The following is a 55,552-nucleotide window of genomic DNA, read 5'->3' as shown; positions in this document are numbered from 1 at the left end:
GGCTGGACCATAACCGGATTCGCGCTGGTGATCGTGTTGATCCCGGTGCACGGCCTGGGGTTGCTGTTGGGCTACATCGGCGCGACGGCGGCCTACTGGTTGAGCTTATTCGTAAAACTGGAAAAGAACTGAGCATATGGCTGCCGAACAAAGCGCAACGGACTACATCGTCCACCACTTGACCCATGCGGGGCTCGTTCCCAAGACTGGCGCGATCTTCAACTTCAGCAATATGCACCTGGATACCTTCTGGGTGGCGCTGGCGCTGGGTTTCCTCTTCGCTGGGCTGTTCGGCTATGTGGCGCGCAAGGCCACTTCCGGCGTGCCGGGGCGGCTGCAGAACTTCGTCGAGCTCATCGTCGAGATGGTCGATACCCAGATCAAGGATGCCTTCCACGGCAAGAGCCGCGTGATCGGCCCGCTGGCGCTGACCATCTTCGTCTGGGTGTTCCTGATGAATGCGATGGACTTCTTGCCGGTCGATCTGCTGCCGGCGATCGCGCAAGCGATCGGCTACTACGGCTTCGGCCACGACCCGCACCATGTCTACCTGCGCGTCGTTCCGACTGCTGACGTGAACCAGACTTTTGCGCTGTCGCTGTCGGTGCTGATCATCATCATCGGCTTCTCGATCAAGGCCAAGGGCCTCTTGGGCTGGTTCAAGGAACTGCTGACCGCGCCGTTCCATGCCGAGGGTCTGGGCATGCAGATCGTGCTGGGCCCGGTCAACCTCGCGTTCCAGATCATCGAACTGTTGGCCAAGCCGATCTCGCTCTCGCTGCGTCTGTTCGGCAACATGTATGCCGGCGAGCTCATCTTCATCCTGATCGCGCTGCTGCCGTGGTGGATCAACTGGGTGCTGGGCACGCCGTGGGCGATCTTCCACATTCTGGTGGTCACGCTGCAGGCCTTCGTGTTCATGATGCTGACCATTGTCTACCTGTCGATGGCCGTCGAAGACCATTAAGCATTTCAGAATCGCGCCGGGTGGCGTTGCCGCCCGGTTCGTTGTGTTTCAACCCTTGTATCAACGACCTTTCTCACTAGGAGATATCAAAATGGCTGCACCCGAACTCATCGCTGGCATTCAAAGCTCGACCGTGATCGCTGTGTCGATCATCATCGGTCTTGCTGCCATCGGTACTGCTCTGGGCTTCGCTATCCTTGGCGGCAAGTTCCTCGAATCGTCGGCTCGCCAACCGGAAATGATCCCGGTTCTGCAAACCAAGCTGTTCATCATCGCCGGTCTGCTCGATGCCATCTCGATGATCGGTGTTGGTGTTGCCCTGCTGTTCACCTTTGCAAACCCGTTCCTCGCTGCCCTCGGTTAATCGTCGGTTTAAGAGCAAACCCTTAAACCTGGAGGACTAGTTCGTGGAATTCAATGCATCCCTCATCGGGCAGGCGATTACGTTCGCCATCCTGGTGTGGTTCACCATGAAGTTTGTCTGGCCTCCGCTGACCCGGATGATGGATGAGCGCGCCGCGCGCATCGCCGACGGCTTGGCAGCGGCAGACCGCGCCAAGCAGGACTTGGCCAATGCTGAAAAAGCATCGGCCGATCGTCTGCGCGAAGCCAAGCAACAGGCCGCCGAACTCATCGCCCAAGCCGAAAAGCGTGCAGCCCAGATCGTCGACGAAGCCAAGGATCAAGCCAAGGTGGAAGGCGACCGTCTGGTCAAGGGTGCGCAGTCCGAGATCGAGCAACAGGTTCAGAGCGCCCGCGAAGTGCTGCGTCAGCAAGTGGCTGACCTCGCCGTCGCCGGTGCCGAGAAGATCCTGAAGCAAGAGATCGACGCTGCCCGCCACGCCGATCTATTGGCATCCATCAAAGCGGAACTGTAAGACAGTCATGGCAGAACTCATCACCGTCGCAAGACCCTATGCCGAGGCCGTCTTCCGTCTGGCGAAGCAGGAAAGCAAGCTCGGGCCGTGGTCCGAAGCCCTTGCCAACCTCGCCGTGATCGCGAAGAACCAGACCGCAGAAGACGTGGTGGCCAATCCCAAGTATTCGGCTCAACAGGTGCAGCAACTGCTGGTCAGCCTGCTCGGCGGCAACGTCGGGCCGGAAGTGCAGAACTTCATCGCCGTGGTGCTGGAAAACCGTCGTTTCACCGCGCTGCCGCAAATCGCTGAAGTATTCGAGTCGCTGAAGGCGGCCGAAGAAGGCGAAGTAACGGCCGAGATCGCGTCGGCGTTCCCGTTGAGTGCTGCCCAGCTGGGCGAACTCACGGCAACCCTGTCCGCAGAACTCAAGCGCCGGGTAGATGCCGCAGTCACGGTTGCGCCCGAGTTGATCGGTGGCGTGACGGTGAAAGTCGGTGACCTGGTGATCGACGCGTCCGTACGCGGCAAGCTGACAGCGCTGGCGACAAGCCTGAAGAGCTAGGAGATTTTTTATGCAACTCAATCCGTCTGAAATCAGTGAACTGATTAAGGCTCGGATCCAGAACCTGTCGGAAGGCGCCCAAACCCGTACCACTGGTACGGTCGTTTCGGTAACCGACGGGATCGTTCGTGTCCACGGCTTGTCCGATGTGATGCAGGGCGAAATGCTGGAATTCCCGGGCAACACCTTTGGCCTTGCGCTCAACCTTGAGCGTGACTCGGTCGGCGCCGTGGTGATGGGTGAATACACCCACATCTCGGAAGGCGATGAAGTCAAGTGCACCGGCCGCATCCTGGAAGTACCGGTTGGCCGTGAGCTGATCGGTCGCGTGGTCAACGCGCTGGGTCAGCCTATCGATGGCAAGGGCCCGCTGGGTACCACGCTGTCGAGCCCGATCGAAAAGATCGCCCCGGGTGTGATCGCGCGTCAATCGGTGGACCAGCCGCTGCAAATCGGCCTGAAAGCCATCGACACCATGGTGCCGATCGGCCGTGGCCAGCGTGAGCTGATCATTGGTGACCGCCAGACCGGCAAGACCGCCGTTGCGCTCGACGCGATCATCAACCAGAAGGACACGGGCGTCGTTTGTATCTACGTCGCCATTGGCCAGAAGGCTTCGTCGATCGCCAACGTGGTGCGCAAGCTGGAAGAGCACGGTGCCATGGGTCACACCATCATCGTCGCTGCTGCTGCTTCCGAATCGGCCGCGCTGCAATACATCGCCGCCTACGCCGGCTGCACGATGGGCGAATACTTCCGCGACCGCGGTGAAGACGCGCTGATCGTGTATGACGATCTGTCCAAGCAAGCCGTGGCCTATCGCCAGATCTCGCTGCTGCTGCGCCGCCCGCCGGGCCGTGAAGCCTACCCGGGCGACGTGTTCTACCTGCACAGCCGCCTGCTGGAACGTGCTTCCCGCATCAACGCCGACGAAGTTGAAAAGCTCACCGGTGGCGAAGTGAAGGGCAAGACCGGTTCGCTGACCGCGCTGCCGATCATCGAAACGCAAGCCGGCGACGTGTCCGCCTTCGTTCCGACCAACGTGATCTCGATCACCGACGGCCAGATCTTTCTGGAAACCGATCTGTTCAACGCCGGTATCCGTCCTGCGATGAACGCCGGTATCTCGGTGTCGCGCGTCGGTGGTGCGGCTCAGACCAAGGTCATCAAGAAGCTCGGCGGCGGTGTGCGTCTGGCGCTGGCCCAGTACCGTGAACTGGCTGCGTTCGCGCAGTTCGCTTCCGATCTGGACGAAGCCACCCGCAAGCAGCTCGAGCGCGGCAAGCTCGTGACCGAACTGATGAAGCAGGCGCAGTACAGCCCGCTCAAGGTGTCGGAACTCGCCGTCACCCTGCTGCTGATCAACAAGGGCTCGTACGACGACGTCAAGGTTGAGAAGGCACTGGCATTCGAAGCGGCTTTCCTCGCTCACCTCAAGTCCAACCATGCCGAAGTATTGGCGCGCGTGGACCAGAGCGGCCAGCTGTCGGGCGACGACGAAGCTGTCATCGTGAAGGCGGTGGAGAGCTTCAAGTCGGCCAACGCTTACTGATTCGAACCCAAATAGAAAAGGAATCGAATCATGGCTGGCGGCAAGGAAATTCGCACCAAGATCAAAAGCGTAAAGAACACGCAGAAGATCACCCGCGCCATGGAAATGGTGGCTACGTCCAAGATGCGTAAGGCCCAGGAACGCATGCGTTCGGCTCGCCCCTACGGTGAAAAAATCCGTAATGTGGCGGCCCACCTCGCGGTGGCCCTGGTGGACTATGCCCACCCCTTCCTGCAAAAGCGCGACACCGTGAAACGGGTCGGCCTTATCACGGTCACGTCGGACAAGGGTTTGTGTGGTGGCTTGAACACCAACGCCCTGCGTCTGGCGCTATCCATGATGAAGCAATGGCACCAGGCTGGCCGCGAAGTCGCGGTCACCGCCATCGGCAACAAGGGTTTTGGTTTTATGAGCCGTAACGGGGCCAAGGTCGTTTCGTCGATCACGGGCCTGGGCGATGCACCGCACCTCGAGCAGCTGGTTGGCCCGATCAAGGTCATGGTCGACGCGTATATCGCGGGTGAAGTGGATGAAGTGCACCTGGTGTACACCAAGTTCATCAACACCATGAAGCAAGAGCCCGTGGTCGAACAGTTGCTGCCGCTGTCGGGCGAGGCCTTTGGCCAGCCCGAGCATGGCTACAACTGGGAATACCTGTACGAGCCGGACCCCAAGACCGTGATCGACGAGCTGATGACCCGCTATCTCGAAGCGCTGGTCTATCAGGCCGTGGCGGAAAACATGGCGTCCGAAAATGCGGCTCGGATGGTGGCGATGAAGGCGGCGACCGATAACGCCGACAAGGTGATCGGCAATCTGCAACTGCTGTACAACAAGACGCGTCAAGCGGCGATTACGAAAGAACTTTCGGAAATCTGCGCCGGCGCTGCAGCGGTTTAACAGATCGCCAACCCGAATTTACTGATTAGGAACCCTAAGATGAGCCAAGGGAAAATCGTACAAATCATTGGCCCGGTGGTCGACGTGGAATTCCCGCGCGACAACCTGCCCAAGGTGTATGACGCGCTCAAGCTGGTTGACCAGGATCTGGTGCTGGAAGTGCAGCAACAACTGGGCGACGGCGTGGTGCGTGCCATTGCCATGGGTACGACCGATGGTCTGAAGCGCGGCCTGGCCGTGGGCAACACCGGCAAACCGATCTCGGTGCCGGTGGGTACCGCGACGCTGGGTCGTATCATGGACGTGCTCGGCAACCCGATTGATGAAGCCGGCCCGGTGCAAACCGAAGAGCGCCGTGCCATTCACCAACCGGCACCGAAGTTCGACGAGCTGAACCAGTCGGTCGACCTGCTGGAAACCGGCATCAAGGTCATTGACTTGGTTTGCCCGTTTGCCAAGGGCGGCAAGGTTGGCCTGTTCGGCGGCGCCGGCGTGGGCAAGACCGTCAACATGATGGAATTGATCAACAACATCGCCAAGGCGCACAGCGGTCTGTCCGTGTTCGCCGGCGTGGGTGAGCGTACCCGTGAGGGCAACGACTTCTACCACGAAATGAAGGACTCCAACGTCCTCGACAAGGTGGCGATGGTGTACGGCCAGATGAACGAGCCGCCGGGCAACCGCCTGCGCGTCGCACTGACCGGCCTGTCGATCGCCGAGCAGTTCCGTGACGAAGGTCGTGACGTGCTGTTCTTCGTCGACAACATCTACCGCTACACGCTGGCCGGTACCGAAGTGTCCGCGCTGCTGGGCCGTATGCCATCCGCCGTGGGTTACCAGCCGACGCTGGCCGAGGAAATGGGTGCGCTGCAAGAGCGTATCACCTCGACCAAGACCGGTTCGATCACATCGATCCAGGCCGTTTACGTGCCTGCCGATGACTTGACCGATCCGTCACCGGCGACCACCTTCGCCCACTTGGACGCGACCGTCGTTCTGAGCCGTGACATCGCTGCGCTGGGTATCTACCCGGCCATCGACCCGCTCGATTCGACTTCGCGCCAGCTGGATCCGCAAGTGGTTGGCGAAGAGCACTATGCCGTCACGCGTGGCGTGCAGCAAACGCTGCAGAAGTATAAGGAACTGCAGGACATCATCGCGATTCTGGGTATGGACGAACTGTCTCCCGAAGACAAGCTTGCCGTGGCTCGTGCGCGTAAGATCCAGCGTTTCCTGTCGCAGCCGTTCCACGTTGCAGAAGTGTTCACCGGCTCGCCGGGCAAGTACGTGCCGCTGAAGGAAACCCTCAAGGGCTTCAAGGGCATTCTCAACGGCGATTACGATCACCTCCCGGAGCAGGCCTTCTATATGGTTGGCGGCATCGAGGAAGCGCTCGAAAAAGCCAAGACCTTGCAATAAGGGGATAGGCGATGGCCATGACCATGCATGTGGACGTGGTAAGCGCTGAGGAACTGATCTATTCCGGCACGGCCGAGTTCGTCTCGGCCCCTGCCGAGAAGGGCGAGATCGGTATCCTGCCGCGCCATGCGCCGCTGCTGTCCCGGATTCGTCCGGGCGCGCTGCGCATCAAGCCGGCCAACAGCAACGATCCGGACGTGGTGCTTTACGTCTCGGGTGGTTTGCTTGAGGTGCAACCGCACGTAGTGACCGTACTGGCCGACACCGCCATCCGCGGTGCCGACATCGACGAAGCCAAGGCGCGCGACGCCAAGGCCCGCGCCGAGGAAGCACTGAAGGGTAAGAGTGGTGCGATGGACTTCGCTTTGGCGCAAGCCGAGCTGCTCGAAGCCGTGGCGAAACTCGCCGTGCTCGAAAAGCTGAAGAAGCGTGGTCACTGATCTTCCCCGCGAAGAGTGAAAAGGCAGCCGCAAGGCTGCCTTTTTGCCTGGGCGCGCCGCCCGCAGCGCAGAGCGCGTCAAGCCCGGAGCGATGCACAGGCAAGTGCATGCGACGCAAGCTCCTATGCGTAGTCCGCGTCGTTACCGCTGGAGCGGCTGACGGCTGCCGCTAAGGTTGATGTCGTAGCCGGCAAGCAATGGGGATCGGATAGAATTGCCGCAATCATTCTTGCTGCGAGTTTTTCCATGTCCGCTGTCAATGTCGTCATTCTCGCTGCCGGTCAAGGCAAACGCATGTACTCCAAATGCCCGAAGGTGCTGCATCGCCTCGCCGGCAAGCCGCTGCTGGGGCACGTGCTCGACACCGCGCGCCAGCTCGACCCGTCGCGCCTCGTCGTCGTCTACGGCCATGGTGGTGACCAGGTGCAGGCTGCCTTCGCCGGCCAGGAAGATCTGGGCTGGGCGCACCAGGCGCAGCAGCTGGGCACCGGCCATGCGCTGCAACAGGCGGTATCGCAGCTCGAGGGCGACGTGACGTTGATGCTGTACGGCGACGTGCCGCTGACGCGCCGCTCCACCTTGCGCGCACTGCTCGACGCCAGCCACGGTGGCGCGCTCGGCATCCTCACCGATGTGCTGGAGGACGCCAGCGGCTACGGCCGTATCGTGCGCGATGCGGCCGGCAACGTGCTGCGCATCGTCGAGCAGAAGGATTGCACCCAGGACGAGGCCGCGATCCGCGAGATGAATACCGGCATCCTGGCGCTGCCCACCGCCCGCCTCGCTGGCTGGCTGGCTGAACTGAAGAACGACAACGCCCAGGGCGAGTACTACGCCACCGATCTGATCGCGCTCGCCGCGCGCGATGGCGTGCGCATCGCCACCGTGCACCCCGATCACCATTGGGAAGCCGAAGGCATCAACAACAAGCTGCAGCTGGCCACGCTCGAGCGCATCCATCAGGGCGAAGTCGCCCGCGCGCTGCTCACCGCCGGTGTCGGCCTCGCTGACCCCGCACGCATCGATGTGCGCGGCACGCTCAAGCACGGCCAGGATTGCCTGATCGACGTGAACTGCGTGTTCGAAGGCGAGGTGGTGCTGGGCAATGATGTAGAGATCGGTGCCAACTGCGTGCTGAAGAACGTCAAGATCGCCGACGGCGTGGTGATCCACCCGTACTGCCACCTGGAAGACGCCGAAATCGGTGCGAACAGCCTGATTGGCCCCTACGCCCGGTTGCGCCCCGGCGCAGAGCTCGCCGCCGACGTGCATATTGGCAACTTCGTCGAAGTGAAGAAATCGACCATAGGCAGCGGTTCCAAGGTCAATCACCTCAGCTACATCGGTGACACCAGCATGGGTGCGGGCGTCAACGTCGGTGCCGGCACTATCACCGCTAACTACGACGGCGTGAACAAGTTCCGTACCACCATCGAGGACGGCGCGCGTATCGGCTCCAACAACGTGCTGGTCGCGCCGGTGACCATCGGTGCGGAAGCGACCACCGGTGCCGGTTCGGTGATCGGCAAGGACGCACCCGCCGGCAAGCTCACCGTCGCTCGGGCGCGGCAGGTGACGCTCGATGGCTGGCAGCGCCCGGTGAAGATCAAGAAGTAAGGCGATGGGCGACGCCATGACCTGGCCGCTGTATCTGGCCGCTCTGCTCGCCGGCCTGCTTGGCCTCGCTCACAGCGTGCTCGGTGAGCGCTACATCCTGATCCGGCTGTTCCGCCGCCAGGATCTGCCCAAGCTGTTCGGCAGCCAGGACTTCACCGTGCGTACGCTGCGGTTTGCCTGGCACCTCACCACGCTGGCGTGGTGGGGCTTCGCCGCCCTGATGCTGACGCTGGCGCAGCCCGACTGGACGCGCCCGCAACTGCTGCTGGTCGTTGCCGCCACCTTCGCCGCCAGCTCCTTGCTGACCGTTGCATTCTCGCGTGGCCGGCACTTGGCGTGGCCGGTGATGGCGGCAATCGCGTTGCTGGTGTTCCATTCCATCTGAAACGCCGACCCCACCCGGTCAGCTGGATGCACGCCACCCTCACTGGCCAGCTCGCTGTTGCCCCTGCGCGAAACAGCAGTTCGTGGTGGTGCAGATGAATACGTTTGTTCGCCAGAAGACAAAGCGGTGGGACCAGCTTTTCGTGTTCCAATTTTCCGATAATGGCGACACGTTTATGTGACATGTCGCTGGCGACGACATAAGATGAGGACGTGTCGTCAAAATCAGAAAATATCACCATGACTTGGTCGCCGGAACAACCCTTCAATGACCTGCCGCCGCTGCCACCCGCCGTGGAACTGGAAAGCCGTGCGGTGCTGAAGGCATGCATCCCGGCGCGGGCGGCCTTGGCGGCGCTGAATCAGGCCGCCGCACTGATGCCCAACCCGGCGATGCTGGTGAACACGCTGCCCATGCTGGAAGCACGCGACAGTTCGGAAATCGAGAACATCGTCACCACGGCCGACCGATTGTTCCAGCATGCTGGCAGCGCCGAGCAGCAGGCCGACTCCGCCACCAAGGAAGCCCTGCGCTACCGGGACGCGCTGTACTGGGGCGCCGCGTCACTGACCCAACGCCCGTTGTCCACGGCCACGGCGGTGGAGGTGTGCCGAAAAATCAAAGCGGTGGATTTGGACGTGCGGCGCACACCGGGCACGCAACTGGTCAACGAGGGTACGGGCGCAGTGGTCTATACCCCACCACAGGGTGAAGTGAGGTTGCGTGAGTTGCTGGGCAACTGGGAAATCTTTCTGCACAACGCTACCGATATCGACCCGCTGGTGCGCATGGCGGCGGCGCATTACCAGTTCGAGGCCATCCACCCTTTCGTCGATGGCAACGGTCGTACCGGTCGGGTTCTGAACCTGCTGTTCCTGGTGCAAGAGGGCCTGCTCGACCTACCCATCCTCTACCTGAGCCGTGCCATCCTGCGCCGCAAGGCCGACTACTACCAGCTGCTGCGCGAGGTAACCCAGACCGGCGCGTGGGAGCCATGGGTGTTGTTCATGCTGCAGGGCGTCGAGGAAACCGCACAGTGGACGACCGCCAAGATTCTGGCCATCCGCAAGCTGGCCGACCACACCGCCCAGCATGTGCGCGAACGCCTGCCCAAGCTCTACAGCCGCGAACTGGTGGACGTGATTTTCGAGCAACCGTACTGCCGCATTGGCAATCTGGTAGACAAGAGTGTGGCCCAGCGGCAGGCCGCTTCGCGCTATCTGCATGCACTGGCTGAACTGGGTGTGCTGGCAGAGAAAACTGCGGGGAAGGAAAAGCTGTTCGTCCACCCGCGCCTGTTGAACCTGCTGGCTGACGAGGCCCACCAATACGAACGCTACGAATAGCGGCAGCGCGGAATACGGGCTTGCGGAACAGTCAGGGGGAAGAAAACAATGAGCAATCTTGCCTTCCTGCATGAGGCTGCCATGCGGGCCTTGGGTAAGTCTATCAACCTCGTGGTGCAGGAGCTGACCCAGACTGGCGTCATGGAGCCGGGCCGTTTGTTCGAATTGCCGTTCACCGACGTGTATGCCCAGGGGCAGGGGCCGCTCGGGGTTTTCCCGCCGGCCGGGGTGGAACGGTTGCTCGAGGTGCTGGAAACAATACGGCGTAGTGCTGCGTGAGCCACGATAGGCTGTATCTGATACATGGAGAACTTCATGCCCGCCACCCTCAACGGCAAGCTGGTTGTCGCCATCAGCTCGCGTGCGCTGTTCGATTTCGAGGAAGAGAACCGCGTATTCGAGGATGAGGACGACGCGGCCTATATGCGGCTGCAGCTGGAGCGGCTTGATGCGCCGGCACGCCCCGGCGTTGCCTTCGCGCTGATCAAGAAGCTCTTGGCGTTCAATCAGGGCGACAGCCAGCCGGTCGAGGTGGTGATCCTGTCGCGCAACGACCCGGTCAGTGGGCTGCGCGTGTTCAAATCGGCCGAGCACAACGGGCTCAAGCTGGAACGCGGCGTGTTCACGCGCGGGCGGGCGGCACATCACTACCTGACGCCACTGCAGGCCAACCTGTTCCTCAGCGCCAACGATGCCGACGTGCGCGAGGCGATCGTCCGTGGTTTTCCGGCGGCGCGGGTCTACCCGCAATCGCAGCTCGCCGCCGAGACGCATGCCGACGAGGTGCGCATCGCCTTCGACGGCGACGCCGTGCTGTTCTCCGACGAGGCCGAGATCGTGTACCAGAAGGATGGCCTGCCGGCCTTTCACGCCCACGAGCACGACAAGGCCGCGCTGCCGCTGCCGGCTGGGCCATTCCGCCCGCTGCTGGAAGCCCTGCATGGCCTGCAGCAGCAGGCCGCCGCAGGCGGAATGAAGCTGCGCACGGCCCTCGTCACCGCCCGCAGCGCGCCGGCGCACGAACGGGCGATCCGCACGCTGATGAGCTGGGGTATCGCTATCGACGAGGCGATGTTCCTGGGCGGCCTGGATAAGGGCCCCTTCCTGCGCGAGTTCGCCCCCGACTTCTTCTTCGACGACCAGACCGGGCACTGCGAATCGGGTGCGCGCGTCGGCCCGACCGGGCAGGTGATCTACGGCGTGACGCATGACGGCAAGATCGCCGTACCGCCGCGGCAGACCGGATAAGCACCGCGCGAGGAAGCCCTGATGCCGATCGAAGCCATCCCTGCCTTGCTGCACGGGTTGCTGCTGGGCGTGGTCGCCACGCTGGCGACCGACGTCTGGACCTTATCGCTTCGGCTACTGGGCATCCCGGTGCTCGACTGGGCCATGGTCGGCCGTTGGATCGGTCATTGCATGCGCGGCCAATTTCGCCACGACAGCATCGCGCAGGCGGCCGCGGTGCGTCACGAGCGCGTGCTGGGATGGAGCACCCATTACGTCACCGGTCTGGTGTTTGCCGCCGTGTTTCTGTCGCTGGTGGGCCCGGCCTGGATAACGCGGCCCACCTTGGCTCCGCCGCTGGTTTTCGGCATCGCAACGGTGCTGTTTCCGTTCCTGCTGCTGCAACCGGGCCTGGGCCTGGGTGTTGCGGCGGCGCGTACACCCAGGCCGTGGCTGGCACGCTCGCGCAGCATCGCCACCCATGCGGTGTTCGGCCTGGGGTTGTACGCCGGCGGCGTCGCGCGGCTGGCGCTGAGCTAGGCCTGGCTGTCACGCTCCCAGCGTGGCGCCGCCATCCACGCGCAAATCGTGCATGGTGATATGGCGGGCGCGGGCCGAGGCGAGGAACAGCGCGGCGTCGGCGATGTCGTCGGGCGTGGCGATGCGGGCGAGCGGGATGCCGAGCTTCCACCCCTCCGGGTTGCCGGCGATGGTGCGTGCGGCGCCGTCCGGGCCCGACCAGAGCGCGCGCTGCATCGGCGTGTCGGTCGAACCGGGCGAGACCACATTGCAACGCACGCCGTGCTCGGCGAGTTCCAGCGCCAGGCAGTGGCTGAAGTGCGTGACGGCGGCCTTGGACGCCGCGTACGCACCCATCCCGGTGCGCGGAACGCTCGCTGCGTTGGAGCTGACGGTGACGATGGCGCCGCGACGGCGCTCGGCCATGCGCCGGCCGACCGCGCGGCAGACGCGAAACACGCCGCCGGCGTTCACCGCCAGCGTGGCGTCCCAGTCCTCGTCGCTGTACGCCAGGATGTTCCCGGTGCGCAGGATGGCTGCGGCGTTCACCAGCACGTCGATGGCGCCTAGCTCCCGTTCGATCCGGTCGATCGCCTCGTCGATGGCGCTGCTCTGCGCAATGTCGGCGGCCAGCGCGAGCGTGCGCGCACCCTGTGCGCCCAGTTCCGCGGCCACGGTCTGAACGGCTACCGCCTGCCGGTCGAGCAAGGCCACGGCGGCGCCTTCCGATGCGAAGCGGTGGGCGATGGTGGCGCCTATGCCCTGCGCGGCGCCGGTGACGAGGACCACCTGGTTGCCAAATTCCATGCTCAGACTCCGTTCAGGCGCGGTGCCAGCGCGGCGGCAATGGCGGCCAGCGGCGCCGGCTGCGTCATCGCCGAATGGCTGGCGTCGATGTCGATCACGCTGATCCCGCCGGCGATGTACGGCTGCCAGCTCGCGGGTGCGGGCGCATCGGCCGGGTGCTGGCTGGCGCGGAACAGCAACAGGTCGCCGCGGTAGCGTGGGGTGGCCTCGGTGCGGAACTGGCGCATCGTCGTCAGCGCCACTTCGGTCAGATTGCCTATGCGTGCGTCGTCAAAGCCGGCGAGCGGGCTACCCGGCTTTTTCAACCGGGCCAGGATCTCGGCGGTGGATAGCGCCGTTGCGCCGTCAAAATCGCCGGTCAGGTCGAGTAGCGCCTCAAGCGCATCGCGCTCGGAAGGCGCTGGCTTGTCCGACCAGGCGCTGGCCGGGTAGGCGTCGAGCAGCGCCAGGAGCTCGACCGTCTCGCCGGCGTCTTGCAGCCTGGCGGCCATTGCCTGCGCGGTAGCTCCGCCGGAAGACCAGCCCAGCAGCCGGTAGGGGCCGCGAGGCTGAACGGCGCGGATTTGCGCCACGTAGTCGGCGACGGTCGCGGCAAAGCTGGTCGGCAGCGGACCGCTGAGGCCGCGCGCCTGCAGCGCATGAATGGCGACGTCGGGCAGCAGCCTGGCCAGGCCGAAGTAGCACCATGCCAGGCCCTCGGCCGGGTGGATGCAGAACAGCGGCGTGCCGCTGCCGGCCTGTATCGTCAGCTGCGGGGCGAATTCCTGCCCGGCCTGCTGCCGCGGCACGGCGTGTGCCACCGGCCGCAACAGCGCCTGGGCGAGCTCCGCGACAGTGGGGGTGGCGAACAGCGCCGACACGGGGATGTCGCGCTGCAGCGCCAGTGCAAGGCGGTTGGCCACCTGGATCGCCTGCAGCGATTTGCCGCCCAGCGCGAAGAAATCGGATTCGGGCGCGATCGCATCGGCGCCCAGCACGTCGCGCCAGGCGGCGGCGATGGTCGCTTCCAGCGGCGTCAGCGCCGCGTCGCTGTCCGAGGCCTGCATAGTCAGCGCGCGCAGCGCATTGCGGTCGATCTTGTTGTTGGCATTGCGTGGCAGCCGGTCCAGCCGGACGTAGGCGCTGGGGATGGCCGGCGCGGGCAGCGTGCGGGCCAGTTGCGCGCGCAGCGTGGCGGGCTCGGGCAGGGCGCTGTCGCAAACGAGAAACGCCGCCAGCCGCTTGCCGCCATTCTCCAGCATCTGGCCGAGCACCGCGACTTCGATCACGCCGGCGCACGCCAGGAGTGCGGTTTCGACCTCGGTCGGATCGATGCGGTGGCCGGACAGCTTGAACTCGTCGTCCAGCCGGCCCAGGAAGCGCAGCTGGCCGTCGGCGCCGAGCACTACGCGATCGCCGGTGCGATAGCCACGCGGGCTGCCTGGCAGCTGGGTCAGCGCAACGAAGCGCCGTGCCGTCGTCTCGGGCCGGTCGATATAGCCGCTGGAGAGTGTGTCGCCGCAGATCACCAGCTCGCCCTCGACGCCGATCGCGACCGGGTGCAAGGCCGCGTCGACCACGGCCATGGTCAGGCCGGGCAAGGGCGTACCGATGGGAATGGCATCATCGGCGCAATCGAGTGCGCCAGGGCCCGCCAGCGCTGCCGTGGTGCAGATCACCGTGGTCTCGGTCGGCCCGTAGGTGTTGAGCAGCAGCACGCGCTCACCCACCCGCGAGCGCCAGCGCGCGACGCGCTCGGCCAGTGCCGCTTCGCCGCCGATGATGACGAGGCGCACGCACGCGGGCAGCGCGAACTGGTGCTCGCCCAGGCCAAAGGCGAGCTCGTGCCAGAACGCGGTCGGCAGATCGAGCACGCTGATGGCCAGGCGCTCGCAATCAGCGACAAAGCCGGGCAGTGATTCCAGCATCGCGTCGGTGCGAAGCACCAGTGTTGCGCCGTGGACCAGGCTGCCCCAGATTTCCTCAATGCTGGCGTCAAAATGCAGCGGCGCGAACTGCAGCACGCGATCGGTGGCGGACAGCCCATAGCAAAGGCTGGCGCCGGCAAGGAAATGCGCGAGCGCGTTGCGCGCAATCTGCACGCCGTTGGGCCGGCCGGTCGAGCCCGAGGTGTAGATCACATAGGCGAGCGCATCGTGCGCCACCGCTCGGGGCTGCAACAGCGGTGCGGCAGGCGGCGTCGCCTCGTCCAGCCATAGCGCCGGAAGTGTATCCGGCAAGAGTGCGGCGTGATCGCGCAGCGTGAGCACCAGCGCCGGGCTTGCGTCGTCCAGCACCATGGCGATGCGCGCGGCCGGGCTCGCCGGATCGAGCGGGATGTAGCCGCCGCCGGCCCAGAGCACGGCGAGCAGCGCGACGAGGGTGTCGGGCGTGCGTGGCAGCAACAGCACCACGCGATCGCCCTCGGCGATGCCGCGTGCCGCGAGCACGCCAGCGAGCGCCATCACCCGTTGCAGCAGCGCGGCATAGCTCAGCGGCGCCACGCCGTCCTGCTCGATGGCGGTGTGCTTGGGCCGCTCGCGCGCCACGCGCTGCAACGCGGCCAGCACGGGTTCAGGCGGCCGCGGCAGCGCCGCGCCCGCTACGATGGCGAGCGGCATGCTGGTGAACGGCAGCAGCGCCGCCAGTGGCGATTCCGGCTCGGCCTGCAGCCGGGAGAGCGTGATGAGCAGCGCGGCCCGGTGAGCCGCCAGAGCGGCGTCGTCGTAGGCATCCGGATTGGCTTCCAGATCGAACTGCACCTGATCGGGGCGCGCAATCACGTTGATCGCCAGATCCTCGACCGGCCCCGCCGAAACCGGGTGGCTGACTGCGTCGAGCTGGCCGAAGGCGGGTGGCTTGTCGAACGGCATCAGGTTGATCACCGGGCCGAACAGCCGCCGGCCGCCGGCGACACGCTGCAGGTCGTGGCGCAGCCATTCGTAGCGGTAGCGCTGGTGGGGCCTGATCGCGCGCAGTTCGGTGGCGACCTGCCGGGCCAGTTGCTGTGCGCTGTGCGCCGGGTCGACGGTAACGCGCAGTGGCACGATATTCATCGCCATGCACGGCACGCCGATCGCGACCGAGCCGAGCCGGCTCATCACCGGCAGGCCCAGTGTCAGGCGGCGCTGGCCGGTGGTGCTGGCGAGCCACGCCGCGACGCAGGCGATCAGCCACGCGGTCCAGTCGCTGCTGGCAGCGCGCGCGCTGTCCTGCCAGGCGGCGTATAGCCTCGCGGGCAGCACGCCACGGGCGCGGCGCACGCCGTGGCCTACTGCCTGCGGCGGCGCCAGCAGCACGGGCGCTGGCGCGTCCTCGAGGTGGGCCAGCCAGAACGCGCGCGCGGCCGCGCATTTCTCCGAGTCGGTGTAGGCCTGATCCTCGGCGACGACGGGCGCCAGCGCTGTGCTGCGGCCCGTGGGTGCCGGCAGCCCCTGGCTGAATGCGCTGTAGAGTTCGGCGATGCGCCGTTGCAGCAGGCTGTAGCCGTAGCCGTCGAGCGCGATATGGTGGGCCTGGAAGAAAAACAGCTGGCGGCCGGCGCCCAGCTTGAACAGCGCGGCGCCGAACAGCGGGCCGGTTTCCAGATCGGTGGCGACGGCGAGCTGCGCCTGCATCCAGGCTTGCGCCACGGCGAGCGGGTCGTCATGCTCGGCCAGGTTGCGCTGGCTGAAGGCCCAGTCGCGCTGCAGCGCCGGCGCTTGCATGACCACGCCATCCGCTTCGCGGTAGCGCATCCACAGTGCATCGGTTTCGGCGACGGCGGTGCGGACCGCCTGCTCGAAGGCCACCTGGTTCATCGCGCCGTTGAGCTCGATCACCTCGGCGGTCCAGTAGGCCGGGTTGGCCGGATCGAGCCGCTGGCCCAGCCAGATGCCGTATTGCGCCGCCGTCAGTTCCAGCATGTCAGCGCGCTCCGGCCAGCAGCGCCCACCACGCGGTCAGCGTGGGTTGCTCGCCGAGCGCGACAAAGGCGACCTTGGCGCCGGCCGCCTTCCAGCGCTCGGCCAGCATCATCAGCCGTACCGAATCGAGGCCGTAGTCGAGCAGGTTATCGTCGGGCAGCAGGTCCGAGGCGGGCACCTCGAGCAGGGCGGCGACCTCAGAACGCAGTGCTGCCAGGCTGGCGGGCAGTGCGGCGGACGGCGCTAGCGCGGCGAGTACCTGGTTCGTGGCGAGGACCACGCCGCAGCGCCCGGCGATCCAGTTCAGCGCCATCGCGTGTTCGTCTTCGGAGAAATCGGCGACAGCGTCGCCAATGACGAAGGGCTGTATATCGAGCATGAAGGCCTCGAGCGCCGTCGTCATCACGCCGATATGCGCGTAGATGCCGCAGATGATGAGCTGATCGCGGCCCTGGGCCTGCAGCCGTTCCAGCAGATCGCTCTTCTTGAACGCGCTGTAGCGCCACTTGGCGAGCACGGTATCGCTATCGCGCGGCGCCAGCTGTGCGATCACCGGCGCCGCCTCCGGGCTGGCGGTGATGCCCGGGCCCCACCAGTCCTGCAACAGTGCGCGGTCGGCCAGCGCCTGCTCACCCGGCTGCGCCGTGTAGTAGACCGGCACGCCGGCCGCGTCGCAGGCGGCGCGCAGCGCCTGGATGTGGCCGACGAGCGCGGGGATGGGCGCGGCGTCGGCGTCGTAGAAATCGACGAAATACTGCTGCATGTCGTGGATCAGCAGCGCGGCGCGGCCAGGTTCCGGGCGCCAGGCGACGCGTGGTTCGGGCAGGGTTGCGGGCAGGGGATAGCTGGCGATGCGGGGAATGCTCATGGGGCGGATTTCAGCGTGAGGTGAGGCGATCGGGGGTGAGCCGTTCGGCGATGGTGTCGCGCAGCGCGCGCTTGTCCACCTTGCCGACGGCGGTCTTGGGAAAGTGGTCGACGAACTCGATGCGGTCCGGGATCTTGAATTGGGCGAGGCCACGCTCGCGCAGGAAGCGGTTCAGCTCCACCGCGCGCGGTGGAGCCTCGCGCGCGATGACGAAGGCGCAGCTCTTCTCGCCCAGATAGGCGTCCGGCATGGCGACCAGCGCGACATCAGCCACCTGCGGGTGGGCGAGCAGGTGGTTCTCCACTTCTTCGGCCGCCACTTTTTCGCCACCGCGGTTGATCTGGTCCTTGGCCCGGCCTTCGACCACGAGATGGCCGCCAGGCAGCTGGCGGGCGATGTCGCCGGTGCGGTAGTAGCCATCGGTGGTGAAAGCGCGCGCGTTGTGCTCGGGAGCCCGGTAGTAGCCGCGTATCGTGTAAGGGCCGCGCGTGAGCAGGTGGCCGGTTGCGCCGGGCGGCAGCGGTGCGTCGTTGTCATCGACGATCAGCACCTCGTCGTGCGGCGAGATCGGCCGGCCCTGGCTGCCAATGACCAGCTCGAAGCCATCGTCGAGCCGGGTGTAGTTGACGAGGCCCTCGGCCATGCCGAACACCTGTTGCAGCGTGCAGCCGAGCTCGGGGCCGATGCGGCGCGCCACTGCTTCGGACAGCTTGGCGCCACCGACCTGCAGCACGGTGAGGCTGGACAGATCCGCGCGCTGCTGGCGTTGCGCGTCCAGCCACACCAGCGCCAGCGGCGGCACCAGCGCGGTGATCGTCACCCGCTCGCGTGCGATCAGCGCGAAGGTGTCCTCCGGATTGGGCCGTCGCGTCAGCACCACGGTACCGCCGGCGTGGAACACGCCCAGCGCGCCGGGCGAACTCAGCGGGAAGTTGTGTGCCGCCGGCAGCGTGCACAGGTAGACGCTGGCGGCGCTGAGGCCGCAGATGTCGGCGCTGGCGCGTACGCTGTAGAGGTAGTCGTCGTGAGTGCGTGGGATCAGCTTGGACAAGCCCGTGCTGCCGCCCGAGAGCTGCAGCAAGGCGACATCGCTGGCCGCCGGCTCGGGCAGCGCGACGGGCGCGTCGTACAGCGAGTCGAGCGCGATGAATTCCTGCGCGTCGCCGACGATGATCACGTGTTCCAGCTCCGGCACGGCGCCGCGTAGCTCGCGCGCCAGCTGGCGGTGATCGAAGCCGGCATCGATGTCGGTGGTGATGTAGGCGCGCGCCTGGGCGTAACCGCAAAAGTGGCTGAGCTCGGTGCGGCGATGCGCCGGCAGCGCGAACACCGGCCAGGCGCCAAGACGGAACAGTGCGAAGTTCACCGCATAGAACTCGGCGACATTGGGCAGTTGCACCACCACGCGATCCCCGGCGCGGATGCCCAGCCGGGCCAAGCCCGTGGCGAGCGCTGCAGCGCGCGTATCGAGCTCGGCGTAGCTCCAGCGCCGCTCGCCGCAGACAATGGCGCAGTGCTCGCCGCGGCTGGCGGCGCGTTCGCGCAGCAGGCCGCCCAGCGTCTGGCCCTGCCAGTAGCCGAGCTCGCGATAGCGGCGGGCAAAGTCGTCCGGCCAGGGGGTGAAGGCGCTCATGCCCAGCCCTCCAGCGCGCCGTCGAGCTCCATCGCGGCGAGCATGGTGCGCAGCTTGCCGCTGGTCTCGATCAGTTCCAGCTCGGGGTCGGAACCGGCGACGATGCCGGCCCCGGCATACAGCGTGGCGCTGTCAGCGCCGACCTCGGCGCAACGTATCGTCACCGCCCATTCGCCATCGCCGTGGGCATCCATCCAGCCGGTCAGGCCGGTGAAATAGCCGCGATCGAACCCTTCGACCTCGGCGATGAAATCGCGCGCGACCTCGGTCGGATGGCCGCAAACGGCGGGGGTCGGATGCAGCGCCAGCGCGATCGCGAGCGAGCTGGCAGCCGGGTCGATCAATACACCGCGGATTTCGGTGCCCAGATGCCACATCGTCGGCGTGCGCACCAGCGACGGAGCCGGCGGCACCACCAGCTGGCGACACAGCGGTGCCAGCGTATCGGCCACGGCGTCGACCACCACCTGGTGCTCGTACAGATCCTTGCTCGAGCGCAGCAGGTTGTCGGCGCGGCGCGCATCCTCCACCGGGTCGGCCACGTGCGGGATCGAGCCGGCGAGCGGATGCGAGATTACGCTGTCCCCCGATTTGGCCAGCAGCAGCTCGGGGCTGGCGCCGATCAGCGTGCGCGCGGTATCGCCCATGGCGAGGTCGATCGCGAAGGTGTAGCCGTGCGGGTTGCGCTGGGCCAGTCGCTGCAGCAGGCCGGCGAGATCGACGCGGGCAGCGACAGTGAGCGAGCGCGACAGCACCACCTTGGCCAGCTCGCGCCGGGCGATGCGCGCCAATGCCACCTCGACCGCGGCGCGGTAGCCATCGGGCGTCGGCGCCAGCGCGAGGCCGCAAGGGTCAGAGGCACCTCTCGGTTGCGCGGCCGGGGCCGGTCCGCCGTGTCCACCCTGGGCGATGGCGACGCATTCGGGAACGAACAGCCGTGGTGGCGTGCCGTGATCGAACGGCACGGTGCCCATCAGCACGCCGCCTCGGGCGGCAAGCAGCGCTGCGCCACGCTGCGCCAGCGTGGCGGCATCGCCCGCGGGCAAGTGCGTGCGCTTGCCGCTGGCCAGCAGCGTCTGGCGCGGGGAAGCAAACACGCTGGCGCCGGGGGCATAGCGGCGCAGCAGGTCGGCGGGTGTATCGATGGCGAAGGGAGTGGTCGGTGGTGCGTTCACGATGAGGTCCTCGCAGCGCCGGCAGGGGGCCGGGGCAGTGCGCGGCGGGCCGCGCGGTGTTTTGCGATGCAGCATGGCATCGGCGTTTTTTACGCTACACCAAAACGAGAATGATTATCAAACTCTAAAACGATTGACGGTAATCCGGATTTACATTGATGATCGCCGCCAACGGATAGCGGAGAACGCCACAATTTGGGCAATGTTTTCTCATTCCGATTGCATGCTGCAAACGCACATACGAACCAATACTGACACCAAGCCGCCGCCATGAATGTTCCTTCCGCTTCCCGCAGCATTGCCCTGATCGCCTGCGTGCAGTTCGTCTACATCGTCGATTTCATGATGGTTTTGCCGCTGGGCCCGGATCTGGCCCGTGCACTCGGTTTTGGCAGCGACCGACTGGGCTGGCTGACTGCGGCGTATACCATTGCGTCAGTTTTGTCGGCGGCGCTGGCCATGCGCTGGCTGGATCGCTTCGAGCGCAAGCGCGCGCTGCTGGTCGCCCTTGCCCTATGCGCTCTGGCGACGCTGGCGGCGGTGTGGGCACATGACCTGACCACGCTGCTGCTGGCGCGGGCGGCGGCCGGCTTCTTTGGCGGACCGGCGGTTGCCCTCGGTATGGCCATCGTCATCGACAGCACCGCACCGCAGGCGCGCGGCGCGGCCATCGCCAAGGTGATGATCGGCTTTTCGCTCGCCGCCATCGCCGGCGTACCTGCCGCGCTGGAGCTGGCTCGCCTGGGAGGCTGGACTCTGCCCTTCATCGTGACTGCGCTCCTGGCGGCGCTGGCGTGGCTGGCCGTGGCGCTCGTTCTGCCCGAGATGCGCACGCACCTGGCGCAGACCAGACGCCTGTCGGCGAGGATGCTGCTGGCGCGCCCCGCGGTGCGTATCGCCTGCGCCGCGCAGGCGCTGAGCCAGTTTTCGGCTTTTCTCCTGATCCCGCACTTCTCCGCGTACTGGCTCCTCAATCTGGGCTTTGCGCGCGAGCGACTGGGGCTGCTCTATCTGGCGGGCGGCGCGTGCGCCTTCGCGCTGATCCAGCTGCTCGGCCGATGGACCGACCGGCGCGGGCCGTGGCTGCCGGCCTTGCTGGCGTCAAGCCTGCTTGCCTTGGGCGCCTTGCCTTTTCTCGGCCTCGCCGCCGGTCCCCTGGTCCTGCCCTTCGTGTGTTTCATGGCGGGCAATGCCGGGCGCAACGTGACGCTGGCCGCGGTAACGAGCCAGGTGCCCGAACCGCACGAGCGCGCGGGCTTCATGGCGCTGCAGTCCATGGTGCAGGACATGGCCATTGCTGCTGCTGCACTGGTGGCGAGCGGCCTGCTGTGCGTGGGCGCGGATGGCGCGCTGACTGGAACGCCGCAGCTGGCGGTACTGGCGCTCGCCGGCATCGCGGCGTTGCCGGTCGTGCTGCAGCTGCTGTTGCGCCGCGTTCCGGTCTGGGCCGCAGCCTGACGTGGCCCGATTGCGTGGTGTGATCGGTCGTTACGCGCGGCCGCTCGCGCCAGGACCGGATCGTGTCACATGCGTGCCAGGCTGATGGCCCTTTACGTCCCCCCCGCCCGGTGTTCGCTGTCGTGTTTCCCGCTGGCGCTACTTAGGCATGGCGCCTGCGTCGAGCGTGATCGGGCGGCGGACGATATTCAGCGTGAGGGGTTGGCCTGCCCGCGTCAGCGTCAACGAGAGCGTCGTATCGACCTTGCCCCTGATCAACTCGCTTGCGGCCCCGACGGTGAGGCCAGCGCTATCGCGCCCACCGATCCCGGTAATGATGTCGCCGGCCTTCACGCCTGACGCGGCGGCCGGGCCATCGGGCAGCACTTCGCGTATTTCCAGTGCCTGCTGGTCGGCGCCCCGTTGCAACACGACGCCGATCCCGGCAAAGCGAGTCGGCTGCTCGTCCAGCGCGATCCAGCGCTTGGGCAGGGCCGCATAGCAATCCTCGCAGACCAGCGCGCCGTCGGCTTCCCGCTTCAGATGGAACAGCGCGTCGTCCTGCGGGCCGTCACATTGCGTGGCGTCCAGCTCCGCCCATAGGCTGACGCCGGCCTCGCTCTGGCAGGCCTGCATGGTGTTGGGCATCAGTGGCAGGTCCGCGCTGCGTATCACGCCAAACGACACATAAGCGATGTCGCCTCGCACCACAATGGCGGGCTGGCCGATATCGCGCAGCTCGCCGCGGCGCCAGCCTTGCCAGGCGGCGTATAGATCGGGATAGCGATCGGCCACATAGGTGCCGTTGTGCAGGCCGGCGACCCGTTGCGGCTGCGTACGCAACGAGGGAGGCAAAACGACATAAGGATAGAAGTCCGGCGCGGCCTGCTCACGCTGCAGCTGGCCATCGGCAAAGTGCAGGCTGAAGAGCTGGCCCTGCCGTTCGGCGAAGGCCTGCTGGTAATAACTACTGATCGGACCGATGGCATCGTAGCGCGGCGGTACCAAGATACGACCGTTGCGATCGACAAAGCCCACCTTGTTGTCCAGACCCACGCCAACCAGCTCGATCTGGTAATAGGGCAGCGGATCGATCCAGTCGTAGCGGATCGGGATGCGCAGTTTGCCGCTCGTGGCGTCGAGCATCCCCCATGCGGTGCCGCGGCGGGCCAGCACGAAGTCCGGGCTTTCGTGATCATCGTGGATCAGTTCATCGTATCGCTCGCCGGTCAATGGTTTGCCGCTTTTCTGCAGCATGTATTGCTTGCCGATAGGGCGAATTTCGAGCTGGTCCTTGGCTTGGCAGGCCATGCCAAACAGCAGCAAGGCGGCGAAAAGCAGGCGCACGGAGTGACTCCCGGAAAAGGGAGATGCTAACCCGTAGCTGGATGACGGTGTCGCGTTTGAATCGCCTTTACTATCAATTGCAGCTGCATTGCCGGTCTGGCTGGTCGCGGACGACGTGCTGTTTCGGCGCAATAAGATCCTTACCGATACCGATGAACTGATCCTGCACGCAGTGCCGGGCAGTGAGAATCGGTTGCTCTGAGGCCGGTCTGCAGCGAGTATCGTCGCAAGCTGCAAGGCACTGTCCGGATGCGAGGCGGCGCGCTAGCAGTGGCCTCCCGCACAGCGGTTGCCGCGATGTGACGTATTTCCTCTTGGCGCCAACCTGGCATCGTTGATAATCGCGGCACGACAACAACAACCGGAGCACATCATGCGCAAGATCGTTGCATTGACCCTGATTTCCACGCTGGTGCTGACCGCGTGCGCCACCAATGATCTGGGCGAGAAGCGCGACCTCAACAATACCGAGATGGGCGCCATCATCGGCACCCTGAGCGGTGCTGCCATCGGGGCGGCCGTCAATCACAAGAACCGTGGCAAGGGCGCACTGATTGGCGCGGTGGGTGGCGGGCTGGCCGGCGCCGGCATCGGCTACTACATGGATCAGCAGGCCAAGGATCTGCAAAAGCAGCTGGCGGCCGAGATCCAGCGCGGCGAGATCACCTTGCAGAAGAACAACGACAACTCGCTGCTGGTGAGCATGACATCCAACACCGGTTTCGACACCAATTCGTCGCAGATCAAGGCCGGTTTCACGCCCACGCTCGACAAGATCGCCAAGGTGGTCAACCAGTATGGCAAGACCGCGATCACGGTGATCGGCCATACCGACAATGTGGGCAAGGATGCCTACAACCAGTCGCTGTCCGAACAGCGGGCCCGTTCGGTGCTGGACTACTTCGTCGGTCGCCAGGTGAACCCGGTGCGGCTCGACAGCTATGGCAAGGGCGAGAGCCAGCCACGCGCGAGCAATGATAGCGAGGAAGGCCGTCGCCTCAATCGCCGCGTCGAGCTGTGGATCATGCCGGTCGAAGCGGCCAAGTAATCCCGGAGCCTACACCGCAGCCCGCGCTTGGCGCGGGCTTTTTGTTGCGCGCGGCGGCGTGGCAGGGGCGGTACAATCGGACTGCGCCTGGGCAAGGTGAACGCCTGATCGTCTCACCTGTCACGTGTGTGCAATATTTTTGTCATTAAATAGCGTTCGCTGGAGTGATCGTCATGAGCCGTACCGTTTTATGCGTCAAACTGGGTCGCGAGGCCGAAGGGCTGGATTTTCCGCCGTTGCCCGGTGAAATGGGCCGCCGTGTTTACGAGAGTGTCTCCAAGGAAGCGTGGGGCGCCTGGGTGAAGCACCAGACCATGCTGATCAACGAGAACCGTCTCAACCTGGCCGATCCGCGCGCGCGCCAGTACCTGCAACAGCAGCTGGAAAACTATTTCTTTGGCGGCGGCGCCGATCAGGTCGCCGGCTACGTGCCGCCGCAGGCCTAACGCCAGTCCGGACCGCATTGCGCTCCGATATGCAAGCAAGAAGGACCCTATGAGCCATAAACCCGCCGACAACCAGCTGATGCTGAACCGCGAGCTGGGCCTGCTGGAATTCAATCGCCGCGTGCTGGCGCAGGCTGAGGACGCGCGCAATCCGCTGCTGGAGCGATTGAAGTTCCTGTGCATCGTGTCCAGCAACCTCGATGAGTTCTTCGAGGTGCGCATGGCGTGGCTCAAAGAAAATGTCCGCCAGTATCCGACGCGGCTGTTGCCGGAAGGGCTGACGCCGCATCAGGCGTACGAGCTGATTTCGACCGATGCGCATGAGATGGTCGAGCACCAATACCGGGTGCTGCGCGAGGTGATGTTCCCGGCGCTGGTCAAGGAAGGCGTCCATTTCTTCCGCCGCAGCCTATGGACCGACGCGCAACGCGAGTGGGTTCGCGATTTCTTCTTCCGCGAGCTGATGCCGGTGCTGACGCCGATCGGGCTCGATCCGTCGCACCCCTTCCCGCGTATCCTCAACAAGTCGCTCAACTTCATTATCGAGCTCGAAGGGCGCGACGCGTTCGGGCGCAATGCCGAGATGGCCATCGTCCAGGCGCCGCGCATCCTGCCGCGCTTCGTGAAGATGCCGCAGGAGGTCAGCGGCGTGGAACACGGCTTCGTGTTCCTGTCGTCCATCCTGCATGCCCATGTCGACGAGCTGTTCGCCGGCATGCACGTGCTCGGTTGCTACCAGTTCCGCGTCACCCGCGATTCGGACGTCACCGTCGATGACGAAGACGTGAAGGATCTGCGTGCCGCGCTGGAAGGCGAACTGAGCCAGCGTCCTTTCGGCGACGCAGTGCGGCTGGAAGTAGCGGACAACCTGCCGACCCACTTGCAGGAATATCTGAAGGAGCAGTTCCAGCTGGAGGACGGCGACGTCTACCGCGTGAACGGCCCGGTGAACCTGGTGCGGCTGATGCAGGTGCCCGACCAGGTCGAGCGGCCTGATCTCAAGTTCGAACCGTTCATGCCCGGCTTACCCGTGGAGCTGCGCAAGCAGTCCGACCTGTTCGCCGCGATCCGCCATGGCGACGTGCTGCTACATCACCCGTACCAGAGCTTCACCCCGGTGATCGACCTGGTGCAGCAGGCGGCGCGCGACCAGCACGTGGTCGCGATCAAGATGACCGTGTACCGCACCGGCAGCGAATCGGCGCTGATGGATGCGCTGGCCGAAGCGGCGCAGCGCGGCAAGGAAGTGACGGCGGTGGTCGAGCTGATGGCGCGCTTCGACGAGGAAGCCAACATCAACTGGGCCGCCAAGCTCGAGCGCGCCGGCGTGCACGTGGTCTACGGCGTTTACGGCTACAAGACGCACGCCAAGATGCTGCTGATCGTGCGACGCGAGGATGGCAAGTTGAAGCGCTACGTGCATGTGGGCACCGGCAACTACCATCCCCGCACTTCCAAGCTTTACACCGATTTCGGCCTGATGACTGACAACGAGGACATCACCAGCGACGTGAACGACGTGTTCATGCAGCTGACGGGTCTGGGCCTCGCCGGTGATCACAACGCCTTGTGGCAGGCGCCGTTCACGCTGCAGCCCAACTTCATCAAGGCGATCGAGCGCGAGATCGCGCACGCCAAGATCGGTCGCAAGGCGGTGATCATCGCCAAGATGAACGCGCTGCTGGAGCCGACCATCATCGACAAGCTCTACGAGGCAAGCCAGGCCGGCGTGACCATCCACCTGATCGTGCGCGGCGTCTGCGCGCTGCGCCCGGGGATTCCGGGGTTGTCGGACAATATCAAGGTGCGCTCCATCATCGGGCGCTTCCTCGAGCACCATCGCGTCTACTACTTCTACAACGACGGCGCCGAGGACGTGTATCTCTCCAGTGCGGACTGGATGGGCCGCAACCTGTTCCGCCGCATCGAGATCGCCTTCCCGGCGATCAACCCCAAGGTGAAGCGCCGGGTGATCCGCGAATCGCTGCGTCCTTACCTGGTCGATAACGTCCAGGCCTGGGAAATGCTGTCGGACGGACGCTATCGTCGCAAGCCGACGCGCGGCGCCAAGGAGCGCTCGGCGCAGGCGATGCTGCTGGCCGAACTGGCGGCCAAGCCGCTCGGCTGATGGATCTCATACTCTGGCGTCATGCCGAAGCCGAGGACGGCAACGACGACCTGGCCCGAGCGCTGACCGGCCATGGCCGCAAGCAGGCGCGCAAGATGGGGGCCTGGCTGGGCCAGCAATTGACTGGACTATCGGTACGCGTGGTGGCCAGTGGCGCCCGGCGCTCCCAGGAAACCGCACACGCGCTCACACCGCATCCCGAGGTGGACGTCCGGATCAATCCCGGGGCACGCGCCACGGCCTATCTGGAAGTGGGCGATTGGCCGCGTGGCGACGGGCGCGTCGTGGTGCTGGTCGGCCATCAGCCGGCACTGGGTCGGGTGGCCAGCCTGTTGCTCACCGGCGGCGAGCTCGACTGGAGCTTGAAGAAGGCATCGATCTGGTGGCTACAGCGCCGGGTGAAGGACGGTGCCGTCCAGTATCTGCTGAAGGCCGTGCACGCGCCCGACCTGTAGGCCTGTAGCACCGTTGTCATGTGCCTGCGGCATGCTGGGCGTGCCTGCCTGCGCGGTCCAGTACCTGGGGCCGGCAGCAGGCCCCGTCAGATTTGAGTGGATGCAAGTCATGGCGCCGAGCTTGCTGCAGCAGGATGCGGGGCGGGCGCTGCTCGCCCTGGATTACGCCAAGGAGTATACCCATGTCGCATGTCGTCAAGCCCACGCCGGCCCCCCGTTTGCCGGTCGCCCTCGCCAAGCCGGGTTTTCTCGCCCGGCAAAGCGATCAGCAGCCCTTTGCCTGGATCCGTTTCGATCACCAGCCCGACGTTTTGCAACCGGCGCAAGCCCAGATCCCGGCCGTGGTCGCACTGATCCACTGAGCCCGCCCGGGCAGCCTGGGCTCCGTCAGGAGCGGAGCGCGGCGTTGCGGCACCGCAATGAAAACTGGCCCGGTTCGACCGGGCCAGCGTCATGGTGCCGACTGTTCCTGCAGTGCCAGGGTCAGGCTTAGCCGGTAATGCTGGGCAGCCTCTTCGGGGCGTTCCAGCGTTTCCAGCAGGTTGGCGAGTTCCGCGTGCGCCACGGCAGTCGCCTGTACGGCGAGGCTGGCTTCGAGGTAGGTCTGCGCCTTGCCCCACAGCGCGCGTTCGCGGCACAGCCGGCCCAGCGTGAGCAACAGTTCGTGGTCGTCGCGGCGGGTCTTGAGCCAGGCTTCCGCCTGCTGCAACTGCGCCGTTGCCAGTTCGCCTTCGAGCGAGAGTGTGCCGTAGCGCAGTACCAGCTCGCCCGACCAGTCGGCAGCGAGCGCTTCCTCGATCGCTTCGCGCGCGAGTTCGGGTTGCTGATGCTCGCAGAAGGCATCGACCACCACCAGCACCAGCTGCGGCGCCGTGCGTTCGGTCGCCGGCAGCTTGGCCCACCAGTCCTTCAATTCCTTGAGCGAGCGCGGCTTGCTCTCGAATAGCGCCAATTGGGCCCGCACCCGCAGCCTGCCCGCCTGCGTGGCATCGATCGCGTCGCTCTTGGCCAGTTGATCGACCAGGCGCAGCACGGCCTCCTGGTTGCCTTCGCGCTGGCGTAGCCGCAGCTCCAGCTTGAGCGCGGCGGTGAGCTTGGGGGAGATGGCGCGCGCTTCCGCGATGGCGCGGTTGGCGTCGTCGTAGCGATGCTCGTCGAGATAGAGCTCGGCTTCGGTCATCGCCAGCGCCAGGTGTTGCGCCGGGCCTAGCTTGGCGCGCAGGCGCTCGAAATATTGGTCGCGGCGCGCGTAATCGCGCATCGCGTGCGCCGCGCGCGCAGCCAAGAGGCCGTTGACCGCCAGCGCCTCCTGGCCGCGGCTGGCGGCGAAGGCATCGGCCGCCAGGCGTTCGGCGCGCTGGTAGCGGCCCTCGAAGAAGGCGATGCGCGCTTCGCGTTCCAGTTCCACCGAGGCACGGTTGCGGCGTGCCTCGCGGTAGTGCCGCACGCGCGCCGGCAGCCCGCCCAGTTCGCTGCCGACCTTGAGCGCGCCGTAGAACAGTGCGGTCACGATGAGCAGCAGCACGACGAAGACGTTGAGCGACAGCTCGATTCGCCACGGCGGAATGAACAGTAGCGCGTAGCCGGTGTTGACCCGCGCGAACAGCATCAGCCCGACCGCGAGTGCGGCCAGGGCGATCAACCAGCCGAGCGCCCTCACGGTTGCACCTCGCGGGTGCTGACGCGGGCGTTGCGTATGGCGGCCAGGCTCTCTGCGAGGCTGGGCAGCTGCATGGCCAGCGTCTGCTGCGACAATTCGGCGAGCGTGCGCTGGGTATTGCGCGTCTCGGGGGCGTTGTTGTCGAAGTAGTTGGCCAGATAGAGATCGGCAGCCTTGAGATCGGCGCGGAAGGCGCCTTCGTTGCGCAACAGCAGCGCGGTGCGCGCGTCCAAAAGGCGCAGCTTCACGTTCTCGCGCAGGAAGAAGGCCTGCTCGGGCGTGAGCAACATCGCTTCGGGCTTATCCATTTCGCGGATGCGCACCAGCTGGCGCAGCTCGCCCCACAGCTCGCTGCCCAGGCGTTCGAACCAGTTGCGGGTATCCGCCTGTGGCGATGGCGCTGCGGGGTGGTGGTAGCCATCGACCGCCAACGGCAGCTTGTCGATGGTGCCGACGAGGCTATCGAGCTTGGCCGAGATACCGACCACGTCGAGATACGGCAGGGTCTTGAGCCTGTCGACGTCGCGCGCAACGGCCTGCCGCACCGGGATCAGCTCGGGCCGATCGAGTTCGGCGAGCTTGTTCTGCACCGTTTCGAGGCCGACGAGCGCGCTGGCGACATTGCCGGCGAGCTGCAATTGCTGGCTGGCGAAGGACAGTGTCTGTTCCAGATCGGTCAGCACGCGCTGCGTCTCGCTGCGGGTGAGCGCATCGTACAACGTGGCCAGCGTCGCCTGCTGCGCCTGTGCCACCGCTTGCTTGCCGGAAACCTGTGCCAGCTCGCGTTCCAGCGTGCGCAGCCGCTCGGTCAGCGCGGCTTCGCGCGCGGCGACATCGGCGGCGTGCTGCGCATGCTGTGCCAGCTGGCGGGCCACGTCCGCCTGCATCGCTTGGGTGGCCTGTTGCTGGTAGAGCCAGACGCCCGCGGCGGCGGCGATGGCGATCACCGCGAGCACGGAGGCGATCGAGGGCGCAAAGCTGCGCTTGGGTTTGGGCGCTTCGAGCGCGGCAGAGAGCGTATCGTGTGGCTGCGTCATAAGTACCTGAGACCTGTTAGAGCCTGTTTACGATCTTTTCGCGACAGCGCTCGGGCCAGTGCCGGTGCGTGGCAAGGCGCAAGACGCTGCAAAGGAATACCGTGAGCGGCTTGCAACGACACGGTTTTACTGTATCCGGGCGTAGTGGCGGCACACGGTGTCGACGATGCCGGTGTCTCCGGCGGCGGTCAGCACGACCTTGCCGACGCCTTGCTGGTGCAGCGCCGCGGCGATTCTGGGGTGCGGCGCAAAATACTGTAGCGATTGTAGCCGTTCGCGGGTGGTGGCTCCAACCATGGAAAACAAGTGTTGCGCGGCTTCGGAACTCGAGATGACGACGCCATCGCAACCGGCGTCTAGTTCGGCGACGAGCCGGGCCTCGTCGAAGGCGGGCGGAAGTCGGCGGTAGGCGGCGATCGTGGTCAGCGTGGCGCCACGCGCCACCAGCCCCTGCGGCAGCACCTCGCGCCCGCCGTCGCCGCGTAGCAGTAGCACCTGCCTCGCGTGTAGCGGCAGCGTGGCATCGAGTTCGGCCAGCAGGCCTTCGCTGTCGTAGCGCTCGGCTGGCGCGATCACCCGGGTGATCCCTAGCTCCCTCGCCCGTGCCGCACTGCCGGGGCCGACCACTGCGGCGGGCAATCGGGCCGGCCAGGGCGAGGCAAGCCGCGTGAACACTGCGTCGAGCGCGGAGGGGCTGACGAACACGGCCAGATCGAAGCTGGCAAGGCGCGCCAGGGCGGCCTCCAGCGGCGCGGCATCGAGCGGCGGCGCGATCTCCAGCAAGGGCAGCTGTACCGCTACCGCCCCAGTGGTTTGCAGCAGGTCGGCCAGCGTTGTTGCCTGCTGGCAGGGGCGGGTGACCCAGATGCGACGGCCGGCGAGCGCGCTCATGTTTCCTTCAGCGCTTCCAGGATGTCGGCCGCGCCCTCGGTCAGCAAGAGCTCGGCGACCTTGAGGCCGAGGCCGTCGGCCGCGGCGCGGGTACCGTTGGCCTCGCCGTAGACGATGCGGCTGCCATCGGGCAGGCCAACGCAGCCGCGCAAACGCAAAAAGCCGTCGTCGTCCTCGGCGTAGGCGGCGAGCGGAATCTGGCACGAGCCGCCGAGCCGGCGCGACAACGCGCGCTCGGCGGTGACGCAGGCCGCCGTGGCTGCATCGTTGAACGGCGCGAGCAGCTTGGTCAGATCCGCGCGGTCGGCGCGGATTTCCAGGCCCAGCGCGCCCTGGCCGGGTGCCGGCAGGCTGTCGTCGCACTGCATTTCGCTGCGAATGCGCGCGGTAAGGCCCAGCCGCTTGAGGCCGGCGGCGGCGAGCAGGATGGCGTCGTAGTCACCGGCGTCGAGCTTGGCGAGCCGGGTGCCGACGTTGCCGCGTAGCGGCTTGACGATGAGTTGCGGGAAACTGGCGCGCAGCTGCGCTTCGCGCCGCAGGCTGGAGGTGCCGACCACGCTGCCTGCCGGCAGCTCGGCAAGGCTGGCGTAGCGGTTGGAAACGAAGGCATCGCGCGGGTCTTCGCGCTTGCCGATCGCCGCCAGCGCGAAGCCCTCGGGCAGCACCATGGGCACGTCCTTCATCGAATGCACCGCAAGGTCCGCGCGGCCCTCGGCCAGCGCCTGCTCCAGCTCCTTCACGAAGAGGCCCTTGCCGCCGATCTTGTTCAGCGTCACGTCCAGAATGCGATCACCCTGTGTCGTCATGCCCAAGAGTTCCACCGTCAGTCCCGGATACTGCGCCAGCAGCCAGTCGCGCACGTGGTGCGCCTGCCACAACGCCAGCGGGCTTTCTCGGGTGGCGATGACGATGCGATCAGGGCGGGGCATGGCTGGCACTCTGCGGCGAAAACGCGGATTTTATCATGGGCCACCCTCGGATTCGGCCAGGCAAAACGCCCGGTCGGAACCGGGCGTTTGCGGGTGGGAAGACTGTCGGATCAGGCCAGATCGAAACGATCGAGGTTCATCACCTTGTTCCAGGCGGCGACGAAGTCACGGACGAATTTCTCCTTGCCATCGATCTGGGCGTAGACCTCGGCCAGCGCGCGCAATACCGAGTTCGAGCCAAACACCAGATCAACGCGGCTGGCGCTGTACTTGACCGCGCCCGTCCTGCGATCCCTGCCGTCAAAGCCGTCGCCGTTGGGCGTCCACTCGGTGGCCATGTCGAGCAGGTTGACGAAGAAGTCGTTGGACAACACGCCGACCCGCTCGGTGAACACGCCGGTGTTGCTGCCGTCGTAGTTGGCACCGAGCACGCGCAGGCCACCGACGAGTGCAGTCAATTCCGGCGCAGTCAGCGTCAGGAGCTGGGCCTTGTCCACCAGCAGGTGCTCGGCAGGCACTGCCGACGGGGCTTTCAGGTAGTTGCGGAAACCATCGGCGAACGGTTCCAGCTTGGCAAACGAAGCGACGTCGGTCTGCCCCGCGCTGGCGTCGACCCGGCCCGGCGTGAACGGCACTTCGATCGCGACGCCGGCGGCCTTGGCCGCCTGCTCGACGCCGACACAGCCGGCCAGCACGATGATATCGGCCAGCGAGGCCTTGCCGGAGGCCTGCTGGATCGCTTCGAGCTTGGGCAGCACCGTGATCGCCTGCTGGTTCACCGCCCAGTCCTTTTGCGGGGCCAGGCGGATGCGTGCGCCATTGGCGCCACCGCGCTTGTCGCCACCGCGGAAGGTCGAGGCCGACGCCCAGGCGAGCGACACCAGTTCGGCAACCGACAGGCCGGCTGCGGCGATCCTCGCCTTCAGGTCGGCAATGTCGGCTGCACTGGGCAGCAGCGTTGCTGCCGGCAGCGGGTCTTGCCACAGCAGGTCTTCCTTGGGCACTTCCGGGCCAAGGTAGCGGCTCTTGGGCCCGAGGTCGCGGTGGGTCAGCTTGAACCAGGCGCGGGCATAGGCTTCGGCGAAGGCCTGCGGGTCGTCAAGGAAGCGGCGCGAGATGGGCGCGTAGACCGGATCGAAGCGCAGCGACAGATCGGTGGTGAGCATGGTCGGCCGCTTCGGTGCGCCGCCGTGCGCATCGGGAATGATGGCATCGGCCCCCTTGGCCACCCACTGGATGGCGCCGGCCGGGCTCTTGCTCTGCTCCCACTCGAACTTGAACAGGATCTGGAAGAAATCATTGCTCCAGCGCGCCGGGGTGGTGGTCCAGGTCACTTCCAGGCCGGAAGTGATGGTATCGCCGCCCTTGCCGGTGCCATAGCTGCTCTTCCAGCCAAAGCCCTGTTCTTCCAGCGCACTGGCTTCCGGGGCGGCGCCGACATGGCTTGCCGGGCCGGCGCCGTGTGTCTTGCCCAGCGTGTGGCCGCCGGCGATCAGCGCCACGGTCTCTTCATCGTCCATCGCCATGCGGGCGAAGGTTTCGCGGATATCGATCGCTGCGGCGAGCGGATCGGGATTGCCGTCCGGGCCTTCCGGGTTCACATAGATCAGGCCCATCTGCACCGCGGCGAGCGGGTTTTCCAGTACGCGTGAGTGGATGTTGCCGTCGGCGTCGTCCTCGGAGACCAGGACCGCGTCGTCCTTGCCCTTGGCGACACCGGGCGAGCCGTGGGCGTAGCGCACATCGCCGCCCAGCCAGGTCTTCTCTGCGCCCCAGTACACGTCCTGATCCGGTTCCCACACGTCTTCGCGCCCGCCGGCGAAACCGAAAGTGCGAAAACCGGTGGACTCCAGCGCGACATTGCCGGCCAGGATCATCAGATCGGCCCAAGATATCTTCTGGCCGTATTTCTGCTTGATCGGCCACAGCAGGCGGCGCGCCTTGTCGAGGCTGACGTTGTCCGGCCAGGAGTTGAGCGGTGCGAAGCGCTGCTGGCCGCGACCGCCACCGCCACGCCCGTCGCCGACGCGGTAGGTGCCGGCGCTGTGCCAGGCCATGCGGATCATCAGCCCGGCGTAGCTGCCAAAATCGGCCGGCCACCAGTCCTGCGAGGTGGTCATCATCACCAGCAGGTCTTTCTTCAGCGCGGCGTAGTCCAGCTGCTTGAACGCTTCGCGGTAGCTGAACTTGCTGCCGAGCGGATTGGACTTCTCGGAATGCTGGTTCAGCAGTTCGAGTTTCAACTGCTGCGGCCACCAGTCCCGATTGGTTGCGCCACCACCGGCTGCGTGGAATGGGCACTTTGCTTCATCGGACATGGGCTTGCTCCTTGACGGGTTGAGGGTTGGCCGGGGTGCGGGCCAGGTGGGGAAAAGCGGGCTTGCAGTTGGACGACATCAGGTCTGGCTGTAACACGCCCAGAGCGCAGTCCAATCGATGTGGGTGATGATGAACATGGCATTCCTCGCCGCGCGGGGTGGACGACCCAGTATCGGATTGGCACGAACAAATGAAAAATTGATTAAAGCTTGAACGAAAATAGCGTAAAGCTATGAAAGTGAAATAGTGCATGCTGAACGCTGACGAAAGCGCCGCATGCATTCCGGGTAGGATAGTCGGTGGCCTTGCGCAAGATCGGCGAGATCACGCGCAGTTCAGGCGGCTTCGCGCAGCGTGAAGTGATCAAAGCGCTGGGCCAGCGCCGACAACAGTTGCGCATCAGGTAGGCCGACGGGTTGACGCACCAGTTCCTGATCGTGGCAGCCGGTGGGCCGGAAACATTGCAAGGCGTAGTCGCGCACGCCGAGCGTAGCCAGCGTATCGGCCAGCCGCAGCAGCGCGGCGTTGTCCTGCAGGATGGGGTGCCAAGTGGTGCGGCATTCGAAGGCGACGCCGCTGGCCAGCAGCAGATCGAGCGAGCGACGTGCCGCTTCGCCGCTGTTCAGCACGCCGGTGATGCCGGCGTAGTCGGCAAAATCATGCTTGATGTCGAAGCCTACCCAGTCGAGCAGCGGCAGGCATTGTGCGAATCGCACTGGATAGGCGCCGCCGGTGTGCAGCGCCGTCTTGAAGCCGAGCGCGCGCACTTGCGCCAGCATCTCGGGCAGCCGCGCCTCGACCAGCGGGTCGCCACCGCAGAACACCACGGCGTCGATCAGGCCGCGCCGCGTCGGCAGCCAGCCCAGGATTTCATCCCATTGCGGTGCGCCGGGCGGCGCTACGCGTTGCTGCAGCTCCGGGTTGTGGCAGTAGCGGCAGCGCCAGGGGCAGCCGGCAATGAACACCACGCAGGCGAGCTCGCCTGGCCAGTCGCAGCCGGAAAACGGCACCAAGCCCGCCAGCCTGGGCGGCCGGCGGGCTTCGTCGTGCAAATGCAGCGCCTGGTCCACCTCAGCGCTCGCGGAAGAACGTCCGCTCGGCAAACTCACCCTGCTTGCCGGTGTTGAAGGCCGAAACCGGCCGGTGATACCCCATCACCCGGGTCCAGACTTCACAGCGCGTGCGTAGTTCGTCGGGCAAGGCTTCTATCGATGGGGCGTCGCTTGCCAGGTGGCGTTGTTCGGAAAGATCGGTCATCGCAAGGTCCTCTTCGTGGGGGGAAGTTAGAGCCGCAAACAAAACCCAGTGCAATGGTGCTGGCAAGGCGCGCGAAACGCAGGCAGTACGAGAAGTACGACCAGTGAGCGCAACGCGGCCAGCTGGGTTTTATTAGCGGCGCTTATTCGGTGCAGCAGGCCGCGCGCTTTTGCAGGAGCTCCGCATCGCACTTGGGGCAGTACTCGTGGTGGCCGGACAGATAGCCGTGTTTGGGGCAGATCGAGAACGTTGGCGTCACGGTCACGTAGGGCAGCCGGTAGTTGGAGAGCGCGCGCTGTACCAGCCGCTTGCAGGCCTCGGCCGACGAGATTGCCTCGCCCATGTAAAGGTGCAGCACGGTGCCGCCGGTGTACTGGCGCTGCAGCGCCTGCTGCCGCTCCAGCGCGTCGAACGGGTCGTCGGTAAAGCCGACCGGCAGCTGGGTGGAATTGGTGTAGTAAGGCTGCTCAACACTGCCGGCCTGCAGGATGGCGGGATAATGCTTGCGATCCTCGCGGGCAAAGCGATAAGTGGTGCCCTCGGCGGGCGTCGCCTCCAGGTTGTAGAGGTGTCCAGTCTCCTCCTGGAAGGCGGTAATCCGCTCACGGATATGCGAGAGCAGCCGCAGCGCGAAATCGTGGCCCCAGGGCGTGCTGATGTCCTCGGCGTCGTGCGTGAAGTTGCGGATCATCTCGTTCACGCCGTTCACGCCCAGCGTGCTGAAGTGGTTGCGCAGCGTGCCGAGGTAGCGGCGGCTGTATGGGTAGAGCCCCGCATCCATCAGCCGCTGGATCACCTTGCGCTTCAGTTCCAGCGATTGCTTGCCCAGTTCCAGCAACAGATCGACACGGCGCAGCATCCCGGCCTCGTCGCCGGCGTACTCGAAACCGATGCGCGCGCAATTGAGCGTGACGACGCCCAGCGAGCCGGTCTGCTCGGCGCTGCCAAAGAGGCCATTGCCACGCTTCAGTAGCTCGCGCAAATCGAGCTGCAGTCGGCAGCACATCGAGCGCACCATCTGCGGTTCCAGGTCCGAGTTCACGAAGTTCTGGAAATACGGCAGGCCGTACTTGGCGGTCATCTCGAACAGCAGCGCGCTGTTGGGGTGATCCCAGGCGAAATCCTTGGTGATGTTGTAGGTGGGGATGGGGAAGGTGAACACGCGCCCGAGCGCATCGCCTTCCATCATCACCTCGATGTAGGCGCGGTTGATCAGGTCCATTTCCGCTTGCAGCTCGCCGTAGCTGAACGGGCATTCCTCGCCGCCGACGTAGGGAATCTGCTCGCGCAGGTCTTCTGGGCAGATCCAGTCGAAAGTGAGGTTCGTGAACGGCGTCTGCGTGCCCCAGCGGCTCGGCACGTTCAGGTTGTAGATCAGCTCCTGGATGTACTGCTTCACCTGCGCATACGCGAGGCCATCGGCGCGCACGAACGGCGCCATATAGGTATCGAACGAGCTGAATGCCTGCGCACCGGCCCATTCGTTCTGCAGCGTGCCGAGGAAATTGACGATCTGGCCGATCGCGGCCGAGAAATGCCGTGGCGGCTTGGCCTCCACCTTGCCCGGCACGCCGTTGAAGCCCTCGTGCAGCAGCCGGCGCAGGCTCCAGCCGGCGCAATAGCCGGCCAGCATGTCCAGATCGTGGATATGGATCGCGCCGGAACGGTGTGCCTCGCCCATTTCGCGCGGGTAGACGTGATTGAGCCAGTAGTTGGCGATCACCTTGCCGCTGGTGTTGAGGATCAGCCCACCGAGGCTGTAACCCTGGTTGGCATTGGCCTGCACCCGCCAGTCGCTGCGTTCCAGGTATTCGTTGATGCTGGCGGCCACATCGACCACGGTACGCGTGTCCTCGCGTAGCCGGCGGTGCGATTCGCGGTAGCCGATATAGGCGCGCGCGGTTTTCAGGTAGCCGACCTGCAGCAGCTCCGTCTCCACCGCATCCTGCACCGCCTCGATCTGCGCGGTGTCGGTGTCATCGAGCCGCGTGCACACGGTGAGCGCCAGCTGTGCCGCGCGCTCATCATCGAACTCGCCGCTGGCAGCGCCAGCACGCGCCAGCGCGTCGGCGATCTTGGTGGCATCGAACGGCACAATGCGGCCATCGCGTTTGCTAAGGTATTGCGGGGAGAGCGCCGAACCCAACATCTTTGTGCTCCATAAGGTAATGGACACAATATATTGTGGTTTGTCGTGGAAGTTCGGGTGAACTGGAACGGGGTTGACGGAGATCAAAAACTGACGGGAGAGGGGGATTTGGCTGGATGTCCAGCCTGTCGTTATTGCGAGATGTAGCTGGAAGAAGCGCTGTTTAGCGCCTGCGGCGCGGTGTTCACTTGCCGGTTCCGCCCGGCGGACGGGTTCATTTCTTTTGCTTCGCCAAAAGAAACGAACCAAAGAAAAGGCGACCCCTGCCTTACGGCCCTCCGGGCTACCCTCAGTCGGTCGCGAGCCTAGGTCTCGCTCCACTCCTTCGGCGCTTGGCAAAGGGGAGGAAAACCACGCACCGGCATGGCTGCCTAAGCGTAAGCGTTCTGAACGCTAGGCGACCTTATGCGTTCGACGCACCACGAAGTCTGGGGAAGCTGCTCACTCGTGAGCACCCTTTCTGGTGCTCGTAAACACCTCACAGCTCGGATGGGATCTGCACTTTCAGAAGCTGCTGATCGGCCAAAGCGGAAGTTCGTGTCGTGGATTGTGAACTTCCGGTTCCGACCCCAAGCGGACGTTCGAAGCTATTCGACCGGATAGCAGCTTCTCAGCCAAAGCTGTCGATCAAATCCAGTGGCAAAGTCCGCCCCCCTGTGGGGACCTTCAGTTCGCTGAACTCTCGGCCGCAACGTGGTCGTTGCCCGGTCAAGTTCAGCCCGATGGCGTCATGGAAACACTAGGCTTGTTGTTGCCATTGTCAGAACCTAAGCTGGCCTGTTGAGCTGTCAAACGGCGGTGGAGGGGTTTCCGTGCCGAAAGAGACGGAAGCACGACATGGCTTCAGCACGGGAGTGCACAAGTCCTCCCTGCAATGGAAATACGGTGCGCTGGCGGCCACGCTCATCGTGTGGTTGACCATTGGTATCAGCGCCTTGCAGATCTGGTGGAACTTGAAAGCCACTGAGAGCCGCACCTACTCCCACCTCGTCGATACGTCGCATCATATTGATCAAGCGATGTATCGCTTCTTCGCGGAGAACCGGACGCTCGCGCGGACCATACTCGACCAATTTCCGCCGGATTCCGCAAGCGCTAGCTCACCGTGCCAGCCAATTTGCAGCGAAACGCTGCTCGCGCTGCAGCGCAGGTATGTCGAACTATTTCCCGGCATCGACATTTTGATAGTGGATCCGCAAGGGCAGATCGTCGCTGCAACTGAGAAGGACATGCAAAATCGCATCGGCGGACTCGCTGAGATAGCCACCCATTTCCGCACCGACCGAAACGCCCGAGCCATGCTGCATTACGCGAAGAACAGCCGCAATGAGCACGCGGTGCTGATGGCGTGGGCTCTACGCAGCGCGACAGGCGAGTTGTTCGCCATTGGCGTCTTCATTGAACCGGTAACCCAGTTGGCCGAGATTATCGCCGCACCACAACTGGGGCCTGGCCGTGCCGTGACGATAAGCGATGCCAGGGGCGTCTTACTGGCGCGCGATCCGAAGCCCGAGCTGGTTCATCCAGGTCAGCTACTGAGGCAGTATATCGAAGAGCAGCGCCCTGCCCGAGGCATGGGCAGCTTTCGAGCCGTCTCGAAGATTGATGGCCTGGATCGGCTCTTCATCAAGCGGGACATTCCCTTCTCGCAGTCTTCCGACGGCTTGGTTCTGTGGGTCGGCATGAGTACCGACGACTATCTGGCCGAGTGGCGCCGGTCCGCGTTGCTTACGCTCTTCAGCTGTTGCATATTGCTGGCAGGCTGGATTTGGGGCCTGTTTGTCCTCAAACATGACGCGCAGTCCACGACGCGGCTCCTCGGCTCGGTGAGGTTGATGCACAAGGTGATCGAATCGGCCCCTGTGCCCACCGTCGTGGTCAGTCAGCAAGAGGGCCGCGTGGTAATGAGCAACGCCACGATGCTCAACGCCTTCGGCGCGCTGGCGGCCGTCGGCCAACCCGTCAGACCCTTATTCGGCGAGGAGACGCTGCCCAAACTCCTGTCTGCTGGCGAGAACGTGACGCCGGTGGTGGTGGAGTTGTTGTCTCGCAATGGCCCCATCCACGCCGAGTTGTACCACACCGATCTTGGCGACTTCGGCGAAGTCGACGACCCCTGCTCGCTGGTGGTGTTAGTTGACGTTTCCGAACGCCACAAGCGCGAGCTGCACTTGAAGCTTGCCGCCACCACCGACGTCCTGACCGGCCTGATCAACCGGCGACATTTCAATTACGAAGCCGAACAAGCTATTGCTGCGGCCCGCCAGCAGGGGACTCCTTTAGCGGTCCTGGTCCTGGACCTGGACCACTTCAAGCGCGTCAACGACGAGCATGGTCACGATATCGGCGACGTAGTCCTGGCCACGATGGCTCAGGTCATCAAGGTAGTGCTGCGCGAGGGCGATCTGGCCGCCCGTATGGGCGGAGAGGAGTTTGCGACTCTCCTTCCCAAGGCCGATCGACAGCAGGCGATGGCCGTCGCCGAGCGCATCCGGCAGGCTGTTGCGGCTACCCCTATCATGCTTCCTGACAACCAGGTCCTGGGGGTGACGGTGAGCATCGGGGTGGGCATTTGGCAAGCTCACGATACGGACATCCACGCCAGCCTCAAGCGAGCAGATCTAGCGCTCTATGTCGCCAAGGAAAATGGGCGAAATCGGGTAGTCGCCGACGAGACCGGAGACTCGCCCCCCGGCTGATCGCTGGTGTCTACTGGGGCATTAATGTTTGCAACGGGGCGGAAGTATATTCGTCGACTGGAATAACGGTCGTGCGATCTTTAGATCGCAACAGCGACAACTAACCGCGGCAATGGCCGACAAGCCGACAAATTAACTTCTGATCGAATGATCAGGGGTGCATATGAGTAAACAGCGTGGGTGATCAAGTCTGCCAGAGTTTGCAGAAGCACCAAGCAAACAAAGACAGGCTGCACTATCCAGCCAAATCCCCTTTTTCTCCTTGCTCCAAGTGGAGTTCACGTAGCGTGCAGTGGCTTCACGCCTTGGCACATGAGCCGGCGCGTGGTTTTCCTCCCCTTTGCCAAGCGCCGAAGGAGTGGAGCGAGACCTAGGCTCGCGACCGACTGAGGGTAGCCCGGAGGGCCGTAAGGCACGGGGTCGCCTTTTCTTTGGTTCATTTCTTTTGGCGAAGCAAAAGAAATGAACCCGTGGGCGCGGCGGAACGTGCATGAAAACACTGCGCCTTAGGCGCAAAACAGCGCCTTTCCTCAGCTGCGCCAAGCTCGCAACAAAGGCGACGCATCCAGCCAAATCCCCCCTCGCCCCCCTTGCGCCAAGGGGGGAAGGCTTGCGGCGCCACCGAATGGCGTACCAGCGCAAACGCCGATTGCGCCCCGCTCACTAATGTCCCTTCTTTGGCCACAACAACGCCGGCGCGGCGATGCCGATCGCCAAGGCCAGCAAGATCATCGCCGCCTTCACGATGTTGTATCCGGCATCGACCAGATGCTGCTGCGCCTGGCTGGCTTCGGTCACGCTGGCCAGCTGCAACAGCGCCTGCACCGCCTTGTACATATAGGTGCCGGGCACCATGGGGATGGCGGCGCAGACGGCGTAGACCGGCGCGGCCTGGCGGGCGCGGCGGCTCCACCACTCGGCGCAGAAGCCGATCAAGAGTGCGGCGACCAGGGTGCCGAGCACGATGTCACTGCCGGCATGCACCAGGCCGAAGCGCAGGCCATGGCCGGCCAGCGCCAGCGCGCACGACAACCACAAGGTGCGCGGCGGTACGTTGAACAGCACAGCGAAGCCGAGTGCAGCGGGGATGGACCACAGTTCGACCAGCCAGCCGCTCATGTCAGCACCCGTAGCGCCAGGCTCATCCCTATGCCTATGCCGAGCACGAATACCGCGCTCATGGTCAGCCGCACGGTGCCGTTGAGATAGTTGCCATTCAGGAGATCGGCCGCGCCATTGATCAGCGGCACGCCGGGAATCAGGAACAGTACCGAGGCGGCGAGCGCGGCATCCGGCGTGGCGGACAGCCAGCGTGCCAGCACGCCGGTCAGGATGGCGGCAAGTGCCGATGTGGCGATGGCGAATACCAGCGGCTTGTAGCCGGCCTTGGCCAGCCGCAGCCGCAGCCAGGTGCCAAGGCCCGCACCCACGGTGGTCGCCACTACGGCAGCGAGATCGCCGCCGAACAGTGCGGCAAAGCCGCCACAGGCGAAACCGACCACCAGCGCGATCAACCAGCGCGGTGCGTAGTGCGGTCGGGTGTGCATATCGTCCAGCAGGTGGGTAAAAGCCTGGACACTGATGCGCCCTGCCTCCAGCGAAGCGAGCGCGCGCTCCACGCCCGTGAGCGTGCGGAAATTCACGCCCATGTGCGGCGCCTTGTGGAAGGCCGTGTGCTGCTCACCGCGCGCGGATATGGTCAACCCGAGATTCAGCGACGACACCAGCGTATGGGCGTGATCGGCGCCGAGCGCCTGGGCGGCACGCGTCATGGTGTCGGCGGTGCGCGCGGTATCGCCGCCGGATTGATGGACCAGATTGCCGGCCTGCAGTGCAAGGTGGGCAATATCGTTCAGGGAAAGCGCCATGGCTGCAGCTTAGGCGACGACGCCCCGTTCTGCGTTGCGCGCGATCAAGCGCGCCAGCGGCGCACGATACGCCAGCCCAGCAACACGATGAGCACGGCAGCGTACATCGCAGGCTCGGTCACGTCGCGCTTTACCAGCCACCAGTAATGCAGCACGCCGAGGATGGCGATGGGGTAGACCAGCGCATGCAGCCGACCCCAGTTGCGCTTGAGCCGGCGCATCATCGCGTCGGTCGAGGTGGCTGCCAGCGGGATCAGCAGCGTGAAGGCGGTGAAACCGACAGTGATGAAGGGCCGCTTGACCACGTCGTGCCACATCGCGGCGGCGTCAAACCCATGATCGAGCGCGAACCAGGTGGTGAAATGCAGGCAGACATAGCAGAACGCGTAGAGCCCCAGCATGCGGCGCAAGCGGATCAACGGATTCCAGCCGCTGATCTGGCGCAGCGGCGTGATCGCCAGCGTGGCGAGCAGGTACACCAAGGCCCAGGTGCCCGTCTGGTGCGTGATGTATTCGACCGGGTTGACGGCCTGCAGCACGAATATTCCCGTCCACACCAGCGGCGCGAGGCAGGCGACGAAGAGCGCGGGCTTGAGCCAGCGGGGCAGCGTATTGGGCATGTCGGTCCGGGGCGGGGCGCAGGTGATCAGCTTCCCATTCCTCGCGGCCGAACAGCAAATCTGACAGCCCGGCTATAATCGCCGGTTCCACAGGAAGCCATGTCATGAACAGCCTGATCCATTCCGCGCAACGCATCGTCGTCAAGGTCGGTTCCAGCCTCGTCACCAATGAAGGGCGGGGGCTGGACCATAGCGCGCTGGCGCGCTGGGCGGCGGAGATCGCCGAGCTGACGCGCCTGGGCAAGGCGGTGGTGCTGGTGTCCAGCGGCGCGATCGCCGAAGGCGTGGCGCGGCTGGGCTGGAAGGAAAAACCAGCCACCGTGCACGAGAAACAGGCCGCCGCTGCCGTCGGCCAGATGGGGCTGTGCCAGGCCTACGAGAGCGCGTTCCGCCAGCACGGGCTCAAGACCGCCCAGGTGCTGCTGACGCACGAGGACATGGCTGACCGTACCCGCTACCTGAACGCGCGCTCGACGCTGCTGACGCTGCTCGAGCTGGGGGTGATCCCCATCATCAACGAAAACGACACCGTGGTCACCGCCGAGATCAAGTTCGGCGACAACGATACGCTGGGCGCGTTGGTGACCAATTTGATCGAGGGCGACGCCCTCATCATCCTGACCGACCAGCAGGGCCTCTACACCGCAGACCCGCGCAAGGACCCGGCCGCCACGCTGATCCGCAATGCGGTGGCCGGCACGCCCGAGCTGGAAGCGATGGCGGGCGGCGCCGGCTCCAGCGTCGGCACTGGCGGCATGTATACCAAGATCATCGCCGCCAAGCGCGCTGCGCGCAGTGGCGCCGCCACCGTGATCGCCTGCGGCCGCGAAGAGCACGTGCTGACCCGGCTGGCGAATGGCGAACCGATCGGCACCGAGCTCGTCGCGCAGACCACGCCGCTCGCGGCCAAGAAGCAATGGATCGCCGATCACCTGCAGCTCAAGGGGCGCGTGATTGTCGACGACGGCGCCCGCCGCGCGATTGCCGAGCGCGGCTCCAGCCTGCTGCCGATCGGCGTGACCGCGGTCGAGGGCGAGTTCTCGCGCGGTGACGTGGTCAGCTGCGTCGATCCGGAAGGCCGCGAGATCGCACGCGGCCTCGCCAACTACGGCGCGGCCGAAGCGCGCCGCATCGTGCGCCTGCCCACCGGGCAGATCGAATCGGTGCTGGGCTATATCGACGAGCCCGAACTGATCCATCGCGACAATCTGGTGCTGGTTTAAGCGCGGCGAACAAACCCTAAGGCGGCGCCGCGCTCCTTGGCCGTACGCCTCGTATTGCTTACGACCGGAGACCCCCGGCTTGCCCGGCCGATGCGCGCGAATACGGCACCAGCGGCTTCGCGGGCGCTGTCCTTGCAAGCGCCGGAGGCAACCAAGGCGCGCACAGCGGATCAGTTGTTGCGGCAACCCGGGCAGTCGTTGGGCTGTTTCTTGCTGTCCCACAGCTCGTTCACGATGGTTGCGCTCTTTTCCGGAGTGCCGCCGCTGCAGAACACCGTCGACAGCTCGCCCTGGTAGGCGTTGCGCTGATTCTTGACCATGCGCTTCCACCCCTGCGAGCCATCCTGCCACTGTTTGCCAACCTCGTTACCGTAGGCATAGACACGGTACTGCTTGGTCTTGCAGTCGATACCCTCGAAGCTGACGTTGCGCACGTTGCCGCGCCTGGGAACGATCGCCATCGCGTAGCGGACGATGTCGTCCTGGCCGACGCTGATACTGTCGAGCGAAATATAGAAATCGTTGGCGCGCGATTCGTAATTCACCGAGTACGGCACCCAGCGCTTGAGCGTATCCAGTTCCGGCTTGGTGAAGGGTTGCTCGGGTGGCGTGGGCGGAGTGTCGCCGAACAACCACTCCTTGAAGCCCCAGCCTTCGTCCTCGGCCGAGTTCTCTATGTAGGTGCCTGATTCACCCGAGGCCTCGCCGGCATGGGCGCTGACGGCTACGAGCAGGGTGGCGAGGGCGATCCAGCTTTTCATGATGCGTAGACTCCAAAACGGCGATGCTAGCAGTGCCGCTTGTTCAATGTCGATGACCGTCGTGACCATGCTGGTGGTCGTGGTCGTGGTCGTGGTCGTGGTCGGCACGTTTGCCGCTCGCGACCGGGGTGATCGGAATGTGGCGGCCCGGCGGATGGTAGAACCAGGATGGCTGCAGCGTCACGTGGTCGATGCCGAAGCGCGCCTTGAGCATGCTGCCCAGCCTCGCCAGCAGCGCCGGCCATTCCTTCGGTGATTCGATCACCAGGTGCGCCGACAAGGCCACCCGGCCCTGGGCGATCAGCCACACGTGCAGATCGTGCACCTGAGCTACCCCGTCCTCCTTGGCCAGCGCGTAGCCCACCTCGTCGAGCTTGATATGGCTGGGCACGCCTTCCATCAGCACGTGGGTGCTCTGGCGCAACAGTTGCCAAGTCGAGCGCAGGATCAACAGGCTGACCGCCACCGAGAGTATGGGATCGATAGGCTGCCAGCCGGTGAAATAGATGACGGCGCCGGCGGCGATCGCCGCCACCGAACCCAAGAGGTCACCCAGCACATGGATCAGCGCGGCCCGGCTGTTCATGTTGTCGTGGTCGTGCGAGAGGATCCACGCCGAAAGGATGTTCACCAAGAGGCCGATCACGGCGATCACCATCACGCCCACGCCGTTCACTGGATGCGGATTGAGCAGCCGGCTCACCGCTTCTACTGCGATCCACACCACCAGCGCGATCATCGCCACGCTGTTGATCAGCGCGCCGATGACTTCGGCGCGGGCGTAGCCGTAGCTCTGGCGCCGATCGGCCGGGCGCTGGCTGACGATGTTGGCGATCACCGCCAGCATCAGTGCCGCGGCGTCGGTGAACATATGGCCGGCATCGGAGATCAGCGCCAGCGAGCCGGCCCACACGCCGCCGCCAAGCTCGATCAGGCCGAAGCCGCCGGTGATCACCAGCGCCAGCAGCAGCCGTTTCTGCGTGGCGTGCGCACCGTGGTGGTGGTGGTGATGGGCGTGATCGAAATGGTGGTCGTGATCCTGGTTGTGACCGCCAGCCGCATCGTGCGGATGGTCGTGGTGGTGGGGGTCGGTCAGGGCCATGAGAAGGTTCCGCTGCGGGCTGTGATCGAAGCGTGCCGCGTCCGCCCCGCCTTGGCAACGTCAGTGTTGCCGAGCGTCGGCGAACCAGACGCGTGGCCGGCTGCAGCGCGGCTCGCCGCGCGGCGCGTGGCCGCGTAAAATCAGGCTTTTATCGCAATCATGTCACCATGACGCCGAATCTTGCCATCGATCTTTCCGGCCTCAACTGCCCGCTGCCCATCCTGCGCACCAAGAAGGCGCTGGCCAATCTGCGGGGCGGCGATACGCTCGCCGTCACGTGCACCGATCCGGCCACACCCACCGATTTTGCCGCTTTCTGCCGCCAGACCGGGCACGAGCTGGTCGAATCGAGCGCGGCGGACCATGCCTTCCATTTCCTGATCCGCAAGCGCGCCGATTGAACCGATCATCTTGCGTGCGGGCGGCCTGCCGCCCAGCCAACCCGATACGAGCCTGACCCATGACCCAGACCCTGACCATCACCCGCCCGGACGACTGGCATCTGCACCTGCGCGACGGCGCGCTGATGGCGTCCGTGCTGCCGCACACCGCGCGCGAGTTCGCCCGCGCCATCGTCATGCCGAATCTGAAGCCGCCCGTCTCAACGGTGGACATGGCGCTGGCCTACCGCGAGCGCATTGTGGCCGCGCTGCCAGCGGGTAGTGATTTCCAGCCCTTGATGACGCTGTACCTCACCAGCAACCTGACGCCCGATGAAGTGGTCAAGGCCCGCGCGAGCGGCGTGGTACAGGCGGTGAAGCTGTACCCGGCTGGCGCGACCACCAATTCCGAGGCTGGCGTGGCCGGGCTCGATGGCGTGATGCCGACGCTGGAGAAAATGGCCGAGATCGGCCTGCCCTTCCTGGTGCATGGCGAAGTCACCGATCCGGCGGTCGACGTGTTCGATCGCGAGGCGGCGTTCATCGACCAGGTGATGGCGCCGCTGCTTCAGCGCCTGCCCGAGCTGCGCGTGGTGTTCGAGCACATCACCACGAAGCAGGCCGCGCAGTTCGTGTTGGATGCCGGCGACAATGTCGGCGCCACCGTCACGCCGCAGCACCTGTTGATGAACCGCAATGCGCTGTTCCAGGGCGGTATCCGCCCTCATCACTACTGCCTGCCGGTGCTCAAGCGCGAGGAGCATCGCCGAGCGCTGGTCGCCGCCGTTACCTCGGGCAGCACGAAGTTCTTCCTCGGCACCGACAGCGCGCCGCACGCGCAGCACACCAAGGAAGCGTCCTGTGGTTGCGCCGGCATCTACTCGGCGCACGCGGCGCTGGCGTTCTATGCCGAGGCGTTTGAGGCCGCCGGTCGCCTCGATGCACTCGAAGCGTTCGCCAGCTTCAACGGCCCGGATTTCTACCGCCTGCCACGCAATAGCGGCACCGTCACACTGGTGAAGGACGCCTGGACCGTGCCGGCGTCCTATCCCTTTGGCGAGCACGATGTGGTGCCGCTGCGCGCCGGCGAAGCGCTCTCATGGCGGCTGGCCCACTGATGCCCATCGTCCATCGTGCGGCCTTTCGTCCTGGCTGGTGGGCCGCGCTCGCCGTGATCGCCGCCGCGGCCTGGTTCGGTCGGCCCTTGTTGTCGGGCGCCAGTTTCGAGCACGGCTTCTTCGGCCTGTTCTGGTACACCATGCTGGCGCTGGCCACCGTGCTGTGGGCGCTGCCCAGCGAGCAGGGCTGGGATGGCACGCAGTTCTATCGCCGCTGGCGGCTGCTTGGCGTGGCTACGGTGTTCGAGCGTACGTATCCGGCCAGTGCCTATACCGGCATCGCGCTGGAACAGGATGTCAACGCCTTTGGCCGCGACAGCATCTGGCTGGTGCTGGAAGGTGCCGAACGCCTGGTGTTCGCGCACTGGCGTGCCAGCGCGGCCAATGTGGCGCGGGCCCAGGCACTGGCTGTGGCATTGTCCTCTGCGAGCGGCCTGCCGCGTGCGGGCGAGGAATCCCCTACCCAAGGCGAGCCCCACGCGGGATAATGGCGGCGCAAAGCAGGCCGGATCGTCGCTGCCGTGGCAACACGGGGGAGGAAAGTCCGGGCTCCGCAGGGCAGGATGCCGGCTAACGGCCGGGCGGCGAAAGCCGACGGACAGTGCAACAGAGAGCTGAACCGCCGATGGCATGGACTACGCCGAGCGCAAGCGAGGCAAAGTCCATCCGTTCAGAAAGGGTGCAGACTGGCTTGCCAGGATGTGCATGGACTGGATGGCCGGGTTGAAGGCGCGATTGAAGCGTGCCGGACCGGGCACAGGCAAGGGTGAAAAGGTGTTCCCGTCGGGGAAGTGGGCAACCACCGGTAAGAGCGCACCGCGGACGTGGCAACACGGACGGCAGGGTAAACCCCATCCGGAGCAAGACCAAGCAGCAGGCGTCGACGGGGCCCCCTGAGTCTGCGGGTAGGTTGCTGGAGCGTGTCGGCAACGGCACGCCTAGAGGAATGACGGTCGTTCGCGGTTCGCCGCGATCACAGAACCCGGCTTACAGGCCCGCTTTGCATAAATACAAGCAAAACGCCGCTCAACGAGCGGCGTTTTGTTTTATGGCTATATCGGGCCGAGATCGCTAGTGTTCTTCCAGCACATAAATGTGCTCCCACTCGCAATGGTAAGCACAACCAGGCAGCGCTGCGACAGTACGCCTATGCAACCACCCATGCTCTGTCTTTTGCAGCGACATTGCGTATCCAACGGCGGGGTATTCCCGCCGCAATAACGCTAATGCGCGCTTTCCCGTGAGTGTTTTCGACGACGCTGTCTGGACTTGGCGGGTCTGGATCAAACGTTGCTCTGTCCCGATACAGCGAAAAACCTTGAATGTGACAATAGCCATATCAGTGGCGCCTCCGAAGGATGAGGGCTGGGCGGCACTCAAACGCACGCGCTAAGCCAGCGTAGCCTGTCTGAAACGGGCTTCTCTCTTACCTCACACCTTCAGCACGAACTGCAAAAACCCCATCTCGCGGCGGAAGCCCTGGTTCTGGTAGAGGCGTTGGGCGCGCACATTCTCCGGGGAGGTTTCGACGCGGATCTGGTCGGCGCCGGCCGCGCGCGCGGCAACTTCGACGGCTTGCAACAGCTCGGTGCCGATGCGGCCACCGCGCAGATCCGATTGTACGTAGATGTCGTTCAGCACCCAGATGGGGCCGAGCGCCAATGACGACAGGCTGGGGTAGGCCTGGGCAAAGCCCAGCAAGCGGCCTTCCTTCTCGGCGACGAACAGACGGGAATCCTTGTATTCCATGCGCAGCGCGATAAAGGCGCGCGCGCGGGCCAGATCGGATTCGCGACGGTAGAACTGGCGGTACTGGTCGAATAGCGCGGCAAGCGCATCAAGATCGTCCAGTGTGGCGATGCGTATCGTGGTCATAGTGGAATCTGCAAGTAAAGAACCGGGCGATTGCCCGGTTCGGGGCCGGTCGGTCACCGGCTTCAAGCAAGAACGATGCCGCCTGATTACAGGCTGTCCTGCGGGTTGTTGGCGTGCAACTTGGCTTCCAGTTCCAGCACGCGTGCTTCGAGTGCCGTGAGCGTCTCGCGGGTGCGTGCCAGCACTTCCTGTTGCACCTCGAATTCCTCGCGCGTGACCAGATCCATCTTGGTGAAAGCCGAAGCCATCATTGCGCGCACGTTCTTTTCAATATCCTTGGCCGGGCTGTTGGCGAGCGCCTCGGACATCTTGGCGGAGATTTCGTCGAAAAATTTTTCCTTCAGCATGGCGGGCTCCTGGCTAGGGCTGCAAATAGGTATGGCTCAGTGTAGCAGACGAGATCGAACCGTCTTTGCACTATGACTCGCCCGGCGCCCAGGGGTTCGTGCACCGAGTTGGTGCCATGACTGCGTTCTGCGCCATGCCTGTGCGCGGCATCGGTGCGTGGCGCGAAGGTCGGCATCATCCGGCCCGGCGCCATCGCGTTGTCGCTGCGTTGGCACGCTTTCTGCTCAGAGGATAGCCGTCTTTACCCGGCCTACGAGGAATCCCCATGAAATTCGTTACTGCCATCATCAAGCCGTTCAAGCTCGATGAGGTCCGCGAAGCCCTTTCCGCCATTGGCGTCCAGGGCATGACCGTGACCGAAGTGAAGGGCTTTGGTCGTCAGAAGGGCCACACCGAGCTGTATCGCGGCGCCGAGTATGTCGTCGACTTCCTGCCCAAGGTGAAGCTGGAAATCGCGATCGCGGACGATCTGGTCGACCAGACCATCGAAGCGATCGAGAAGGCCGCCCAGACCGGCAAGATCGGCGACGGCAAGATCTTCGTGTTCGATCTCGAGCACATCGCGCGCATACGCACCGGCGAGACCGGCGAAGCCGCCATCTAATTCGCCTCAGGGAAGGAGAGATACGCAAATGAAAAAACTGATCGCAGCAAGCCTGCCGCTGTTGGCGGGCCTGGCCCACGCCGAAGAGGCAGCGGCGCCGGTGCTGAGCAAGGCCGACAACGGCTGGATACTGGTCTGCTCGGCCCTCGTCATCCTGATGTCCATTCCGGGCCTCGCGCTGTTCTACGGTGGGCTCGTACGCACCAAGAACATGCTGTCGGTGCTGGCCCAGGTGCTGACCGTGTTCGCGCTGATCTCGGTGCTGTGGGTCGTCGTCGGTTACAGCATCGCCTTCACCTCGGGCAATGCCTTCATCGGCGGCTTCGGCCGCGTGCTGCTGGCGGGCGTCACCCCCGGCTCGCTCGCCGATACCTTCACCGCCGAAGTGAAGATCAGCGAGTTCACCTTCGTTGCCTTCCAGGGCGCCTTTGCCGCCATCACCTGCGCGCTGATCGTCGGCGGCTTCGCCGAACGCGTGAAATTCAGCGCCGTGCTGATCTTTACCGCCGTGTGGTTCCTGCTGGCCTATGCGCCGATCGCCCACATGGTGTGGTTCACCGAAGGCCTGCTGTTCAAGCATGGCGCGCTCGATTTCGCCGGCGGCACCGTGGTGCACATCAACGCTGCCGTAGCCGGTCTCGTCGGTGCCTACTTCGTTGGCAAGCGCGTCGGCTACGGCCGTGACGCGATGACGCCGCACAGCCTGACCATGACCATGATCGGCGCCTCGCTGCTGTGGGTGGGCTGGTTCGGCTTCAACGCCGGCTCTGCGCTGGAGGCCAATGGCGTGGCTGCGCTCGCCTTCGTCAACACCTGCGTTGCCACCGCGGCCGCCACGCTGTCCTGGCTGTTCGTCGAGTGGATGATCAAGGGCAAGCCTTCGCTCTTGGGTGCAGCGTCGGGCGCCATCGCCGGCCTCGTCATCATCACCCCGGCTGCGGGCCTGGTCGGTGTCGGCGGCGGTCTCGTCATGGGCGTGATCGGCGGTCTGGCCGGCCTGTGGGGCGTGCATGGTCTGAAGAAGCTCTTGAAGGTCGACGATTCGCTCGACGTGTTCGGCATCCATGGCGTATGCGGCATCATCGGCGCGGTGCTGACCGGCGTGTTCTACGCCCCGGCGCTGGGCGGCATGGGCCCGGCCGACTTCGACATGGCCAAGCAGGTGCTGATCCAGTTCGAAGGCGTGGGCATCACCATCGTCTGGTCGGGTCTTGTCTCCATCGCCCTGTTCGCCATCCTCAAGGCCACCATCGGCCTGCGCGTGAAGGAAGACGAAGAGCGCGAGGGTCTGGACGTGACCAGCCACGGCGAAAAGGCCTACAACATGTAATCACCCAAAGGCCGGGCTTCAGCCCGGCTCATCAGCAGAACAACAAAGTCCTCAGGGCCCGCCGACTGGCGGGCTTTTCTTTTGCGCGGTGCTGGCGATGATGGCGACCCCACTGCGATACTGGTCACATGAACGAAACCGCAGCGCCTTTCCCACAACCCTCGCCGTGCGTCGCGCAGTGCCAGCTCGACGAGGACGACGTCTGCATCGGCTGTCGCCGCACCGTGGCAGAGATCGCTGTCTGGTCGCGCCTCGATGACGCGCAGAAGGCCGCGGTCTGGCAGCGCTTGCGTGCGCTTCCTCCACCCTCGCGTCGCACCACGTGCAGCCGCTGCGGCGCCCGCTTTCACTGCGGCAGTGGCGGCCAGAAGGGCGGTTGCTGGTGCGCCGATCTGCCCCCGGTTATGGTGAGCACTGCGCAGGACTGCCTGTGTCCGGATTGCCTGCGCGAACGCATCAAAGGCCGCGCCCCATAAACCCTGTCGCGGGCGTGGTTGAATCGGCCGGTTCCGACCGCACTATGCGATACATAGTCACTCGCAGGGAGCCGACATGGCCACAACGTTGAAGATCGATTTTGTCTCGGACGTGGTCTGTCCCTGGTGCGCCATCGGCCTCTATGGCCTGTTGCAGGGCGCGGCGCAGGCCGGGGTCGAGCTCGACCTCACCTTTCATCCGTTCGAACTCAATCCGCAGATGGCGCCGGAAGGCGAGGACATCGCCGAGCACCTGATCGCCAAATACGGCATGAGCCGCGAACAGCTGGCGCAAAGCCAGGAGGCGATCCGCCAGCGCGGCGAAGCGCTGGGCTTCCATTTCGACATGGACGCGCGCTCGCGCACCTACAACACGTTCGACGCGCACCGCCTGCTGCACTGGGCCGGCGAGCTGGGCGCGGCGCAGCAGCTGGCGCTCAAGCAATCGCTGCTGCAGGCGTATTTCGGCATGGGGCGCAATGTGAGCGATACGGATGTTCTGGTCGAGGCAGCCCTCTCCGCCGGTCTCGATGGCGAGGCGGCGCGCGAGGTGCTCGATAGTCGCCGCTATGCCGGCGAAGTGCGTGCGTCCGAGCGCTACTACCAGCAACAGGGCATCAGCGGGGTGCCCGCCGTCATCGTCAACCAGCAATACCTGATCTCGGGGGGACAGCCGCCCGAGACCTTTGCCCAGGCATTGCGCAAGATCGCCGATGACGAGGCCTGAGGGCGGCTGAGCAAACATGAATGGCCCGGGCTGTACAGCGTTGCGTGCGAGCCCGTCTAAGAGCCGCTAACAAAACCCTGAAGCCACGTCGCACTTAACGCCGTACGCGATGTACAGCCTGCGTTTCGCGCTTCTTGCCAGCACCGCTGCGCTGGGTTCGGTTAGCCGCTCTTAGGGTAGCCGCGCCAAGTCGCTCAGCCGTAGCGCTGGCGCGCCACCACGGCAAGGCCGGCACCGACGCTGCCGTAGGCATCGCCTTCGACCGCGCGTGCGGCCGGGAAGCGCGCCGCCAGCGCCGCGCGCAAGGCAGGAACGGCGGAGGCGCCGCCGGTGAAGAATAGCGTGTCGATCTCGTCGGCCCGGATCCCGGCCTGCGTGAGCGCGGCATCGGCGGCGTTGCCGACGGCGGCGAGCTCGTCGGCGATCGCGTCCTCGAAGGTGCCGCGAGCAAGCTCGAGCCGCAGCGCATTGTCGACCTCGGGCAGCGGCAGATCGACCGCAACGGCGGCAGACAGGGCGATCTTGGCGTCTTCCACCCGCATCGCCAGGTGATGCGCCGATTGCTGGCGCACCACGGCGAGCAGCCGGTTGAAGCGCGCGGCGTCGGTCACTTCGGGTGCCAGCTCCTGCAGCGTGCGCCAGGTCTTTTTGGTGTAAGCGAAGTTGATGGTGTGCCAGGTGGCGAGCTGGAAAAACACCGAGCTTGGGAACAGCGCGCCATTCTTCAGTGCGGCGCCCAGGCCCAGCTCGGGCATGATGGCGGCTAGCGACAAGCGCTTGTCCAGATCGGTGCCGCCCACGTGCACACCACTGCTGGCGAGTAGATCGCTGCTGCGATCCGCCTTGCCACGCCGCTCGGGCGAGAGCCGCACCAGCGAGAAATCGGAGGTGCCGCCGCCGATGTCGACCACCAGCGTCAATTCCTCACGCGTGATGTCTTCCTCATAGGCGTGAGCGGCGGCGATCGGCTCGAACTGGAAGCTCACTTCGGCAAAGCCCAGATCCCGCGCGATGTCGGCCAGCGTGCGCTCGGCCAGTGCGTCGGCGGCGTCGTTGTCGTCGACGAAGCGCACCGGGCGGCCCAGCACCACCGCATCGAACGCCGTGCTGGCCTGCTGTTCGGCGCGGCGCTTTAGCTCGCCGATAAAGCAGCCGATCAGCGACTTGAACGACAGCATGCGCCCGGCCACCTCGGTGCCCTGGTCGATCAGGCTGCTGCCGAGCAGGCTCTTCATCGACCGCATCAGCCGGCCTTCGTAACCCTCCAGATACTCGGTCAGCGCGGCGCGACCGAAGGCAAGGCTGTCCTCGTCGAGGTTGAAGAACACGGCCGAAGGCAGCGTCACTTTGCCTTCCTCCAGTGCCAGCAGGCGCGGGCCCTGGGTGGTGTAGTGCGCGGCGGTGGAGTTGGACGTACCGAAATCGATGCCGCAAGCGTGGTTCATGGCGTGGCCGCAAGAAAAAGCGCGCGAAGGTACGCGAGGGGCGCCGGCGCGTCAAACCCGCCAGTCCAGTGGCGCATGCTACAGCAAGCACAGGCGCGGTTTGCATGCAACGGATAAAGCTGTTAGCTTGCGCGTTTTCTGACGATATCTGTTGGAAAATTGCAAAACAAAATTAAAGCACGCGCGCGTGGATCACGCGTCTTAACAGGGAAAAAGCAATGAGCAAGATCATCAAGGCGGCGGTTGCCGTCGCGGTACTGGGTGCGGCCGGCTACGCTGGCGCTACCTGGTATGTGGGCCAGAAGATCGACGGCAAGCTCGATCAATGGACAGCACAGGCCAAGGGCTACAAGCTGGTGCAGGTGGCCGATCGCAAGTTCGAACGCGGTTTCTGGACCTCGGTGGAAACCGTCACCTATCGCATCGGCTGCGACGAAGCGTCTGCCGTTCCGCTGCCGCCCGAAGGCCTCTCGGTGACGGTGCGCAACACCGTGCAGCACAACCCGCTGAACGCTGGCATCACCACCGAATTTGTCTACAGCAAGGAAGCTAAGGAAGCGCTCGCCAAGATGTTCAAAGATCAGCAGCCGCTGACCATCTACACCAAGGTTGCGCTCAATGGCGAGCTGACTACCGATATCGCCAGCCCGGCCGCGAGCCTGGCGCAGGATGGAGGCAAGGTGCAATGGAAGGGCCTGAAGGGCACGTTCAAGTATGACCAGGACCTCAGCTGGCTCAAGAGCACGTTCGAGCTCGCCGGCGCCGAGGTGCAGGGCCCGACTGGCGAAATCATGCATTTTGGCAAGCTGGTGAGCCAGAGCGATCGCGTGCGCGCGGCCGAAGGACTGTATGTCGGCAAGGATGCCGTGCAGTGGGAGGGCCTGTCCGCCCACTTCAATGCGTCCGAAGGCCGCGCCGTCGATTTCAGCGTCGGCAAGTCCAAGTTCGATGGGGCATCCGAAATCAAGGCCGGCCTGCTCAGCGGCAAGGTGTCGGGCCAGTTCGACGACCTGATGGTCAACAAGGCCAAGCTTGGCGCACTGACGCTGGGTTACGACATCGAGCGCATTGATGCCAAGGCGCTCAAGACCTACAACGACGACACCTGGATCAAGGGCTGGCTGCAGTGCAACTTCGAACCGCAGGGCGAGCAGCAGCGGCTGAAGGCGCTGGTGACCGCGCTGCTGGCGCATGATCCCGCGTTCAAGATGAAGCTGGCGCTGAAGAACGCCGCCGGCGAAGGCAGCTACCAGCTCGAGCTGGCGAGCCAGGATGTGGCCGAGCAGGACTTCGCCAACCCGATGGCGTTGCTGGGCAAGGTGAATGCCTCGCTGGCGGTGCAGGTTCCGCAGGCGCTGGTGAAGCAGCTGATCACCCAACTCGATCCGGAAAACGCCGAAGAGAGCCAGGCCCAGTTCGCAATGGCGCTGGCGCAGGGCATGGAGCGCGGCTTCGTCCAAACCGAGGGCGACCTCGTCAAGGCCAAGCTGGTGCTCAAGGGCGGCGCGATCGAGGTGAACGGTCAGCCCAAGACCATGGCTGATTTCCTGCAGTAAGGCGCAACAGCGCAACAAGCCCGGCCTGCGTGCCGGGCTTTTTCATGCGCGCGCAAGACGTGGCGGGGTAAGCTCGTGCTTTACCGCAACGGGAAGCTGCGCCATGGAAGACCGCCTTATCGAACTGGAAATCAAGCTCGCGTTCCAGGAAGACCT

The 55,552-nt window shown here is 65.0% G+C and carries 54 protein-coding genes and 1 other RNA gene (2 of these 55 running past the window's edge); 33 read left to right on the top strand and 22 right to left on the bottom strand.

Features of this window, described 5'->3' with window-relative positions:
* From NLI84_RS03320 to NLI84_RS03250, 15 genes are all read left to right on the top strand, one after another.
* Positions 1-132, top strand: the end of a protein-coding gene (locus NLI84_RS03320; protein ID WP_255988163.1) for an ATP synthase subunit I. It extends 234 nt beyond the left edge of the window; only the last 132 of its 366 coding nucleotides appear in the window; the start codon falls outside the window, past its left edge; it ends in the stop codon at positions 130-132.
* A 4-nt stretch (positions 133-136) separates the two neighbouring features.
* Positions 137-967, top strand: coding sequence for a F0F1 ATP synthase subunit A (gene atpB, locus NLI84_RS03315; protein WP_255988161.1), 831 nt, complete (start codon positions 137-139; stop codon positions 965-967).
* A gap of 91 nt (positions 968-1,058) precedes the next feature.
* Positions 1,059-1,331: a F0F1 ATP synthase subunit C gene (gene atpE / locus NLI84_RS03310; RefSeq protein ID WP_148713856.1), complete on the top strand. Its 273-nt coding sequence runs from the start codon at positions 1,059-1,061 to the stop codon at positions 1,329-1,331.
* Positions 1,332-1,374: 43 nt separating this feature from the next.
* Positions 1,375-1,845 carry a F0F1 ATP synthase subunit B gene (locus tag NLI84_RS03305; RefSeq protein ID WP_255988158.1) on the top strand — a complete coding sequence of 157 codons (471 nt, stop codon included), beginning with the start codon at positions 1,375-1,377 and terminating at the stop codon, positions 1,843-1,845.
* Between the two features lie 7 nt (positions 1,846-1,852).
* Positions 1,853-2,389, top strand: a complete 537-nt coding sequence (locus NLI84_RS03300) for a F0F1 ATP synthase subunit delta (protein ID WP_255988157.1) — start codon at positions 1,853-1,855, stop codon at positions 2,387-2,389.
* 10 nt (positions 2,390-2,399) lie between these two features.
* Positions 2,400-3,941, top strand: coding sequence for a F0F1 ATP synthase subunit alpha (gene atpA / locus NLI84_RS03295; protein ID WP_255988156.1), 1,542 nt, complete (start codon positions 2,400-2,402; stop codon positions 3,939-3,941).
* A 30-nt stretch (positions 3,942-3,971) separates the two neighbouring features.
* Positions 3,972-4,841, top strand: a complete 870-nt coding sequence (atpG, locus tag NLI84_RS03290) for a F0F1 ATP synthase subunit gamma (RefSeq protein WP_255988155.1) — start codon at positions 3,972-3,974, stop codon at positions 4,839-4,841.
* Between the two features lie 39 nt (positions 4,842-4,880).
* Positions 4,881-6,260: a F0F1 ATP synthase subunit beta gene (atpD, locus tag NLI84_RS03285; RefSeq protein ID WP_255988154.1), complete on the top strand. Its 1,380-nt coding sequence runs from the start codon at positions 4,881-4,883 to the stop codon at positions 6,258-6,260.
* A gap of 11 nt (positions 6,261-6,271) precedes the next feature.
* On the top strand, positions 6,272-6,700 hold the full coding sequence (locus NLI84_RS03280) for a F0F1 ATP synthase subunit epsilon (protein WP_255988153.1): 429 nt from the start codon (positions 6,272-6,274) through the stop codon (positions 6,698-6,700).
* 246 nt (positions 6,701-6,946) lie between these two features.
* Positions 6,947-8,317, top strand: a complete 1,371-nt coding sequence (gene glmU / locus NLI84_RS03275) for a bifunctional UDP-N-acetylglucosamine diphosphorylase/glucosamine-1-phosphate N-acetyltransferase GlmU (protein WP_255988152.1) — start codon at positions 6,947-6,949, stop codon at positions 8,315-8,317.
* Between the two features lie 16 nt (positions 8,318-8,333).
* On the top strand, positions 8,334-8,702 hold the full coding sequence (locus NLI84_RS03270; RefSeq protein ID WP_255988151.1) for a hypothetical protein: 369 nt from the start codon (positions 8,334-8,336) through the stop codon (positions 8,700-8,702).
* A gap of 239 nt (positions 8,703-8,941) precedes the next feature.
* Positions 8,942-10,048 (top strand): protein adenylyltransferase Fic, encoded by a 1,107-nt coding sequence (gene fic / locus NLI84_RS03265; RefSeq protein WP_255988149.1) that lies wholly within the window; start codon positions 8,942-8,944, stop codon positions 10,046-10,048.
* Positions 10,049-10,096: 48 nt separating this feature from the next.
* The gene (locus tag NLI84_RS03260; protein ID WP_255988148.1) at positions 10,097-10,327 is read left to right on the top strand and encodes a hypothetical protein; all 231 of its coding nucleotides are present in this window, start codon (positions 10,097-10,099) and stop codon (positions 10,325-10,327) included.
* Between the two features lie 36 nt (positions 10,328-10,363).
* Positions 10,364-11,296 carry a 5'-nucleotidase gene (locus NLI84_RS03255; RefSeq protein WP_255988147.1) on the top strand — a complete coding sequence of 311 codons (933 nt, stop codon included), beginning with the start codon at positions 10,364-10,366 and terminating at the stop codon, positions 11,294-11,296.
* A gap of 21 nt (positions 11,297-11,317) precedes the next feature.
* The gene (locus NLI84_RS03250) at positions 11,318-11,815 is read left to right on the top strand and encodes a DUF2938 family protein (RefSeq protein ID WP_255988146.1); all 498 of its coding nucleotides are present in this window, start codon (positions 11,318-11,320) and stop codon (positions 11,813-11,815) included.
* Positions 11,816-11,824: 9 nt separating this feature from the next.
* On the opposite strand, the gene NLI84_RS03245 is transcribed toward NLI84_RS03250, so the two are convergent.
* The 5 genes from NLI84_RS03245 to NLI84_RS03225 are packed head-to-tail and all read right to left on the bottom strand — an operon-like array spanning position 11,825 to position 20,161.
* A complete protein-coding gene (locus NLI84_RS03245; protein ID WP_255988145.1) occupies positions 11,825-12,601 on the bottom strand; it encodes a 2,3-dihydro-2,3-dihydroxybenzoate dehydrogenase in 777 nt (258 codons plus the stop codon).
* A gap of 2 nt (positions 12,602-12,603) precedes the next feature.
* Positions 12,604-16,485, bottom strand: coding sequence for a non-ribosomal peptide synthetase (locus NLI84_RS03240; protein ID WP_255988144.1), 3,882 nt, complete (start codon positions 16,483-16,485; stop codon positions 12,604-12,606).
* A gap of 1 nt (position 16,486) precedes the next feature.
* Positions 16,487-17,353, bottom strand: coding sequence for an isochorismatase family protein (locus NLI84_RS03235; RefSeq protein WP_255988143.1), 867 nt, complete (start codon positions 17,351-17,353; stop codon positions 16,487-16,489).
* Between the two features lie 10 nt (positions 17,354-17,363).
* Positions 17,364-18,986 carry a (2,3-dihydroxybenzoyl)adenylate synthase gene (locus tag NLI84_RS03230; RefSeq protein WP_255988142.1) on the bottom strand — a complete coding sequence of 541 codons (1,623 nt, stop codon included), beginning with the start codon at positions 18,984-18,986 and terminating at the stop codon, positions 17,364-17,366.
* Positions 18,983-20,161 carry an isochorismate synthase gene (locus NLI84_RS03225; RefSeq protein ID WP_255988141.1) on the bottom strand — a complete coding sequence of 393 codons (1,179 nt, stop codon included), beginning with the start codon at positions 20,159-20,161 and terminating at the stop codon, positions 18,983-18,985. Before NLI84_RS03225 ends, NLI84_RS03230 begins: the two co-directional genes overlap by 4 nt.
* Positions 20,162-20,431: 270 nt before the next feature.
* Here NLI84_RS03225 and NLI84_RS03220 point away from each other — a divergent pair, with 270 nt between their 5' ends.
* The gene (locus tag NLI84_RS03220; protein WP_255988140.1) at positions 20,432-21,619 is read left to right on the top strand and encodes an MFS transporter; all 1,188 of its coding nucleotides are present in this window, start codon (positions 20,432-20,434) and stop codon (positions 21,617-21,619) included.
* Positions 21,620-21,757: 138 nt separating this feature from the next.
* Here NLI84_RS03220 and NLI84_RS03215 read toward each other — a convergent pair whose 3' ends face one another.
* On the bottom strand, positions 21,758-22,945 hold the full coding sequence (locus tag NLI84_RS03215; protein ID WP_255988139.1) for a PDZ domain-containing protein: 1,188 nt from the start codon (positions 22,943-22,945) through the stop codon (positions 21,758-21,760).
* Positions 22,946-23,318: 373 nt separating this feature from the next.
* Here NLI84_RS03215 and NLI84_RS03210 point away from each other — a divergent pair, with 373 nt between their 5' ends.
* The 5 genes from NLI84_RS03210 to NLI84_RS03190 all read left to right on the top strand — a co-directional run bounded on the left by NLI84_RS03210 (position 23,319) and on the right by NLI84_RS03190 (position 27,384).
* The gene (locus NLI84_RS03210; RefSeq protein WP_255988138.1) at positions 23,319-23,993 is read left to right on the top strand and encodes a YiaD family glycine zipper/OmpA-like lipoprotein; all 675 of its coding nucleotides are present in this window, start codon (positions 23,319-23,321) and stop codon (positions 23,991-23,993) included.
* Between the two features lie 173 nt (positions 23,994-24,166).
* Entirely contained in the window at positions 24,167-24,439 is a 273-nt protein-coding gene (locus NLI84_RS03205) for an oxidative damage protection protein (protein ID WP_255988137.1), read from the top strand.
* A 49-nt stretch (positions 24,440-24,488) separates the two neighbouring features.
* Positions 24,489-26,567, top strand: coding sequence for a polyphosphate kinase 1 (gene ppk1, locus NLI84_RS03200; RefSeq protein ID WP_373316872.1), 2,079 nt, complete (start codon positions 24,489-24,491; stop codon positions 26,565-26,567).
* Positions 26,567-27,022: a SixA phosphatase family protein gene (locus NLI84_RS03195; RefSeq protein ID WP_255988135.1), complete on the top strand. Its 456-nt coding sequence runs from the start codon at positions 26,567-26,569 to the stop codon at positions 27,020-27,022. Before ppk1 ends, NLI84_RS03195 begins: the two co-directional genes overlap by 1 nt.
* Before the next feature lie 182 nt (positions 27,023-27,204).
* On the top strand, positions 27,205-27,384 hold the full coding sequence (locus NLI84_RS03190) for a hypothetical protein (RefSeq protein WP_255988134.1): 180 nt from the start codon (positions 27,205-27,207) through the stop codon (positions 27,382-27,384).
* An 89-nt stretch (positions 27,385-27,473) separates the two neighbouring features.
* On the opposite strand, the gene NLI84_RS03185 is transcribed toward NLI84_RS03190, so the two are convergent.
* The 8 genes from NLI84_RS03185 to NLI84_RS03150 all read right to left on the bottom strand — a co-directional run bounded on the left by NLI84_RS03185 (position 27,474) and on the right by NLI84_RS03150 (position 37,264).
* Complete coding sequence (locus NLI84_RS03185) at positions 27,474-28,682, bottom strand: heme biosynthesis HemY N-terminal domain-containing protein (RefSeq protein WP_255988133.1); 1,209 nt, start codon at positions 28,680-28,682, stop codon at positions 27,474-27,476.
* Complete coding sequence (locus NLI84_RS03180; protein ID WP_255988132.1) at positions 28,679-29,719, bottom strand: uroporphyrinogen-III C-methyltransferase; 1,041 nt, start codon at positions 29,717-29,719, stop codon at positions 28,679-28,681. Before NLI84_RS03180 ends, NLI84_RS03185 begins: the two co-directional genes overlap by 4 nt.
* A gap of 126 nt (positions 29,720-29,845) precedes the next feature.
* Positions 29,846-30,610 carry a uroporphyrinogen-III synthase gene (locus tag NLI84_RS03175; RefSeq protein ID WP_255988131.1) on the bottom strand — a complete coding sequence of 255 codons (765 nt, stop codon included), beginning with the start codon at positions 30,608-30,610 and terminating at the stop codon, positions 29,846-29,848.
* On the bottom strand, positions 30,607-31,539 hold the full coding sequence (hemC, locus tag NLI84_RS03170) for a hydroxymethylbilane synthase (protein ID WP_255988130.1): 933 nt from the start codon (positions 31,537-31,539) through the stop codon (positions 30,607-30,609). Before hemC ends, NLI84_RS03175 begins: the two co-directional genes overlap by 4 nt.
* Before the next feature lie 110 nt (positions 31,540-31,649).
* A complete protein-coding gene (gene katG / locus NLI84_RS03165; RefSeq protein ID WP_255988129.1) occupies positions 31,650-33,857 on the bottom strand; it encodes a catalase/peroxidase HPI in 2,208 nt (735 codons plus the stop codon).
* A 336-nt stretch (positions 33,858-34,193) separates the two neighbouring features.
* Positions 34,194-34,928 (bottom strand): anaerobic ribonucleoside-triphosphate reductase activating protein, encoded by a 735-nt coding sequence (locus NLI84_RS03160; protein ID WP_255988128.1) that lies wholly within the window; start codon positions 34,926-34,928, stop codon positions 34,194-34,196.
* A 1-nt stretch (position 34,929) separates the two neighbouring features.
* Positions 34,930-35,115, bottom strand: a complete 186-nt coding sequence (gene nrdD / locus NLI84_RS03155; RefSeq protein WP_255988126.1) for an anaerobic ribonucleoside-triphosphate reductase — start codon at positions 35,113-35,115, stop codon at positions 34,930-34,932.
* Positions 35,116-35,257: 142 nt separating this feature from the next.
* Entirely contained in the window at positions 35,258-37,264 is a 2,007-nt protein-coding gene (locus tag NLI84_RS03150; RefSeq protein ID WP_255988124.1) for a ribonucleoside triphosphate reductase, read from the bottom strand.
* A gap of 812 nt (positions 37,265-38,076) precedes the next feature.
* Here NLI84_RS03150 and NLI84_RS19115 point away from each other — a divergent pair.
* Positions 38,077-39,963 carry a sensor domain-containing diguanylate cyclase gene (locus tag NLI84_RS19115; protein ID WP_255988122.1) on the top strand — a complete coding sequence of 629 codons (1,887 nt, stop codon included), beginning with the start codon at positions 38,077-38,079 and terminating at the stop codon, positions 39,961-39,963.
* Between the two features lie 663 nt (positions 39,964-40,626).
* Here the strand turns inward: NLI84_RS19115 and NLI84_RS03140 are convergent.
* Genes NLI84_RS03140 through msrQ form a run of 3 tightly spaced genes read right to left on the bottom strand, consistent with a single transcriptional unit; the run spans position 40,627 to position 42,451 of the window.
* Positions 40,627-41,082: a threonine/serine exporter family protein gene (locus NLI84_RS03140; protein WP_255988121.1), complete on the bottom strand. Its 456-nt coding sequence runs from the start codon at positions 41,080-41,082 to the stop codon at positions 40,627-40,629.
* Complete coding sequence (locus tag NLI84_RS03135) at positions 41,079-41,831, bottom strand: threonine/serine exporter family protein (RefSeq protein WP_255988120.1); 753 nt, start codon at positions 41,829-41,831, stop codon at positions 41,079-41,081. Before NLI84_RS03135 ends, NLI84_RS03140 begins: the two co-directional genes overlap by 4 nt.
* Positions 41,832-41,875: 44 nt before the next feature.
* Positions 41,876-42,451: a protein-methionine-sulfoxide reductase heme-binding subunit MsrQ gene (gene msrQ / locus NLI84_RS03130; protein ID WP_255988119.1), complete on the bottom strand. Its 576-nt coding sequence runs from the start codon at positions 42,449-42,451 to the stop codon at positions 41,876-41,878.
* Positions 42,452-42,555: 104 nt separating this feature from the next.
* Between msrQ and proB the strand changes: the two genes are divergently transcribed.
* A complete protein-coding gene (gene proB, locus NLI84_RS03125; RefSeq protein ID WP_255988118.1) occupies positions 42,556-43,674 on the top strand; it encodes a glutamate 5-kinase in 1,119 nt (372 codons plus the stop codon).
* Positions 43,675-43,844: 170 nt separating this feature from the next.
* Here the strand turns inward: proB and NLI84_RS03120 are convergent, their stop codons facing one another.
* Together NLI84_RS03120 and NLI84_RS03115 are read right to left on the bottom strand one after the other, a co-directional pair.
* On the bottom strand, positions 43,845-44,435 hold the full coding sequence (locus NLI84_RS03120; RefSeq protein ID WP_255988116.1) for a CNP1-like family protein: 591 nt from the start codon (positions 44,433-44,435) through the stop codon (positions 43,845-43,847).
* A 43-nt stretch (positions 44,436-44,478) separates the two neighbouring features.
* Positions 44,479-45,537, bottom strand: coding sequence for a cation diffusion facilitator family transporter (locus NLI84_RS03115; protein ID WP_255988114.1), 1,059 nt, complete (start codon positions 45,535-45,537; stop codon positions 44,479-44,481).
* Between the two features lie 167 nt (positions 45,538-45,704).
* On the opposite strand from NLI84_RS03115, the gene NLI84_RS03110 reads away from it, so the two are divergent.
* The 4 genes from NLI84_RS03110 (at position 45,705) to rnpB (ending at position 48,041) form a co-directional block, all read left to right on the top strand.
* The gene (locus tag NLI84_RS03110) at positions 45,705-45,938 is read left to right on the top strand and encodes a sulfurtransferase TusA family protein (RefSeq protein WP_255988113.1); all 234 of its coding nucleotides are present in this window, start codon (positions 45,705-45,707) and stop codon (positions 45,936-45,938) included.
* A gap of 59 nt (positions 45,939-45,997) precedes the next feature.
* On the top strand, positions 45,998-47,035 hold the full coding sequence (gene pyrC / locus NLI84_RS03105) for a dihydroorotase (protein ID WP_255988110.1): 1,038 nt from the start codon (positions 45,998-46,000) through the stop codon (positions 47,033-47,035).
* The gene (locus NLI84_RS03100) at positions 47,035-47,523 is read left to right on the top strand and encodes a hypothetical protein (RefSeq protein WP_255988109.1); all 489 of its coding nucleotides are present in this window, start codon (positions 47,035-47,037) and stop codon (positions 47,521-47,523) included. Before pyrC ends, NLI84_RS03100 begins: the two co-directional genes overlap by 1 nt.
* Before the next feature lie 9 nt (positions 47,524-47,532).
* Positions 47,533-48,041, top strand: an RNA gene (rnpB, locus tag NLI84_RS03095) — RNase P RNA component class A.
* A 425-nt stretch (positions 48,042-48,466) separates the two neighbouring features.
* Here rnpB and NLI84_RS03090 read toward each other — a convergent pair.
* Positions 48,467-48,910 (bottom strand): GNAT family N-acetyltransferase, encoded by a 444-nt coding sequence (locus tag NLI84_RS03090; protein ID WP_255988107.1) that lies wholly within the window; start codon positions 48,908-48,910, stop codon positions 48,467-48,469.
* Positions 48,911-48,996: 86 nt separating this feature from the next.
* Positions 48,997-49,257 carry an accessory factor UbiK family protein gene (locus tag NLI84_RS03085; protein ID WP_255988106.1) on the bottom strand — a complete coding sequence of 87 codons (261 nt, stop codon included), beginning with the start codon at positions 49,255-49,257 and terminating at the stop codon, positions 48,997-48,999.
* A gap of 266 nt (positions 49,258-49,523) precedes the next feature.
* On the opposite strand from NLI84_RS03085, the gene glnK reads away from it, so the two are divergent.
* The 4 genes from glnK (at position 49,524) to NLI84_RS03065 (ending at position 52,395) form a co-directional block, all read left to right on the top strand.
* Positions 49,524-49,862, top strand: coding sequence for a P-II family nitrogen regulator (glnK, locus tag NLI84_RS03080; RefSeq protein ID WP_148713894.1), 339 nt, complete (start codon positions 49,524-49,526; stop codon positions 49,860-49,862).
* A 28-nt stretch (positions 49,863-49,890) separates the two neighbouring features.
* On the top strand, positions 49,891-51,192 hold the full coding sequence (gene amt / locus NLI84_RS03075) for an ammonium transporter (protein ID WP_255988104.1): 1,302 nt from the start codon (positions 49,891-49,893) through the stop codon (positions 51,190-51,192).
* 128 nt (positions 51,193-51,320) lie between these two features.
* A complete protein-coding gene (locus tag NLI84_RS03070; RefSeq protein ID WP_255988103.1) occupies positions 51,321-51,668 on the top strand; it encodes a DUF1289 domain-containing protein in 348 nt (115 codons plus the stop codon).
* 76 nt (positions 51,669-51,744) lie between these two features.
* Entirely contained in the window at positions 51,745-52,395 is a 651-nt protein-coding gene (locus NLI84_RS03065; RefSeq protein ID WP_255988101.1) for a DsbA family oxidoreductase, read from the top strand.
* 194 nt (positions 52,396-52,589) lie between these two features.
* Here NLI84_RS03065 and NLI84_RS03060 read toward each other — a convergent pair whose 3' ends face one another.
* Positions 52,590-53,840 (bottom strand): Hsp70 family protein, encoded by a 1,251-nt coding sequence (locus NLI84_RS03060; protein ID WP_255988100.1) that lies wholly within the window; start codon positions 53,838-53,840, stop codon positions 52,590-52,592.
* Between the two features lie 218 nt (positions 53,841-54,058).
* On the opposite strand from NLI84_RS03060, the gene NLI84_RS03055 reads away from it, so the two are divergent.
* Both NLI84_RS03055 and NLI84_RS03050 read left to right on the top strand, forming a co-directional pair.
* Positions 54,059-55,396, top strand: coding sequence for a YdgA family protein (locus tag NLI84_RS03055; protein WP_255988098.1), 1,338 nt, complete (start codon positions 54,059-54,061; stop codon positions 55,394-55,396).
* 103 nt (positions 55,397-55,499) lie between these two features.
* On the top strand, positions 55,500-55,552 hold the beginning of the coding sequence (locus NLI84_RS03050; RefSeq protein ID WP_255988096.1) for a SlyX family protein. Its footprint extends 148 nt past the window's final position; 53 of the gene's 201 nt are visible here — the first part of the coding sequence; the start codon lies at positions 55,500-55,502; its stop codon lies beyond the right edge, outside the window.

It is taken from the genome of Chitinolyticbacter albus (assembly GCF_024437655.1).
In the GTDB taxonomy this organism is placed as follows: domain Bacteria; phylum Pseudomonadota; class Gammaproteobacteria; order Burkholderiales; family Chitinibacteraceae; genus Chitinolyticbacter; species Chitinolyticbacter albus.
The sequence above is the reverse complement of the archived record's forward strand: the minus strand, read 5'-3'. Positions and strand labels throughout refer to the sequence as shown.

Excerpts from the sequence above, each read along its gene's own strand:
- NLI84_RS03140 (WP_255988121.1), bottom strand. The coding sequence starts at position 41,082 with ATGAGCGGCTGGCTGGTCGAACTGTGGTCCATCCCCGCTGCACTCGGC.
- NLI84_RS03110 (WP_255988113.1), top strand. The coding sequence starts at position 45,705 with ATGACGCCGAATCTTGCCATCGATCTTTCCGGCCTCAACTGCCCGCTG.
- NLI84_RS03090 (WP_255988107.1), bottom strand. The coding sequence starts at position 48,910 with ATGACCACGATACGCATCGCCACACTGGACGATCTTGATGCGCTTGCC.
- atpB (WP_255988161.1), top strand. The coding sequence starts at position 137 with ATGGCTGCCGAACAAAGCGCAACGGACTACATCGTCCACCACTTGACC.
- atpE (WP_148713856.1), top strand. The coding sequence starts at position 1,059 with ATGGCTGCACCCGAACTCATCGCTGGCATTCAAAGCTCGACCGTGATC.
- msrQ (WP_255988119.1), bottom strand. The coding sequence starts at position 42,451 with ATGCCCAATACGCTGCCCCGCTGGCTCAAGCCCGCGCTCTTCGTCGCC.
- NLI84_RS03115 (WP_255988114.1), bottom strand. The coding sequence starts at position 45,537 with ATGGCCCTGACCGACCCCCACCACCACGACCATCCGCACGATGCGGCT.
- NLI84_RS03100 (WP_255988109.1), top strand. The coding sequence starts at position 47,035 with ATGCCCATCGTCCATCGTGCGGCCTTTCGTCCTGGCTGGTGGGCCGCG.
- glnK (WP_148713894.1), top strand. The coding sequence starts at position 49,524 with ATGAAATTCGTTACTGCCATCATCAAGCCGTTCAAGCTCGATGAGGTC.
- NLI84_RS03065 (WP_255988101.1), top strand. The coding sequence starts at position 51,745 with ATGGCCACAACGTTGAAGATCGATTTTGTCTCGGACGTGGTCTGTCCC.
- NLI84_RS03230 (WP_255988142.1), bottom strand. The coding sequence starts at position 18,986 with ATGAGCGCCTTCACCCCCTGGCCGGACGACTTTGCCCGCCGCTATCGC.
- NLI84_RS03300 (WP_255988157.1), top strand. The coding sequence starts at position 1,853 with ATGGCAGAACTCATCACCGTCGCAAGACCCTATGCCGAGGCCGTCTTC.
- NLI84_RS03120 (WP_255988116.1), bottom strand. The coding sequence starts at position 44,435 with ATGAAAAGCTGGATCGCCCTCGCCACCCTGCTCGTAGCCGTCAGCGCC.
- atpG (WP_255988155.1), top strand. The coding sequence starts at position 3,972 with ATGGCTGGCGGCAAGGAAATTCGCACCAAGATCAAAAGCGTAAAGAAC.
- pyrC (WP_255988110.1), top strand. The coding sequence starts at position 45,998 with ATGACCCAGACCCTGACCATCACCCGCCCGGACGACTGGCATCTGCAC.
- katG (WP_255988129.1), bottom strand. The coding sequence starts at position 33,857 with ATGTCCGATGAAGCAAAGTGCCCATTCCACGCAGCCGGTGGTGGCGCA.
- NLI84_RS03135 (WP_255988120.1), bottom strand. The coding sequence starts at position 41,831 with ATGGCGCTTTCCCTGAACGATATTGCCCACCTTGCACTGCAGGCCGGC.
- glmU (WP_255988152.1), top strand. The coding sequence starts at position 6,947 with ATGTCCGCTGTCAATGTCGTCATTCTCGCTGCCGGTCAAGGCAAACGC.
- NLI84_RS03260 (WP_255988148.1), top strand. The coding sequence starts at position 10,097 with ATGAGCAATCTTGCCTTCCTGCATGAGGCTGCCATGCGGGCCTTGGGT.
- NLI84_RS03245 (WP_255988145.1), bottom strand. The coding sequence starts at position 12,601 with ATGGAATTTGGCAACCAGGTGGTCCTCGTCACCGGCGCCGCGCAGGGC.
- amt (WP_255988104.1), top strand. The coding sequence starts at position 49,891 with ATGAAAAAACTGATCGCAGCAAGCCTGCCGCTGTTGGCGGGCCTGGCC.
- NLI84_RS03255 (WP_255988147.1), top strand. The coding sequence starts at position 10,364 with ATGCCCGCCACCCTCAACGGCAAGCTGGTTGTCGCCATCAGCTCGCGT.
- NLI84_RS03195 (WP_255988135.1), top strand. The coding sequence starts at position 26,567 with ATGGATCTCATACTCTGGCGTCATGCCGAAGCCGAGGACGGCAACGAC.
- atpD (WP_255988154.1), top strand. The coding sequence starts at position 4,881 with ATGAGCCAAGGGAAAATCGTACAAATCATTGGCCCGGTGGTCGACGTG.
- NLI84_RS03070 (WP_255988103.1), top strand. The coding sequence starts at position 51,321 with ATGAACGAAACCGCAGCGCCTTTCCCACAACCCTCGCCGTGCGTCGCG.
- NLI84_RS03085 (WP_255988106.1), bottom strand. The coding sequence starts at position 49,257 with ATGCTGAAGGAAAAATTTTTCGACGAAATCTCCGCCAAGATGTCCGAG.
- NLI84_RS03180 (WP_255988132.1), bottom strand. The coding sequence starts at position 29,719 with ATGACGCAGCCACACGATACGCTCTCTGCCGCGCTCGAAGCGCCCAAA.
- NLI84_RS03210 (WP_255988138.1), top strand. The coding sequence starts at position 23,319 with ATGCGCAAGATCGTTGCATTGACCCTGATTTCCACGCTGGTGCTGACC.
- NLI84_RS03280 (WP_255988153.1), top strand. The coding sequence starts at position 6,272 with ATGGCCATGACCATGCATGTGGACGTGGTAAGCGCTGAGGAACTGATC.
- NLI84_RS03175 (WP_255988131.1), bottom strand. The coding sequence starts at position 30,610 with ATGAGCGCGCTCGCCGGCCGTCGCATCTGGGTCACCCGCCCCTGCCAG.
- ppk1 (WP_373316872.1), top strand. The coding sequence starts at position 24,489 with ATGAGCCATAAACCCGCCGACAACCAGCTGATGCTGAACCGCGAGCTG.
- NLI84_RS03190 (WP_255988134.1), top strand. The coding sequence starts at position 27,205 with ATGTCGCATGTCGTCAAGCCCACGCCGGCCCCCCGTTTGCCGGTCGCC.
- atpA (WP_255988156.1), top strand. The coding sequence starts at position 2,400 with ATGCAACTCAATCCGTCTGAAATCAGTGAACTGATTAAGGCTCGGATC.
- NLI84_RS03055 (WP_255988098.1), top strand. The coding sequence starts at position 54,059 with ATGAGCAAGATCATCAAGGCGGCGGTTGCCGTCGCGGTACTGGGTGCG.
- hemC (WP_255988130.1), bottom strand. The coding sequence starts at position 31,539 with ATGCCCCGCCCTGATCGCATCGTCATCGCCACCCGAGAAAGCCCGCTG.
- NLI84_RS03150 (WP_255988124.1), bottom strand. The coding sequence starts at position 37,264 with ATGTTGGGTTCGGCGCTCTCCCCGCAATACCTTAGCAAACGCGATGGC.
- NLI84_RS03240 (WP_255988144.1), bottom strand. The coding sequence starts at position 16,485 with ATGCTGGAACTGACGGCGGCGCAATACGGCATCTGGCTGGGCCAGCGG.
- NLI84_RS03205 (WP_255988137.1), top strand. The coding sequence starts at position 24,167 with ATGAGCCGTACCGTTTTATGCGTCAAACTGGGTCGCGAGGCCGAAGGG.
- NLI84_RS03220 (WP_255988140.1), top strand. The coding sequence starts at position 20,432 with ATGAATGTTCCTTCCGCTTCCCGCAGCATTGCCCTGATCGCCTGCGTG.
- NLI84_RS03250 (WP_255988146.1), top strand. The coding sequence starts at position 11,318 with ATGCCGATCGAAGCCATCCCTGCCTTGCTGCACGGGTTGCTGCTGGGC.
- nrdD (WP_255988126.1), bottom strand. The coding sequence starts at position 35,115 with ATGACCGATCTTTCCGAACAACGCCACCTGGCAAGCGACGCCCCATCG.
- NLI84_RS03060 (WP_255988100.1), bottom strand. The coding sequence starts at position 53,840 with ATGAACCACGCTTGCGGCATCGATTTCGGTACGTCCAACTCCACCGCC.
- NLI84_RS03235 (WP_255988143.1), bottom strand. The coding sequence starts at position 17,353 with ATGAGCATTCCCCGCATCGCCAGCTATCCCCTGCCCGCAACCCTGCCC.
- proB (WP_255988118.1), top strand. The coding sequence starts at position 42,556 with ATGAACAGCCTGATCCATTCCGCGCAACGCATCGTCGTCAAGGTCGGT.
- NLI84_RS03270 (WP_255988151.1), top strand. The coding sequence starts at position 8,334 with ATGACCTGGCCGCTGTATCTGGCCGCTCTGCTCGCCGGCCTGCTTGGC.
- fic (WP_255988149.1), top strand. The coding sequence starts at position 8,942 with ATGACTTGGTCGCCGGAACAACCCTTCAATGACCTGCCGCCGCTGCCA.